General features: G+C 56.6%; 59 protein-coding genes and 1 tRNA gene (1 of these 60 only partly in view). 36 read left to right on the top strand and 24 right to left on the bottom strand.

All coding sequences use genetic code 11. The annotated features are described in order from the left end of the window. From KOE80_RS12565 to clpS, 5 genes are all read right to left on the bottom strand, one after another. Positions 1-78 carry the start of a membrane integrity-associated transporter subunit PqiC gene (locus KOE80_RS12565; protein WP_226349256.1) on the bottom strand. 537 nt of this gene lie to the left of the window's left edge, so only the first 78 of its 615 coding nucleotides appear in the window; it begins with the start codon at positions 76-78; its stop codon lies off the left edge, out of view. Further along, positions 75-1727, bottom strand: coding sequence for an intermembrane transport protein PqiB (locus KOE80_RS12560; protein ID WP_226349255.1), 1653 nt, complete (start codon positions 1725-1727; stop codon positions 75-77). The genes KOE80_RS12565 and KOE80_RS12560 overlap by 4 nt, the downstream gene beginning before the upstream one ends. A gap of 10 nt (positions 1728-1737) precedes the next feature. Continuing rightward, the gene (locus tag KOE80_RS20450; RefSeq protein ID WP_226349254.1) at positions 1738-2937 is read right to left on the bottom strand and encodes a paraquat-inducible protein A; all 1200 of its coding nucleotides are present in this window, start codon (positions 2935-2937) and stop codon (positions 1738-1740) included. 93 nt (positions 2938-3030) lie between these two features. Further along, positions 3031-5352, bottom strand: a complete 2322-nt coding sequence (gene clpA, locus KOE80_RS12550; protein WP_035268183.1) for an ATP-dependent Clp protease ATP-binding subunit ClpA — start codon at positions 5350-5352, stop codon at positions 3031-3033. Positions 5353-5445: 93 nt separating this feature from the next. Then, entirely contained in the window at positions 5446-5769 is a 324-nt protein-coding gene (gene clpS / locus KOE80_RS12545; RefSeq protein WP_026482895.1) for an ATP-dependent Clp protease adapter ClpS, read from the bottom strand. Positions 5770-5934: 165 nt separating this feature from the next. Here clpS and KOE80_RS12540 point away from each other — a divergent pair, with 165 nt between their 5' ends. Both KOE80_RS12540 and KOE80_RS12535 read left to right on the top strand, forming a co-directional pair. Beyond that, positions 5935-6180, top strand: a complete 246-nt coding sequence (locus KOE80_RS12540; RefSeq protein ID WP_003801483.1) for a cold-shock protein — start codon at positions 5935-5937, stop codon at positions 6178-6180. A gap of 46 nt (positions 6181-6226) precedes the next feature. Further along, the gene (locus KOE80_RS12535; protein WP_115635105.1) at positions 6227-6697 is read left to right on the top strand and encodes a DUF192 domain-containing protein; all 471 of its coding nucleotides are present in this window, start codon (positions 6227-6229) and stop codon (positions 6695-6697) included. Here KOE80_RS12535 and pcaF read toward each other — a convergent pair whose 3' ends face one another. Beyond that, the gene (gene pcaF / locus KOE80_RS12530; protein ID WP_226349253.1) at positions 6698-7903 is read right to left on the bottom strand and encodes a 3-oxoadipyl-CoA thiolase; all 1206 of its coding nucleotides are present in this window, start codon (positions 7901-7903) and stop codon (positions 6698-6700) included. A 384-nt stretch (positions 7904-8287) separates the two neighbouring features. After that, positions 8288-9109, bottom strand: coding sequence for an acid phosphatase (locus KOE80_RS12525; protein ID WP_226349252.1), 822 nt, complete (start codon positions 9107-9109; stop codon positions 8288-8290). 254 nt (positions 9110-9363) lie between these two features. On the opposite strand from KOE80_RS12525, the gene bfr reads away from it, so the two are divergent. Next, entirely contained in the window at positions 9364-9828 is a 465-nt protein-coding gene (gene bfr, locus KOE80_RS12520) for a bacterioferritin (protein WP_226349251.1), read from the top strand. Positions 9829-9967: 139 nt separating this feature from the next. Here the strand turns inward: bfr and sodB are convergent, their stop codons facing one another. After that, complete coding sequence (gene sodB / locus KOE80_RS12515; RefSeq protein ID WP_009455685.1) at positions 9968-10546, bottom strand: superoxide dismutase [Fe]; 579 nt, start codon at positions 10544-10546, stop codon at positions 9968-9970. 54 nt (positions 10547-10600) lie between these two features. Continuing rightward, positions 10601-11947 (bottom strand): exodeoxyribonuclease VII large subunit, encoded by a 1347-nt coding sequence (gene xseA / locus KOE80_RS12510; protein WP_026482899.1) that lies wholly within the window; start codon positions 11945-11947, stop codon positions 10601-10603. Positions 11948-12372: 425 nt separating this feature from the next. Between xseA and KOE80_RS12505 the strand changes: the two genes are divergently transcribed. The 10 genes from KOE80_RS12505 to KOE80_RS12460 all read left to right on the top strand — a co-directional run bounded on the left by KOE80_RS12505 (position 12373) and on the right by KOE80_RS12460 (position 19987). Next, positions 12373-12978, top strand: a complete 606-nt coding sequence (locus KOE80_RS12505; RefSeq protein WP_035268192.1) for a MotA/TolQ/ExbB proton channel family protein — start codon at positions 12373-12375, stop codon at positions 12976-12978. Continuing rightward, positions 12978-13382, top strand: coding sequence for an ExbD/TolR family protein (locus tag KOE80_RS12500; protein WP_083053770.1), 405 nt, complete (start codon positions 12978-12980; stop codon positions 13380-13382). Before KOE80_RS12505 ends, KOE80_RS12500 begins: the two co-directional genes overlap by 1 nt. Next, the gene (gene lpxK / locus KOE80_RS12495) at positions 13379-14458 is read left to right on the top strand and encodes a tetraacyldisaccharide 4'-kinase (protein WP_226349250.1); all 1080 of its coding nucleotides are present in this window, start codon (positions 13379-13381) and stop codon (positions 14456-14458) included. Before KOE80_RS12500 ends, lpxK begins: the two co-directional genes overlap by 4 nt. Beyond that, a complete protein-coding gene (locus tag KOE80_RS12490) occupies positions 14458-14643 on the top strand; it encodes a Trm112 family protein (RefSeq protein ID WP_009455665.1) in 186 nt (61 codons plus the stop codon). The genes lpxK and KOE80_RS12490 overlap by 1 nt, the downstream gene beginning before the upstream one ends. Before the next feature lies 1 nt (position 14644). After that, positions 14645-15409, top strand: a complete 765-nt coding sequence (kdsB, locus tag KOE80_RS12485) for a 3-deoxy-manno-octulosonate cytidylyltransferase (protein WP_009455662.1) — start codon at positions 14645-14647, stop codon at positions 15407-15409. 102 nt (positions 15410-15511) lie between these two features. After that, complete coding sequence (adk, locus tag KOE80_RS12480) at positions 15512-16168, top strand: adenylate kinase (protein ID WP_035268201.1); 657 nt, start codon at positions 15512-15514, stop codon at positions 16166-16168. Between the two features lie 63 nt (positions 16169-16231). Beyond that, entirely contained in the window at positions 16232-16996 is a 765-nt protein-coding gene (locus tag KOE80_RS12475; protein WP_060186008.1) for a 3-hydroxyacyl-CoA dehydrogenase, read from the top strand. A gap of 18 nt (positions 16997-17014) precedes the next feature. Continuing rightward, the gene (gene murJ / locus KOE80_RS12470) at positions 17015-18568 is read left to right on the top strand and encodes a murein biosynthesis integral membrane protein MurJ (protein WP_226349249.1); all 1554 of its coding nucleotides are present in this window, start codon (positions 17015-17017) and stop codon (positions 18566-18568) included. Between the two features lie 56 nt (positions 18569-18624). Further along, positions 18625-18888 carry a 30S ribosomal protein S20 gene (gene rpsT / locus KOE80_RS12465; protein ID WP_003801510.1) on the top strand — a complete coding sequence of 88 codons (264 nt, stop codon included), beginning with the start codon at positions 18625-18627 and terminating at the stop codon, positions 18886-18888. A gap of 157 nt (positions 18889-19045) precedes the next feature. Next, the gene (locus KOE80_RS12460; RefSeq protein WP_226349248.1) at positions 19046-19987 is read left to right on the top strand and encodes a 2-hydroxyacid dehydrogenase; all 942 of its coding nucleotides are present in this window, start codon (positions 19046-19048) and stop codon (positions 19985-19987) included. Between the two features lie 55 nt (positions 19988-20042). Here KOE80_RS12460 and KOE80_RS12455 read toward each other — a convergent pair whose 3' ends face one another. Beyond that, positions 20043-20357, bottom strand: coding sequence for a DUF3579 domain-containing protein (locus KOE80_RS12455; RefSeq protein WP_009455652.1), 315 nt, complete (start codon positions 20355-20357; stop codon positions 20043-20045). A 252-nt stretch (positions 20358-20609) separates the two neighbouring features. On the opposite strand from KOE80_RS12455, the gene argF reads away from it, so the two are divergent. Beyond that, a complete protein-coding gene (gene argF, locus KOE80_RS12450) occupies positions 20610-21551 on the top strand; it encodes an ornithine carbamoyltransferase (protein ID WP_226349247.1) in 942 nt (313 codons plus the stop codon). 239 nt (positions 21552-21790) lie between these two features. On the opposite strand, the gene KOE80_RS12445 is transcribed toward argF, so the two are convergent. The 7 genes from KOE80_RS12445 to KOE80_RS12415 form a co-directional block, all read right to left on the bottom strand. Continuing rightward, entirely contained in the window at positions 21791-22498 is a 708-nt protein-coding gene (locus KOE80_RS12445) for a response regulator (protein ID WP_226349246.1), read from the bottom strand. Then, complete coding sequence (locus KOE80_RS12440; RefSeq protein ID WP_226349245.1) at positions 22495-25164, bottom strand: sensor histidine kinase; 2670 nt, start codon at positions 25162-25164, stop codon at positions 22495-22497. The genes KOE80_RS12445 and KOE80_RS12440 overlap by 4 nt, the downstream gene beginning before the upstream one ends. A gap of 45 nt (positions 25165-25209) precedes the next feature. Further along, positions 25210-27294: a potassium-transporting ATPase subunit KdpB gene (kdpB, locus tag KOE80_RS12435; protein ID WP_226349244.1), complete on the bottom strand. Its 2085-nt coding sequence runs from the start codon at positions 27292-27294 to the stop codon at positions 25210-25212. A gap of 14 nt (positions 27295-27308) precedes the next feature. After that, positions 27309-27983 (bottom strand): potassium-transporting ATPase subunit KdpC, encoded by a 675-nt coding sequence (gene kdpC, locus KOE80_RS12430; protein WP_226349243.1) that lies wholly within the window; start codon positions 27981-27983, stop codon positions 27309-27311. Positions 27984-27995: 12 nt separating this feature from the next. Then, entirely contained in the window at positions 27996-29699 is a 1704-nt protein-coding gene (kdpA, locus tag KOE80_RS12425) for a potassium-transporting ATPase subunit KdpA (RefSeq protein ID WP_060186013.1), read from the bottom strand. A gap of 136 nt (positions 29700-29835) precedes the next feature. After that, positions 29836-29931, bottom strand: coding sequence for a K(+)-transporting ATPase subunit F (gene kdpF, locus KOE80_RS12420; protein ID WP_022983188.1), 96 nt, complete (start codon positions 29929-29931; stop codon positions 29836-29838). Between the two features lie 76 nt (positions 29932-30007). Continuing rightward, the gene (locus tag KOE80_RS12415; RefSeq protein WP_226349242.1) at positions 30008-30760 is read right to left on the bottom strand and encodes a type 1 glutamine amidotransferase; all 753 of its coding nucleotides are present in this window, start codon (positions 30758-30760) and stop codon (positions 30008-30010) included. A 205-nt stretch (positions 30761-30965) separates the two neighbouring features. On the opposite strand from KOE80_RS12415, the gene KOE80_RS12410 reads away from it, so the two are divergent. The 6 genes from KOE80_RS12410 (at position 30966) to KOE80_RS12385 (ending at position 36694) form a co-directional block, all read left to right on the top strand. Then, the gene (locus KOE80_RS12410) at positions 30966-32030 is read left to right on the top strand and encodes a LacI family DNA-binding transcriptional regulator (RefSeq protein ID WP_226349241.1); all 1065 of its coding nucleotides are present in this window, start codon (positions 30966-30968) and stop codon (positions 32028-32030) included. 104 nt (positions 32031-32134) lie between these two features. After that, positions 32135-33142 carry an ABC transporter substrate-binding protein gene (locus KOE80_RS12405; protein WP_413228936.1) on the top strand — a complete coding sequence of 336 codons (1008 nt, stop codon included), beginning with the start codon at positions 32135-32137 and terminating at the stop codon, positions 33140-33142. 22 nt (positions 33143-33164) lie between these two features. Further along, entirely contained in the window at positions 33165-33971 is an 807-nt protein-coding gene (locus KOE80_RS12400; protein WP_226349240.1) for an ABC transporter permease, read from the top strand. Positions 33972-33978: 7 nt separating this feature from the next. Next, positions 33979-34791, top strand: coding sequence for an ABC transporter permease (locus KOE80_RS12395; RefSeq protein WP_226349239.1), 813 nt, complete (start codon positions 33979-33981; stop codon positions 34789-34791). Continuing rightward, positions 34781-35845 carry an ABC transporter ATP-binding protein gene (locus tag KOE80_RS12390; RefSeq protein WP_226349238.1) on the top strand — a complete coding sequence of 355 codons (1065 nt, stop codon included), beginning with the start codon at positions 34781-34783 and terminating at the stop codon, positions 35843-35845. The genes KOE80_RS12395 and KOE80_RS12390 overlap by 11 nt, the downstream gene beginning before the upstream one ends. Before the next feature lie 15 nt (positions 35846-35860). Beyond that, on the top strand, positions 35861-36694 hold the full coding sequence (locus tag KOE80_RS12385) for a phosphodiesterase (protein WP_226349237.1): 834 nt from the start codon (positions 35861-35863) through the stop codon (positions 36692-36694). A 253-nt stretch (positions 36695-36947) separates the two neighbouring features. Here the strand turns inward: KOE80_RS12385 and argG are convergent, their stop codons facing one another. After that, positions 36948-38282 carry an argininosuccinate synthase gene (gene argG / locus KOE80_RS12380; protein WP_035268236.1) on the bottom strand — a complete coding sequence of 445 codons (1335 nt, stop codon included), beginning with the start codon at positions 38280-38282 and terminating at the stop codon, positions 36948-36950. 177 nt (positions 38283-38459) lie between these two features. Between argG and KOE80_RS12375 the strand changes: the two genes are divergently transcribed. From KOE80_RS12375 to KOE80_RS12360, 4 genes are all read left to right on the top strand, one after another. After that, positions 38460-39050, top strand: coding sequence for a peroxidase-related enzyme (locus KOE80_RS12375; RefSeq protein WP_226349236.1), 591 nt, complete (start codon positions 38460-38462; stop codon positions 39048-39050). Positions 39051-39052: 2 nt separating this feature from the next. Further along, positions 39053-39442: a YbaN family protein gene (locus KOE80_RS12370; RefSeq protein ID WP_203144884.1), complete on the top strand. Its 390-nt coding sequence runs from the start codon at positions 39053-39055 to the stop codon at positions 39440-39442. Positions 39443-39487: 45 nt separating this feature from the next. Beyond that, a complete protein-coding gene (locus tag KOE80_RS12365) occupies positions 39488-39901 on the top strand; it encodes an NUDIX hydrolase (RefSeq protein ID WP_035268238.1) in 414 nt (137 codons plus the stop codon). A 157-nt stretch (positions 39902-40058) separates the two neighbouring features. Next, a complete protein-coding gene (locus KOE80_RS12360) occupies positions 40059-40532 on the top strand; it encodes a hypothetical protein (protein ID WP_009455589.1) in 474 nt (157 codons plus the stop codon). Here KOE80_RS12360 and metC read toward each other — a convergent pair. Then, positions 40512-41735, bottom strand: coding sequence for a cystathionine beta-lyase (gene metC / locus KOE80_RS12355; RefSeq protein ID WP_226349235.1), 1224 nt, complete (start codon positions 41733-41735; stop codon positions 40512-40514). The two genes, KOE80_RS12360 and metC, sit on opposite strands and share 21 nt — an antisense overlap. 146 nt (positions 41736-41881) lie before the next feature. On the opposite strand from metC, the gene KOE80_RS12350 reads away from it, so the two are divergent. Then, the gene (locus KOE80_RS12350) at positions 41882-42343 is read left to right on the top strand and encodes an Lrp/AsnC family transcriptional regulator (protein WP_009455584.1); all 462 of its coding nucleotides are present in this window, start codon (positions 41882-41884) and stop codon (positions 42341-42343) included. Between the two features lie 18 nt (positions 42344-42361). Here KOE80_RS12350 and KOE80_RS12345 read toward each other — a convergent pair whose 3' ends face one another. Then, positions 42362-43231: an MOSC domain-containing protein gene (locus KOE80_RS12345; RefSeq protein ID WP_226349234.1), complete on the bottom strand. Its 870-nt coding sequence runs from the start codon at positions 43229-43231 to the stop codon at positions 42362-42364. A gap of 544 nt (positions 43232-43775) precedes the next feature. Between KOE80_RS12345 and KOE80_RS12340 the strand changes: the two genes are divergently transcribed. The 4 genes from KOE80_RS12340 to KOE80_RS12325 all read left to right on the top strand — a co-directional run bounded on the left by KOE80_RS12340 (position 43776) and on the right by KOE80_RS12325 (position 47025). Continuing rightward, positions 43776-44042, top strand: coding sequence for a hypothetical protein (locus tag KOE80_RS12340; RefSeq protein ID WP_226349233.1), 267 nt, complete (start codon positions 43776-43778; stop codon positions 44040-44042). A 180-nt stretch (positions 44043-44222) separates the two neighbouring features. Beyond that, on the top strand, positions 44223-45671 hold the full coding sequence (locus tag KOE80_RS12335; protein ID WP_226349232.1) for a GGDEF domain-containing protein: 1449 nt from the start codon (positions 44223-44225) through the stop codon (positions 45669-45671). 313 nt (positions 45672-45984) lie between these two features. Next, on the top strand, positions 45985-46671 hold the full coding sequence (locus tag KOE80_RS12330) for a 3'-5' exonuclease (protein ID WP_226349231.1): 687 nt from the start codon (positions 45985-45987) through the stop codon (positions 46669-46671). Between the two features lie 87 nt (positions 46672-46758). Further along, on the top strand, positions 46759-47025 hold the full coding sequence (locus tag KOE80_RS12325; protein ID WP_223254016.1) for a DUF3892 domain-containing protein: 267 nt from the start codon (positions 46759-46761) through the stop codon (positions 47023-47025). A gap of 87 nt (positions 47026-47112) precedes the next feature. Here the strand turns inward: KOE80_RS12325 and KOE80_RS12320 are convergent, their stop codons facing one another. Beyond that, positions 47113-48264: an ABC transporter substrate-binding protein gene (locus KOE80_RS12320; RefSeq protein ID WP_045931631.1), complete on the bottom strand. Its 1152-nt coding sequence runs from the start codon at positions 48262-48264 to the stop codon at positions 47113-47115. A gap of 210 nt (positions 48265-48474) precedes the next feature. Here KOE80_RS12320 and KOE80_RS12315 point away from each other — a divergent pair, with 210 nt between their 5' ends. After that, positions 48475-49182: a tellurite resistance TerB family protein gene (locus KOE80_RS12315; protein ID WP_226349230.1), complete on the top strand. Its 708-nt coding sequence runs from the start codon at positions 48475-48477 to the stop codon at positions 49180-49182. A 108-nt stretch (positions 49183-49290) separates the two neighbouring features. Continuing rightward, on the top strand, positions 49291-50106 hold the full coding sequence (locus tag KOE80_RS12310) for an META and DUF4377 domain-containing protein (protein WP_226349229.1): 816 nt from the start codon (positions 49291-49293) through the stop codon (positions 50104-50106). Between the two features lie 443 nt (positions 50107-50549). Here KOE80_RS12310 and KOE80_RS12305 read toward each other — a convergent pair whose 3' ends face one another. Continuing rightward, positions 50550-50894: a DMT family protein gene (locus KOE80_RS12305; protein WP_021446759.1), complete on the bottom strand. Its 345-nt coding sequence runs from the start codon at positions 50892-50894 to the stop codon at positions 50550-50552. A 118-nt stretch (positions 50895-51012) separates the two neighbouring features. Next, entirely contained in the window at positions 51013-51378 is a 366-nt protein-coding gene (locus tag KOE80_RS12300; RefSeq protein ID WP_226349228.1) for a YgiW/YdeI family stress tolerance OB fold protein, read from the bottom strand. A gap of 282 nt (positions 51379-51660) precedes the next feature. Between KOE80_RS12300 and KOE80_RS12295 the strand changes: the two genes are divergently transcribed. After that, positions 51661-52191 carry an AAA family ATPase gene (locus tag KOE80_RS12295; RefSeq protein WP_226349227.1) on the top strand — a complete coding sequence of 177 codons (531 nt, stop codon included), beginning with the start codon at positions 51661-51663 and terminating at the stop codon, positions 52189-52191. Positions 52192-52318: 127 nt separating this feature from the next. On the opposite strand, the gene KOE80_RS12290 is transcribed toward KOE80_RS12295, so the two are convergent. After that, positions 52319-52588 (bottom strand): hypothetical protein, encoded by a 270-nt coding sequence (locus KOE80_RS12290; protein ID WP_226349226.1) that lies wholly within the window; start codon positions 52586-52588, stop codon positions 52319-52321. Between the two features lie 190 nt (positions 52589-52778). Between KOE80_RS12290 and KOE80_RS12285 the strand changes: the two genes are divergently transcribed. From KOE80_RS12285 to KOE80_RS12270, 4 genes are all read left to right on the top strand, one after another. Further along, positions 52779-53033, top strand: coding sequence for a type II toxin-antitoxin system Phd/YefM family antitoxin (locus KOE80_RS12285; protein ID WP_226349225.1), 255 nt, complete (start codon positions 52779-52781; stop codon positions 53031-53033). Continuing rightward, complete coding sequence (locus tag KOE80_RS12280) at positions 53026-53289, top strand: Txe/YoeB family addiction module toxin (RefSeq protein WP_009459444.1); 264 nt, start codon at positions 53026-53028, stop codon at positions 53287-53289. Before KOE80_RS12285 ends, KOE80_RS12280 begins: the two co-directional genes overlap by 8 nt. A gap of 930 nt (positions 53290-54219) precedes the next feature. Further along, a tRNA-Ile gene (locus KOE80_RS12275) sits at positions 54220-54298 on the top strand. Positions 54299-54450: 152 nt separating this feature from the next. Then, positions 54451-55563: MFS transporter (locus KOE80_RS12270; RefSeq protein ID WP_226349224.1), on the top strand; the 1113-nt coding region annotated here is incomplete at its 3' end.

Genomic DNA, 55563 nt, shown 5'->3' with positions numbered 1-55563 from the left:
GTAGTACGTGGGTGTGGTCGAGGCGCAAGCCGTCAGCAAACCGGCGAACGCCACGGGAATCAGAAAACGAGACATCATGGCGCAGGCTCCGGCAGCACGTCAGGGGAACGGCCTCGCAAGACCGCCGAGGGCTGGCTTTGCAAGGTATCGCTTAAATCACGCAGGGATCGCAAGGAGCGCTTCAGCTCGCTCAAGGTTTGATCCACAGAAGTATTGAAGGAAGAGTCCGAGTCCAGCATGGCGCCCAGCTTCTGAACCGCCGCGTCCATGGATTTGAGCGCACCATTTAGTTGCGGCACTGTCGTCTTGTCCAGCTGCTTGAGCACCTGACCCAGCTCCGTCAGCCCGCTTTGCAGGTTCTTGCCAATCTGATCGAAGGGGATAGCGGCAATCTTGGTCACGATATCGCTGACCTGCTCCTGCAAACGGTCGAAGTCGCCCGCAATGACGGGCACCACCAATGGCTTGGCGTTTTCATCAAAGTCCGCTTCAGGCGCTTTGTCGAAGAATTCCAGGGCAATGTACTGCTGACCGGTAATCAGGCTGGCAGGACGCAACTGACCACGCAGACCACGTTCCACCATTGGCTTGAACAAGGCCGTCATCGGATCTTTTTCATCCGGATGGATTTCCACAACACGCTCATACAAACGACCAAAGCGTTGCGGATAGATACGCGCTTTGACCAGGGCAAAGAAGCGTTTGCGCTCAAAGTCGAACTCCAGATCCACGTCGTAGACCTGACCCAGCTCCAGGCCACGGAACTCAACCTTGGAGCCCGGAACCAGACCTCGCACGGACTGATGGAAGTGGAAGCGCAGCTCGACGGCCGGGCCATCCGGCTCGGCCATGGCGCGATCCTGGGTGGAGAACAATTCGTACTGCGTATCAGCAGCGGCGACATCGGTAGGCTCGCCTTCCATCTGATCAAAGGCCAAGCCACCTGCCAGGGCAGAAACCAGAGAATGCGTACGCACATTGAAGCCAGTGGAATCCAGGGACATATTCACACCGCTGACGTTCCAGAAGCGCGAGCCCTGTGTCACGAATTTATCGTTGGGCGCATCTACAAACACCTGCACACGTACCCCATCGCCCTCTTCGTTCAACTCATAACTGCTGACCTGCCCCACCTGTATGCCCTTGTAGTACAAGGGCGAGCCCAGATCCAGCGAGCCCAATTCGGGCGCAGTCAGCACGTAACGTTTACCGGCACGGCCACTGGTCACTTCGGGCGGGCTTTCCAAGCCTACAAATTCCAGTTGTTCGCCCTTTTTGTCTGTTTCAAAAGGCGCGTCTACGCCGATATACACACCCGATAGCAAGGTCCCCAGGCCCGAGACACCACTCAAACCCAAGCGTGGACGCACAACCCAAAAGCGCGTGTCTTTTTGTGTGATGAACTCCGAACCATCCCGCTCCAACTGAGCCGTCACGATCACCCCTTTGCGATCGGGGGCCACCTGAATATCGGAGATTGTGCCCACATCCACCTCGCGATACCGCAGCTTGGTCTGGTCTACCGCCAAGCCTTCGGCTGAGTCGAAGCTGATCGTGATGCGAGGCCCGGTCAACATCCAGTTTCGCAATACCAAGGACGCTCCCACCAGGGCAGCCGCAATAGGCAAAATCCAGATCCAGGAGAATCGGGATCGCTGGGAGGGGATCAGTTTGGGCTGTGCGGGCTCGGTCTGACCATCAGGCGGGTTAGTTGTTGGATCGTGCACCTTGTTTCCTTCAGGAAGTCGCCTGTGATGCAGGCGGAGACGGCTTTTGTTGCGGTTCTATACGTTGTTCTTCGTGGGTATCCTGGTCCCATCCTTGCCGAGGGTCGTAGCTGAGCGCAGCCAGCATGGTCAAGACCACCACCATGCCAAAGCTCAAGGCCCCTGCCCCAGGAATAATCTGCGACAGGCCGGGGAAGTTGGCCAAGGCCGCCATCAGGACCACCACAAATACGTCCAGCATGGACCATTGACCAATCAGCTCGACCATATCGTAAATGCGATTGCGTTGACGCTGTACCGCATTGCCCCGCCAGCGACGTCCCAACAACAGGATCATCAACGCCAGGAGCTTGGTAATGGGAACGACAATACTGGCGATAAACACGATCAGCGCCAGGTCCCAGGAACCCAGTTGCCAGAGCTCAATGACACCCCCCAGAATCGTATGGGCGCTACTACCCAGAATGCTGCGCAGTTCCATGACAGGCAGGATATTGGCAGGAATATAGAACACGCAGGCCGTCAGCACCAGAGCGGCCACCCGTGTGCGGCTATTGGGCTTGCGTTTATGCACAGTTGCACCACAACGGTCACAGTCCGGTTTCTGGCTGGACTGCACAAAGCCACAGTGGGTACAGGCACTCCAGGTTGGATGCTCTTTCAAGACCTGCCGGGTCGAAACCGGCACCAGATCGCGATCCTCTGCCCAGCGCCACAAGCGCCCCGCCGTAATACGGCTCAAGCCGGTCAGCAGGAAGGTCAGAGCAAAAAAGGCGTACAGACCTGGCGCAATCGTCAAATGACCGATCCCGGCAAATTTCACCATGGCCACAATCAAGCCCAGGAACAGCACAGCCGTCATGGACCAATGCTCCAGATGACTCAAGGCCCGCAGCCCAATACCGAAATCGCCCGGCAAGGGCTTTTCCCTGGCAATCAGGCCCAAGGCCCAGAATTGGAAAATCAGTTGAAACAGCGGCAGCCAGAAACCCACCAGCCCCGCCATGACGGACAAGCCCCAATACCCTTGCTGCCAGATCAGCAACAGGGCTTTGGGAAACGTGGGCGACACTGTTTTACCCGCCATGCTCAAATAGACGACGGGAAACAGATTGGCAATCAGAAAAAGGATGAAAACCGCCAAGACTAGCGCTTGCCATTCACGTGGTGAAAAGCGGCTGTGGCGGTAAAGTTCGGTATCGCAACGCACACAACGAGCGAGCCCCGCTCCTTGAACGGGGACTCGCTCGTGTACGGTGTCACAGTGCGTACAGACGATTAAGGGGCGCGATGCCCTCACGGCTTAGTCGACTAGTTCCGGCTCGGGACGCGAAGAAGCCTTGCTGCCGGGCTCATCAGGTCCTGATGAAGGATATTCCAGTACCACCTCGCCATTCTCGTCCAGATCAACCTCGACCTGGCCACCATCGACCAGACGACCAAACAGCAGCTCGTCGGCCAGAGCACGGCGAATGGTGTCCTGAATAAGCCTGTGCATTGGGCGGGCACCCATGGCGGGATCGAAGCCCTTGGCCGCCAGATGCTCGCGCAAGGCGTCCGAGAAGGACACTTCGACGCGCTTCTCGTGCAACTGGTTTTCCAGCTGCATCAGGAACTTGTCCACCACGCGCAGGATGATGTCGCGCGACAAAGGCTTGAAGCCAATAATCGCGTCCAGACGGTTGCGGAACTCTGGCGAGAAGTGACGCTTGATGTCCTGCATTTCATCACCCGAGCGCTGGGGCTGGGTAAAGCCAATGCTGGTCTTGTTCAGCGCTTCGGCACCGGCGTTGGTGGTCATGATCAGGATGACGTTGCGGAAATCGGCCTTGCGGCCATTGTTATCCGTCAACGTGCCGTGATCCATCACCTGCAGCAGAATGTTATAGACGTCCGGGTGCGCTTTCTCGATCTCGTCCAACAGCAGCACGCAGTGGGGCTGTTTGGTCACGGCTTCGGTCAGCAAACCACCCTGGTCAAAGCCCACATAGCCTGGAGGCGCACCAATCAGGCGCGACACGGTGTGACGCTCCATGTACTCGGACATATCAAAGCGCAGCAGCTCTACACCCAGCACAAAGGCCAGCTGACGCGCCACTTCGGTTTTACCCACGCCAGTCGGGCCGGAGAACAGGAAGGAGCCGATAGGCTTGTCGGGCAGACCCAGACCGGAGCGCGCCATCTTGATGGCCGCTGCCAGGGCGTCAATTGCCACATCCTGACCAAACACCACCGATTTCAGATCGCGTGCCAAGGTTGCCAACTTATTGCGATCGTCGCTGGAGACTGTCTGGGGCGGAATACGCGCAATACGCGACACCGTGGCCTGGATGTCGGCCTTGCCAATAACCTTTTTCTGCTTGGAGCGTGGCAGCAAGCGCTGCGCTGCACCGGCCTCGTCGATGACGTCGATGGCCTTGTCGGGCAGGAAGCGGTCGTTGATGTAACGGGCCGACAACTCCGCCGCCGCCGTCAGGGCAGCTGCCGAGTAACGCACGCCGTGGTGCTCTTCAAAATTGGACTTCAAACCACGCAGAATCTGGATGGTCTGCTCCACCGTAGGTTCGGCCACATCAATTTTCTGGAAACGACGCGACAAGGCGTGGTCTTTTTCGAAAATTCCGCGGTATTCCGAGTAGGTGGTCGCACCCAGACACTTGAGCTGACCGGAGGACAGCGCAGGCTTGAGCAGGTTGGACGCATCCAGCGTACCGCCCGAAGCCGAGCCGGCTCCGATCAGTGTGTGGATTTCGTCGATAAACAAAATGGACTGTGCCGTTTCCTTGAGCTGCTTGAGCACCGCCTTCAGACGTTGCTCGAAGTCGCCCCGATATTTGGTACCGGCCAGCAAGGCACCCATATCCAGCGCGTAAACACGCGCTTCGCTAAGAATGTCCGGCACGTCACCACGCTGAATGCGCAGCGCCAAGCCCTCGGCAATCGCGGTTTTACCCACGCCAGCCTCCCCGACCAGCAAGGGGTTGTTCTTGCGGCGACGGCACAGCACCTGGATGACACGCTCCACTTCCTTTTCACGGCCAATCAAGGGGTCAATACGCCCCAGGCTGGCTTCGGTATTCAGGTCGGTAGCGTAGAGATCCAGCGGAGATTTCTGGGCGTCCGAGCGGGTATCCGCTTCCGCCGCTGCGGCAGCCTTGGGAGGCTCAGGAGCAGCGGGTTCCGGATTGGCCTTGGTGATACCGTGCGAGAGGAAATTGACCACATCCAGGCGCGAGACGCCTTGTTGCTGCAGGTAATACACTGCATGCGAGTCTTTTTCCCCGTACATCGCCACCAGCACGTTGGCGCCGGAAACCACATTTTTCCCGGAGTTGCTGGACGATACGTGCATGATGGCACGTTGTATCACACGCTGAAAACCTAAGGTGGGCTGGGTATCGACCTCGCCTTCGCCAGGGAATGTGGGCGTATTCTCGTTAATGAATTTACGCAGATTCTGGCGCAGTGCATCAATATCGGCAGCACATGCTTTCAACACCTCCAGGGTGGAGGCGTTATCGAGCAGGGACAACAGCAGATGCTCTACCGTGATGAATTCATGGCGCGCGGCACGAGCCTCGACAAAGGCCATGTGTAGACTGACTTCAAGTTCTTCGGAGATCATGCTTCCTCCTACACGGCAAGAGTAAAACTAGGGGTTAAAGCTATTCTATGACTAATTTGCCTGATCTGAACAATACGGTAAACCATTAAATGGTCAAGCATCAGGCACCGGCTCCATCACACACTGCAAAGGGTGCTGTCGCGACTGCGCCAGTTGTCGCACAATTTCCACCTTGGTGGCGGCAATGTCGCGTGGATACACACCACAGACCGCCCGACCCTCGTAATGTACTTTAAGCATAAGCTGTTCGGCCTGCTCCGGGGTCTTGGCAAATACCCGCTCCAGTATATTCACCACGAACTCCATGGGTGTGTAGTCATCGTTGAGCAAGATGACCTGATACATGGGTGGTGGGGCAAGCCGCGCGGATTGGCGCTCTACCGTTGTGGCGCCTTGCTTATCGATCTCAATGGCCATAATACAGAACTAGGTGCTTTCCATAGGTTGACTGGGGGGAACAAAATTCAGCATCATCCGACTGATCGTGTCAACTTCACAATAAAAAGTGAGGTGCCGCGATCACAGGCCCAGGGAGGGGCCGAAAAAAGTATCAACCATACACTAAGTTGAGAGGCAGCAAGCATGTCGGAAACTACCACCACCGCAGGCACTGGAGACAATCAAAAACTATCCGGGACCGTTAAGTGGTTCAATGATGCCAAAGGCTTTGGGTTTATTACACCCGATAACGGCGGCGAAGATCTCTTCGCTCATTTTTCATCCATTCAGATGAACGGGTTCAAGACTTTGAAAGAAGGCCAGAAAGTTCTGTATGAAGTCGCCCAAGGCCCCAAAGGCAAGCAGGCACTTAATATTACTTCGCCTTAAGATCTCTTGCGCTCTCGATTCTAACAAAAGCAGGTTCGCAACACACATGCAGTATCGCACTACGACTACGGGGCCTGCGCGCCCTGTTTTTTTTGCCTGTCTTCTGGCAGCGCTTTGTATTAGCGCCCCGGTCCAGGCGGATGAGACTCTTCCCACCCTGACACTATCCCTGGGTTCCAAACAAATCCAGGCGGAAGTGGCCGATCGCGACGAGACTCGTGCACAAGGTTTGATGCATCGAGAAAGCCTGGCCCCCGATCACGGCATGTTATTCGTATTCGAGCAAAGCGGAATGCCTTGCTTCTGGATGAAGAATACGCCTCTGCCGCTGGATATCGCCTTCATTACTGAAGAAGGCACGATCACCAATATCGAGGCCATGCAACCCTTTGATCTTCAATCCCACTGCCCGGTGCGACCTGTGCGCTATGCCTTGGAGATGGAACAAGGCTGGTTCAAGCAAGCAGACAAAAAGGCCGGTGAGACAATCACCGGCCTGCCTGCCCTGCAACCTTAGTTAGACGCGCTCAAGAATCAAAGCCACGCCCTGGCCGACACCAATACACATGGTGCACAGGGCGTAGCGTCCGCCTGTGCGATGCAATTGGTTGATAGCCGCAATCGCCAGACGCGCACCACTGGCACCCAGAGGGTGACCCAGCGCAATCGCGCCCCCGTTCGGGTTCACGCGAGGATCGTTATCAACCAGACCCAGCATGCGAGTCACCGCCAGACCTTGAGCGGCAAAGGCCTCGTTCAGCTCGATCACATCCATTTGATCCAGAGTCAGACCCGCCAAAGCCAGCACCTTCTGGCTGGCAGGTGCAGGGCCAATACCCATGATGCGTGGCTCCACACCGGCAAACGCCATGGCCACCACGCGAGCGCGTGGAGTCAGGCCTTGGGCTTCCACGGTTGCCTTGTTAGCGACCAGCAGCGCGCAAGCACCGTCATTCACACCCGAGGCATTACCGGCGGTCACGGTGCCATCGGCACGCACGACAGGCTTCAAGCGAGTCAGGGACTCCAGAGTCGTGGCACGTGGGTGCTCGTCCTTATCCACCACAATGGGATCGCCCTTGCGCTGGGGAATGATCACAGGGGTAATTTCTTCAGCCAGAATGCCGGCTTCCTGGGCAGCGGCCGCACGCAGCTGGCTATTCAGGGCAAACACGTCCTGGTCTTCACGGGACACATTGAACTGCTGAGCCACGTTTTCAGCCGTTTCGGGCATGGAATCCACACCGTACTGCTCTTTCATGGCTTTGTTGATGAAGCGCCAGCCAATCGTGGTGTCATAAATACCTGCGCTGCGGGAGAACGCCGTTTCAGCCTTACCCATGACGAAGGGAGCGCGGCTCATGCTTTCCACACCACCGGCCAGGATGAAAGAGGCATCGCCAGCGCGAATGGCACGAGCAGCCGAACCAATCGCGTCCAGGCCCGAACCGCACAGACGGTTCAAGGTCACGCCAGGCACGTACACGGGCAAACCGGCCAGCAGAGCGGACATCCGCGCCACGTTGCGGTTGTCTTCACCCGCCTGGTTGGCGCAGCCGTACATCACATCATCCAGCTTGCTCCAATCGACTTGGGGGTTGCGCTTCATCAGCGCGGCAATAGGCACCGCACCCAGGTCATCCGCCCTCACAGCGGACAGCGAACCGCCATAACGTCCGAAAGGCGTACGAATTGCGTCACAAATAAAGGCGTCCTGACTCATGAAATTCACCCTGATATCTTGAATAAAATCACGCGAGAGCACTATGAAGAGCGCTCGAAATCTACTGTTTTGATAGTAGCGCTTGAGTACAGCCGGGTTTTTTCTGGTGATTCAGCATGTCCGCAGTGCGGTCATTTTAGCGCGTCCAGTCCCGAACGATCTGGCGGTCTACGCGCCAAAGCGCCTGGTACAGTGACAAGCCGAATCCACACCAGGAAAAAGCTTATTCAATTCTCATACCCGCAACGCCAGGTAATCACGGCATTAAGAAAACAAGGCGCCCTCGCACAGGAAAGCAGACGGAAGCCCTCTTTCCTGCACTCAAACCAATATGAGGGCACTCGTTTTTACAATCGCCAGCCGAACGACCCACTCAAAGCAGCGCTAGAACGGTTCGGTGCAATTAAGCGCTTGACCACTTGAAGCAACTTTCGCTTGTGCCAATTCTAGTCGGGCGGCCAGGATGTCAGCCTGGAAGGCCTCCTCACTCTGCACACGAGCCACCGCGGCGGCGCCTATCACACGCCCCGCCTCCACATCACTTTGCCAATGTACATTGCAAATGACACGGCTTTGACCGAAAGACAGGCCACGAGCCAGCAACTCATTACTTCGTTCGGGGCTGATCTGCGCCAACACTAGTGCCCATGCCCAGCCAGCAGCCGCATGGCCCGAGGGATAGGAACCATCATTGCGCAAAAACTCCTCATCCGCTGGTGTGCATGTATCTTCATTATGAAGATCGAAAGGACGCACCCGCTGATACTTGTTTTTGGCTCCGTAAGTGGATAGACCCGCATCAGGCAACAAGCGACGCATCATCTGATAAATAACCGGCGTGCTCTCTTGGTCGATTTGAACTCCCAATGCGCACGAATAATTCTGAGCGGGCCGTGGAAATACCAAGTCTGCATCTTGTTTAGCCAGTGCCCAGCGAGCTGACCCTTTTAGCTGCCCGGCAGCCCGACGCGCTTCTTCATCCCGGGCAAAGGCCGCACTATCTGCAGCCGGCGGCGGATCGAGGAGCATCACACTATCAGGCAGTTCAGTTTGGTCCAAGTAACCAGCCACCCGCTTGACGGAAGAGTGACTTTCCTTGACTTCCAAATGTGTAGAAGGCTGAGCGCTCAACTGACCCGCCGACAAAACCAAGACACTGCCCACCAGGCCCAACAAGGCAGGACGAACACGCAAAGCAGCAGACATAGCAGACCTCGACTAAAGGAGCAAAAAGCCCCGGTTTCGGAAAACGCCAACGGCCGCGTGTGGAGCTCTTGACCCGGCTAAGATCGGTAAACACTGAAGCTGCACCCCGGCACGATTGGAAGGCAATCCGCGATCTTGCCATTGCAGCCGCCAAACTGAATAGCGTGCTTGCCATTTGGTGCCACAGATCAAGCACCCTCATGGCCTGCTCATGGCATACTTCCCCCGTTGACATCCTCTACAGGCTCATCACCATGCAAGGCAACCCCGAAGTCCTCGACTATCTGAATCAACTGCTGCGCGGCGAACTCGCAGCGCGCGACCAGTACTTTATCCATTCCCGCTTTTACGAGCATCTGGGTTTCACGCAGCTTTACGAGCGCATGAACCACGAAATGGAAGAAGAAACACAGCACGCTGACGCCCTGATACGCCGCATCCTGATGCTCGACGGTATTCCCGACATGCGCCCCAATGCGTTTGAACCCGGAAAGGACGTGGTCGGCATGTTGCGCAAGGATCTGGAACTGGAATATGAAGTTCGCGCGGCTCTGCAAAAAGGCATAGCACTGGCAGAATCCGCCAGCGATTTCGTGACACGCGACATCATTCTGGCCCAGTTGCGCGACACGGAAGAAGACCACACCTACTGGCTGGAGAAGCAATTGAGCCTGATCGAAAAAGTGGGCCTGGAAAACTACCAGCAATCCCAGATGTAAGGTCTTCAAAAACAAGGCATGGCCGCACACGCCCTATGACTTGTTTTCATTGACGCCATAAAAAAACCGCCAGCATGCGCATGGCGGTTTTTTTATTGCCGGGTAACCCTCCAATGAGCGCTACCCTCAACCAGGATGATTAACCCAGGTTCTTGGCGGCAAAGTCCCAGTTCACCAGGTTCCAGAAAATTTCCAGGTACTTGGGACGGGCATTGCGGTAGTCGATGTAGTAGGCGTGTTCCCACACATCACAGGTGATCAGGGCGACGTCGTCGGAAGTCAGCGTCGTGCCAGCGTTGCTGGTGTTGACGATGTCCAGGGAACCGTCGGCCTTTTTGACCAACCAGGTCCAGCCCGAACCGAAGTTGCCAACGGCAGACTTGGTGAAGGCTTCTTTGAAAGCGTCAAAGCTGCCCCATTTGGCGTTGATGGCATCAGCCACTTTGCCGGTAGGAGCGCCGCCGCCGTTAGGGGACAGGCTGTTCCAGTAGAAAGTGTGGTTCCAAACCTGAGCAGCGTTGTTGAACACGCCACCGGAGGATTTCTTGACCACATCTTCCAGGGAAGCGTTTTCAAATTCGGTGCCAGCAACCAGATTGTTCAGGTTGGTGACGTAAGCCTGGTGATGCTTACCGTAGTGAAACTCCAAAGTTTCCTTGGAGATATGTGGCTCAAGGGCGTTGAGTTCGTATGGAAGAGCTGGAAGAGTGAATGCCATTTCAATTCCTTCTAAAAAAAAACCGTGTTTGGTATCCAACAAGGACGACGCAGCCTAGAGCAGATCGTGCGTGCGCACCACATCCACCGACACATGACCGCGACTCAACTCGACATCGAGTCGTTCACCAATCTTTAAGTCTAACGCATTTTTTACAACTTTCCCCTCGCTATCCCTGACTATGGCATATCCACGATTGATGATAAGGCGCGGGGACAAGGCTTGCAGCGTTTGCTGGGCCGCGGCCAGGCGCTGGCGACGCAAAACCAGCGCATGATCCAGACCTTTTTCCAGCCGTTGGAAAAGCATATTCAGATTTTGCTGTCTTGACGTCAGCTGAGGAATGCTGCGCTCCAAACGCGCCCTCAAGGTAGTCAGGCGCAACGCAGCAGTATCGGGGACGCTGCGAGCCACACGTTGCAGTCTTTGGGTGAGATGATCCAGACGTTGCTGCTGCTGGGCCAGGCGTTGATGCGGAGAGACCAATTTGGCTACCGCCCGATCCAGACGCAGAGAGGCCCGGTCCAGATGACGCTGCACACCGTGGCTCAACGCGCCCATGCGCGCAAACACCTGTTCCAGTAACTGATCGCGCCCCAGACAGGCCAGTTCGGCGGCGGCGGTTGGCGTGGGTGCGCGCAAGTCAGCTACAAAATCAGCAATGGTGAAGTCTGTCTCGTGCCCCACCCCACTAATAATAGGGATAGGACTGGACGCGATCAGACGCGCCAGACCTTCGTCGTTAAAAGCCCAGAGATCTTCCAGACTTCCGCCCCCACGCACCAGCAAGAGTGTATCGACCTCGGCCCGCTCAATCGCGGTTTCCAGAGCTTGCCGCAATCGCGGCGGTGCTTCTGCACCTTGAACCGGAGCAGGATAAATAATGATGCGCACGTGCGGAGCACGACGCTCCATCGCTGTCAGGACATCCCGCAAGGCCGCGGCTGCCAGGGAAGTGATAATACCTATGCTGCGCGGCAAGGTGGCGATGGGGCGTTTGCGCTCAGGATCGAACAAACCTTCGCTTTGCAACTGCCCTTTCAGCCGCAAAAAGGCTTCGTGCAAATCCCCCAGCCCGGCGCGGCGCATGCCTTCCACCTGAACCTGGAAGTCCCCGCGTGCCTCGTACAAGGTAACCGAGCAACGAAACTCGAAGCGCTCGCCCGCACGCGGCACGAATCCCACGGCCTGGGCACGCCCCCGAAACATCACGGCACGAACAGCCGCCTTGTCATCCTTGATGGAAAAGTACCAATGCCCGGAAGCGGCCTGGGTAAAGTTGGACACTTCACCGCTAACCCAAACGACGGGCATGTGCTCGTCCAGCAACTGGCTGACACGGCGATTCAACTGTGCCACGGTCCATACCGCAGGTGCTCTAGATTCTTGATAATGCATCATATTCTTTGTTTTTGACTCGCCCCGAACGAGTTTTCCACCGCTCCGTATCCACAACTGTCATGCTTTTGTCAAATAGACGCCAAGACAATGGCTTCCGTTGAACACCTGATGCAGCACTTTACTGAAACCGGATAAGCCATTGAAATTAAAGACTATTTATAAAAACGCCAAGATGGTCGAAAATTAGCCAGAGAACCTCTAAACCACCGCCCGAGCCACTATGGGATGTTTTATACACAGAATTATCCACAGTTTTTGTGGATAGTTTTAGCACTACACCTATTACTTCAAATACATCAGAGGTTTGGCCGTGCTTTGTGGGAAAAGACCGTAAAGTGTACCGCGCTCGCGCCGGAACATTCCCGCAATGCGGACAGGGGCTCTACAATAAGCGCTGATTTATTTCGTGACCGGATAATAGACTCGTGCTTACTTTGATCCATGCCGCTGGCTGGCCTGTCTGGTTCCTGCTGGCCTGCTCCATTCTTGCCCTGGGTTTGATCCTGGAGCGTCTTTTAGCCCTGCGCAGCAAACGAATTCTACCGGCCGGACTGGCACGCCAGATCAGCGAGCTGACGGCCCAGAACCGGATTCAGGACGAGTCCCTGCCCCGCCTGTACGATAACTCTCCTCTGGGTCGAGTATTAGCCACCGTACTGAAAAACCGCCACCAAACTTCCGCCGTGCGTGAGTCCGCGGTCGAGGCAGAAGGCAAAGACATCAGCTACCAATTGAACAAGTACATTCCGGCACTGGGCACCATTGCCGTGATCGCCCCTTTGCTGGGCCTGTTTGGTACGGTTATTGGCATGATCGACATCTTTGCTGCCTACGACCCCGCCGGTGGCGACCCCAGCCTGATTGCCCGTGGCATTTCCGTGGCCCTGTACAACACCGCCCTGGGGATTCTAATTGCTGTCCCGGCCATGATCTTTCACCGCTACTTTCGCAGCCGTGCCGACTATCTGCTTCACTGCCTGGAAACGGAAGCGGGTGCGCTGGATCGTCTGTTGGCTCAGAGGGCCGTCTGATGCGCTTTCGCCGAGCCCAAGACCAGGACACGCTGGAACTGAATCTGGTGCCCTTGATAGATGTTTTGCTGGTGGTGCTGATTTTTCTGGCTGCCAGCAGCACCTTCGTGCGCTATCGCCAGTTGGATGTTTCCTTGCCCCAGGCTCAGGCCCAGGCCGCCCAGACCACTGAACTGTTACTGGCTATCAGCCAGGACGGGCGCTACGCCTTGAACGGCATGTGGCTGGATGCCAGCAGTAGCTCTCCCCTTAGCCAAGCCTTGTCGAGCGAAAAGACTGACGAAAACAGCAGCCTGCTGATTCTGGCCGATGCCCAAGCCCCCCACTTCGCGGTGGTACAGGCTATGGAGGCCGCCCGTCAGGTTGGCATTCATCGCATTCACTTTGCGACCCAGGCCCCATGAGTGCGCGTGTCCGCCTGACTCATTGGCTTCACCAGCAGTGGCAGAAAAAGGGCTGGTTCAGCCTTGTGATGCGCCCGCTTTCAGCGCTGGCTGCGCTCTTCGTACAGCGCAAGCAGCAACGCTACGAGCAAGATCCCGCCGCATCCTACCGCAGCCCGGTGCCGGTGATCGTGGTGGGCAATATCATCGTGGGTGGCGCAGGCAAAACCCCCGTCGTCCTGGCTCTGACCGAGCAATTGCGCGCCCTGGGATGGACACCCGGCATTGTCAGCCGAGGTTACGGGGTAGAGATCGGCCCCAGCCCGCGCGTAGGCCAGGGCCAATTAGCCGCCGAACAATTTGGCGATGAACCCGCCCTGATTGCCGCCCAAACCCGGGCCCCCATCGCCGTTCACCCTCGCCGTGCGCTGGCGGCCCAGGCTTTACTCAAGAAATTTCCGGCAGTCGACCTGATTATTTCGGATGACGGCCTTCAACATCTGGCCTTGCAACGCGATATGGAAGTCGTGGTACAGGATGCTCGCGGTGTGGGAAATGGCTTGCTGCTGCCAGCGGGACCATTGCGTGAAAGCCCCGAACGCCTGCGTCGCGTGGACTGGCTGATCAGCCAGATTGTGGCCGACCAAACGCCGCCTTCCACCCCTCAACCCGCCGAGCCTGGCCGCGCCCTGAGCATGAGCCTGCGTCCTTATCAGCTGGAACACCTGAGTTCGGGCCGTCGCCTAAGCTGGTCGGACTGGTATCAGGAATACGGCCAGCAAGAACTGCAGGCGCTGGCCGCCATTGGCCAGCCCGCCCGTTTTTTCACGATGCTGCGCGCTTGTGGTCTGCATCTGAGCCAGACTTTCCCCCTGCCCGACCATGCCGCCTTGCAAGCTCAGGACTTTCAGGCCCTGCATGAGGGGCCGATACTCATTACCCGTAAAGACGCCGTAAAATGCCAGCACCTGAACGACCCACGTCTGTGGGTTGTGGATGTCCAGCCCGTGTTTTCACGCCCGGACTGGATTGCTGAACTGGATAGCCTGCTGCGCGAACGGCGCTCAACCTTACCCACATTACCCGGAGTTCAATAATGGAAGCTCGCCTACTCGAAGTGCTGGTCTGCCCCTTGTGCAAAGGCCCGCTGCGCCACGACCGCGAACAGCAAGAATTGGTCTGCAAGGCCGACAAACTGGCCTTCCCCATTGTGGACGGCATCCCTACCATGCTGATCAACGAAGCACGTCAACTGGACGCGCAGGAACCTTCCAGCAACTGATATGACTTTTTCCGTCATCATCCCTGCCCGCCTGGGTTCCACCCGTCTGCCCAACAAACCGCTGGCCGACATTGCAGGCCAACCCATGATCGTGCGTTGCGCTCAACAAGCCGCGCAAAGCGGGGCGCGTCAGGTCTGGGTGGCGACGGACTCACCGCAAGTGCTGGAGGCTGTCCAGGCGCATGGTTTCAATGCCTTGCTGACCGATGCAGAACACCCGACCGGCACTGACCGTCTGGCCCAGGCCGCTCGCCTGCTGGAGCTGTCCGAGGACGAGATCGTGGTCAATGTGCAAGGTGACGAGCCCCTGATTCAGCCCGAACACATCAATGCCGCCGCCGAGCTGCTGGCACGCAGCGAACAGGCCGACATTGCCACGCTGGCCGCGCCCATCAAGAACGCCGAGACACTCTTTAACCCCAATGCCGTCAAAGTGGTTTGCGACCTGCAAGGCCGCGCCCTGTACTTTTCCCGCGCCCCCATGCCCTGGGCCCGCGACGCGCTGGCCGGTGGCGAACAGGTACTGGCCGACGGGCTTCCCGCATTGCACCATATTGGCCTTTATGCCTACCGAAATCGCTTCCTGCAGCAGTACGCCCAGCTACCTCGTGGGCCACTGGAACACTTCGAGTCTCTGGAGCAACTGCGAGCCATGGAAAACGGCTTCCAGATTATGGTTCACCGCCTCCAGGAGATTCCTGCAGCCGGGGTAGACACCGAACAAGACCTGGAAAGAGTACGCGCTCACTTCGCAAATCGGTTATAAAAGATCTTTTTTCTGCTCTATCCGAATAAAAAATGCGCTAAATATGCTGCAACGCATCATACTGAAGCGAGAATCGGATCGACGCATTTCCTGGAGGAATTCATGCGACTCATACTGCTCGGGCCCCCTGGTGCCGGCAAAGGCACTCAAGCTGCTTTCATCACCGAGAAATTTGGTATTCCACAAATTTCCACGGGCGATATGTTGCGTGCCGCTGTCAAAGCCCAAACCCCGCTGGGTGTAGAAGCCAAAAAAATCATGGACGCCGGCGGCCTGGTTTCGGATGACCTGATCATCGGCCTGGTACGCGATCGCCTGCAAGCAGCCGACTGTGAGCCCGGCTACCTGTTCGACGGTTTCCCACGCACGATTCCCCAGGCCGATGCCTTGAAGGATGCCCAGGTCAAACTGGACTTCGTGATCGAAATCGACGTACCGGAAGAAAGCATCATCGAACGCATGAGCGGCCGCCGTATCCACGCTGCCAGCGGTCGTAGCTACCACGTCACCTTCAATCCACCCAAAACCCCCGGTGTGGACGATGTGACGGGCGAACCCTTGCTCCAGCGCGACGATGACCGCGAGGAAACCGTACGCCACCGCTTGTCTGTCTATCGCGAGCAGACCCGCCCTCTGGTCGATTACTACTCGCAATGGTCAGCCACCGGCGACCCGCAAGCTCCGGCCTATCGCAAGATTTCCGGCGTGGGCAGCGTCGATGAGATCCGCCAGCGCATTGTGGACGCCCTGGCAAGCTAAGTAAGTCAAGATTCAGCCGGCCCCAAAAGGGCCGGTTGTTTATTATCCAAGGGAGACAAGCTCATGCAAATCAATAACAAGACTTTTATTGTCACCGGCGGCGCATCGGGTCTGGGCGCAGGCACCGTACGTATGCTGGTTGAAAACGGCGCCCGCGTGGTGATCGCCGATATTCAGGACGAGGCCGGTGAGGCTCTGGCCAAAGAGCTGGGCCAACTTTATCAGCGCTGTGATGTTACTTCCGAGCAAGATGCCCAGGCCGTCGTGGATCTGGCTTGCCAGGACAGCGCCCGCCCCCTGTTCGGACTGATCAACTGTGCCGGCGTGGCTCCTGCCTCGCGCACGGTAGGACGCAATGGCCCGCACACGCTGGACCTGTTCCAGAAAACCGTCATGATCAACCTGGTCGGCACCTTCAATATGTGCCGCCTGGCCGCTGCGGCCATGGGCAGCAACACCCCCGAAGCCTCGGGCGAGCGTGGCGTGCTGATCAACACCGCTTCGGTAGCCGCCTATGATGGCCAGATTGGCCAAGCCGCTTACGGTGCCTCCAAAGCCGGTGTGGTCGGTTTGACCCTGCCTCTGGCCCGCGACCTGGCCCAGACCGGCATCCGCGTCATGACGATTGCTCCCGGTATCTTCGGCACCCCCATGATGTTTGCCATGCCTCAGGAAGTTCAGGACTCCCTGGCCGCCAGCATTCCTTTCCCATCGCGCCTGGGTCGCCCTGAAGATTTCTCCCAACTGGTGCAGAGCATCATCAATAATGAAATGCTCAATGGCGAAACCATCCGTCTGGATGGCGCTATTCGTATGGCACCAAAATAACTTTCTGTATCGGCTCCAATGGGTTTGTTTCGCTCGGCGGCCACAATTAGTGGCCTGACGCTGCTGTCTCGTATCACCGGACTGGCACGCGATATTCTGATTGCCCGCGCCTTTGGGGCGGGCCCGCTCACCGACGCTTTCTGGGTGGCATTTCGCATTCCCAATCTGCTGCGACGCCTGTTTGCAGAAGGAGCGTTTTCACAAGCCTTTGTCCCCATCCTGGGGCAGGTGCGCAAGGAGCACGAGCAGGACAAGGTCCAGCAATTGCTGGACCGCGTCGCCCTGCTGCTGACCTTTGCTGTCATGCTGGTCACTGCCATTGGCATTGTTGCGGCCCCCTGGGTCGTCAGTGCCATGGCCAGTGGCCTGACCGCCCCCGAACGACAAACCGAATTTGGTGCCGCCATCACCATGACGCGCATGATGTTCCCCTACATCATCTGCATGTCGCTGGTGGCTTTTGCCTCTGCGGTACTGAACACCTGGAGCCGCTTTGCGGTTCCGGCCTTCACCCCCATCCTGCTGAATCTGTCCATGATTGGCGCCAGCCTGTTTCTGGCCCAGCATATGGAAACCCCCATTTACGCCCTCGCCGTTGGGGTGATGGTGGGCGGTCTGGCCCAATTACTGGTGCAATGGGGCGCATTGGCCCGTCTGGGCCTGTTGCCACGATTTTCGCTACGACTGGGTGAAGCACGCCGCGACCCCATCGTGCAACGCATTCTTAAACAGATGCTGCCCGCCATTCTGGGCGTTTCTGTTGCGCAGATTTCCCTGCTGATCAATACCAATATCGCCACCTGGCTGCAGTCCGGCAGCGTGACCTGGCTGTCCTTTGCCGACCGTCTGATGGAGTTCCCCACTGCCCTGCTAGGTGTGGCACTGGGCACGGTTTTGCTGCCCAAGCTGTCGGCTGCCCATGCCGGCAAGGATGACAAGAATTACAGCGGCTTGCTGGACTGGGGCCTGCGCCTGGTCCTGCTGCTGGGCCTGCCTGCCGCCCTGGGCATGGCCTTGCTGTCCGACGGCCTGGTCGCCGCCCTGTTTCACTACGGTGCGTTTGCTGCCGCTGATGTTGCCCAGACCAAATTGGCAGTCGGTGCCTATTCGGTTGGCCTGGTGGGCCTGCTGGCCATCAAGATTCTGGCCCCCGGCTTTTACGCCCGCCAGGATATCCGCACTCCCGTACGCATCGCCATTGCCGTCCTGATCATTACCCAGCTCTTTAACCTGGTACTGGTGCCTACCTTTGCCCATGCCGGGCTGGCCTTGTCGATTGGCCTGGGTGCCACTGTCAATGCGCTGACCTTGCTGGTCATGCTGCGAAAGCGCGGGATTTACCAGCCCAATCATGACTGGTTACGTTTTTTCCTGAAGATTATTCCCGCCCTGGCTGCTCTGGCCGCCGTCCTCTTGCTGGCTGACCGTTATATCGACTGGATCAGCCTGGGAGCCACGCCCCTGCTGCGTGTGCTGTATCTGGGCGGCGTGTTGCTTGCCAGCGGCATTTCCTATTTCGGCATGTTGTTTATCGTAGGCATTCGCCCCTCTTACTTTACAAAGCGGGCTTAGTATCCTAGAATAATTGTCTTTGCCGATTAAACTTTAAAACTTAGGCTTTATTAAAAATGGCTAATACCGCACAAGCACGCAAGCGCGCCCGCCAAGCAGTGGCTCGCAACAAACACAACGCCAGCATCCGTTCCATGCTGCGTACCGCTATCAAGCGCGTTCGCCAGGCTATCGAAGCCGGTGACAAAACCGCTGCTAACGAAGTATTCCGCAAAGCGACCAGCATCATTGATCGCGTTGCCGACAAGAACATCATTCACAAGAACAAGGCTGCCCGCCACAAGAGCCGCCTGTCTGCTGCAATCAAGGCCCTGGCCTGATTGCTGAAGATTTTTAATGGTTTAATCGGCTCTGGCCTAAAAACCAGTTAGAAAGGGGGTGCTTAGCACCCCTTTTTTATTAGTCACAAAACCATTGCCTGAACATGCAGGCCAATCATGCTAAGTTATGGATTTGCTTTTTCATTAGCGAGTCCCCATGACACGTCCCATCGTGCTGCAACTGGCATCTTTGGCCCAGCACCCTTCTTTTGACGAAATCGACCGTCATTTCGAGCGCATTGTCCTCCAGGACCTGAACCAGCTCTCTGCCGAGCAGATCGAACGCGTACAGGTACTCCTGACCAGCGCTGTCACTGCTACCCCCGCTTCCTTGATGGACCGCCTGCCCGCTTTGAAAGCGATTTGCAGCGTAGGGGTAGGCTACGACTCCATCGACGTACAGGCCGCCAAACAGCGCGGTATTCAGGTCAGTACCACTCCTGATGTTCTGAACGATTGCGTGGCCGATATGGCCTGGGCCTTGATGCTGGATGCGGCTCGCCGTGTGACGGAATCGGATCGCTACGTGCGTGCTGGTCTGTGGGACAGACCCAATGGTTTCGGGCTGGGGACACGGGTCAGCGGCAAGAAGCTGGGCATTGTGGGCCTGGGACGCATTGGCCAGACCATTGCCCGCCGCGCCAGTGGCTTTGATATGGAACTGCGCTATCACAACCGCCGTCCACGTCACGATGTGCCCTGGCACTATGAGCCTTCCCTGATCGAACTTGCCCATTGGGCAGACATCATGGTGATTGCTGCCGTCGGTGGCGATGAGACACGGGGGCTGATCAATATAGACGTGCTGAACGCCTTGGGTCCCAAAGGGATTCTGGTCAATATTGCCCGCGGCAGCGTGGTCGATGAAAGCGCACTGATTGCCGCCCTGCAGGAAGGACGACTGGGCTCTGCCGGGCTGGATGTGTTCGAGAATGAACCCCAGGTGCCCCAGGCCTTGCGCGATCTGACCCAGGTCGTTCTGGCACCGCACACGGCCAGTGCAACGCACGAGACACGCGAAGCCATGCTCTCGCTGACGCTGGAAAATGTATTGCAGTATCAAAAAACCGGCAAAGTGCTCACGCCGCTTACCGTATAAAAAACAAGTCGCCTACCGTTTTCGCGGTGGCGACTTATTGAATGCACTGTCTGAATCAGGAATCGACAGGGTCCATATTGTCGGGATCAATGCCGCTGGTTTTTAAATTATTATCATCGGCAAAGCCACAGACGAATTTCCAGGCCAAAGGTTCAAGCTCTCGCAGGCGCGCATCCACCACCACACATCGCACGCCGTCAATCAATCGCGGCACCACATAGGGCGAATAGGTCAGATGACCACCCATCGCCCCAGCGGGACGAAACTGGGACATTACACCGGCCAAGCGTTCTGCCCAATCACTGGGACGAAAGCGCTGATCCTGCCGGGTCACACCATGGATTACAAGTTGCTTCACTGGCTCTGTCATAACAATTAATCGCTAATCGTGCAGTTCAGGTATGCTGCACCTTTTCCTTTCTCGCCACGCATTGTATCCGATCGCGGCCACGCAAAGCCCGGGATTCAATAAATTAGCCGCTTGACAATTTATTGCTAATCATTACTTTGCCCTCTCGCTTTATTCCAAAACCAAACGGTTTCCCCTTCCCCGCCACAGACCGGCTTTGCTCTTAATAGCCGGACAGGTTAAGATGGCTTTCTTTATCCGCAGGATTTTTTTATGGATGCCATCGTGCAAGCAGGACCGCTTCGGCACTTTCTGCAATTTCGCGACTTTTCTCACGACGAAATTTTATATGTGCTGGAACGCGCACGCCTGATCAAAGACAAGTTCAAACGCTATCAGCCGCACCACACATTGCACGACCGCACCCTGGCGATGGTTTTTGAAAAAGCCAGCACCCGTACCCGTGTTTCGTTTGAAGCCGGTATGTATCAGTTAGGCGGCTCGGTCATTCACCTGACCACCACCGACTCGCAGCTGGGTCGCTCCGAACCTATTGAGGATACCGCCCGCGTGGTTTCACGCATGGTCGATATCGTCATGATTCGTACCTTCGAGCAAACCCGTCTGGAGCGTTTTGCCTCCCACTCGCGTGTGCCGGTCATCAATGGCCTGACCAACGAATTTCACCCGTGCCAGATTCTGGCCGACATCTTTACCTTTATCGAACACCGTGGCGATATCAAGGGCAAGACCGTGGCCTGGATTGGTGACGCCAACAATATGGCCTATACCTGGCTGCAAGCCGCAGAAATCCTTGGCTTCACCCTGCATGTGTCGGCCCCTAACGGCTACCACCTGGAGTCGGATCGCACCGGCAACCCGGATTCCAGCATTCTGCGCGAATTCGACGACCCACTGGAAGCCTGCAAGGGCGCGCACCTGGTCACCACCGACGTGTGGACCAGCATGGGTTACGAAGACGAAAACGAAGAGCGTCGCAAAGCCTTTGCTGACTGGCGTGTGGATCAGGAAATGATGGATGTGGCCGACCCTGACGCCATCTTCATGCACTGCCTGCCCGCTCACCGTGGCGAGGAAGTGACTGGCGAAGTCATTGACGGTCCACAAAGTGTGGTCTGGGACGAAGCCGAGAACCGCTTGCACGTACAGAAAGCATTGATGGAGTTCCTGATTCTGGGGCGTCTGGAAGCCTGAGTGCTTCTACCCGGAGCAGACTTTGCTCAATGACATAAAAAGGGGATACGTCGTATCCCCTTTTTAATACCGGATCGCTTCACATGCCTATCCAAATGTGATTCACATAATCCCTTTGAATATACGTTCCAAACTGGCGTACTGCTGATCCTTTAACCGCCAAACTCAAGTCCTCAAAGCGTCAGGCAATGCGATAAGCGATCTCAAGCAACACCGCCCACATCAACACCAGATTCGCTTTACTCCTGGATTTCCAAACCCGCCAAGCGATAGCCAACCTGCAACTCAGTCAGTAAATACTTGGGTTGTGCCGCATCCTCTTCCAGCTTTTGGCGCAGCTGCATCATGTACACCCGCAGGTAATGAGGCCGATCGGAATACGCCGCTCCCCAGGTTTCATGCAGCAAATGTTGGTGCGTCAGCACCTTGCCATGTCCCCGGATCAAGGCCGTCAGCAAGCGAAACTCGATCGGTGTCAAATGCACCGCCTCCCCGTCCTGCGTGACCTCATGGGAGGCCAGATCCACCTGCACGTTCCCAAAGCGAACCCGCGAAGAAGCCGTCTGAACATTCGGAACCAGCTGAGAGCGGCGTAACAAGGCCCGGATCCGGGCCAGCAGCTCCGGTACGCCAAAGGGTTTCACCAGGTAATCGTCCGCCCCGGCATTCAAGGCCGCTACTTTTTCTTCCTCTCGCTCACGCGCCGACAGCACCAGAATGGGCGAATACACCCAGCTGCGCAGATCACGAATCAAGTCCTTGCCATCCCCGTCGGGCAGACCCAAATCCACAATCATCAAATCAGGGCGACGGGTTGCCGCATCCATGCGCGCCTGCGCCAGCGTGCTGGCCTCAATCACGGACATGCCTTCCTGCTCCAAGGCAATTCGCACAAAACGACGAATATTGGATTCGTCCTCCACGATCAGTATCTGGGCTTTGTTCATGTCAGTAGCTCATCACCATCCATACGGGGGGCCGCTTTCCAGGGCAGGCGAATCTCGAAGATCACGCCATGGGGCATACGCGGCTTGGCGCTGATCGTACCACCATGTGCGGCAATAATCGTGCGGCATAGTCCCAGACCCAAGCCCACGCCCGCGACCGAGGACTCTTTCTGCCCACGCGTAAAAGTATCAAACAAGCGCTCGGGGTCGCCCGGCGGCAAACCGGGGCCATCATCACTGATCAATAAATACATGGACTGGCCAGAACACAGGCCACGCAAGGAAATGGTGCTGGTGGCAGGTGTGTATTTGGCGGCATTATCCAGCAGATTCGTCACTACCCGTTCCAGCAAGACACCATCCACCTCGACCAAAGGCAGATCCGCTGCAAACTCGGTCACCACCTTGCGGGACTGCAAAGCGGCAGCACAGCGGGCTACTGCAATCCCCACAATCTCACCCAGAGCATGCCACTCCTTATGCAGCTTTACGCCTTCGCTTTGCATACGCGCCAGGTCCAGCAGGTTGGAGACCTGACGGCGCAGTTCGTCCGACTCAATGCGAATGGAACGGGCAATATCCGTGCGCTCGGTTTCACTCAAACCTTTGGGCTGCTCCAGCGTTTCAGCCAGCCCCCGAATCACGGTCAAAGGTGTACGTAAATCGTGCGAGACGGCGGACAGCAAGGTATTGCGCATTTTCTCCCCCTCCATGCGCAACACCGTATCCTGGGCGATTGCCACATAATGAATCCGCTCCAATGCCTGGGCCAAGGTAAAGCAACAAGCATCCAGCAAACGCCGTCCATCGGGAGTCCTCAACGACGCGGCTCCGCCTGACTGCACCACCAGCACCCCACGCGGGGCCATGGGGCCTTTCAAGGGCAGATACAAGGCACTGGCACCACTCAGAGTCTCGGTGCCGTTACCGGCAGCTTCCATATGATCAAACACCCATTGCGCCACCGATAGCTCTACAAAGCCGGTATGGCGGGTCGCCACCAACTGGTTTTGTTGATCCGGCACCACCAGCACCACCTGCATCTCGAACAAGGGTTCCAGCGTATCGCGGCAGACCGCCAGGACTTGTTCCAGGGCCAAGGCGCCTGCCAAGTCCCGACTTACTCGGGTCAGCGCCGCCGCGCGTCGTTCACCATCTCGTGCAGCCCTGGCTTCGGCCTGCAATTTGGCAGCCAACTGACCAATAATCAGCGCCACCCCCAGCATGACGCCGAAGGTAAATACATATTGGGTATCCGTCACCGAGAAGGAATAACGCGGCTCGACAAAAAAGAAGTCGAAAAACGCCACTGACAGCAAAGAAGCCCATACCCCCGCCAGTCGTCCCAAACGCAGGGCAATAAAGACCACAGTGATCAGGAACAGCATAATCACGTTGGAGAGCTCGAAAAAGGGCAAGAGCTTCTCGGCCAGCAAGGTGGTCACAACGCAAATAATGGACGCAATCGACAAGGCCTTGCCTTGTGCCATGGGTTGTTCCAGCTCCAGGGGCCGTATGGGCCGCTGTACCGTATCCATACGCAGCAGCAGCAAACCAATTTCAGGGTTGCTGCGCGCCAGGCGCTCGGACAGGCGAGTGCGCCAGGGCCAGATAGATCGCGCTGACGAGTTTCCCAAAATCAGCTTGGTCGCATTGCGCTGACGGGCATAGGCCAAAATCGTGTGCGCCACATCCTGCCCGGCAATATTGGCAAACTCGGCTCCGGCATGCTGAGCACTGGCCGCCAAGCGCACCAGTGCTTCCTGCGCCTTGATCTGCCCGCTTTCCTGCGGCGTATCCACATGCAGCACAATCCAGGGCGTCTGCAATTGCTGGGCCAAGCGCGCCCCCTCCCGAATCAGAGCTTCCTGGGCGCTATCGGCACTGACGCATACCATCAGTAACTCACGTGTCGGCCAAACTGTCCGGATCGCATGGGAGATCCGATACACATGCACGTCCGCATTGACCCGATCCGCCACCCGGCGCAAAGCCAACTCACGCAGAGCAATCAGATTGCCGCGACGAAAGAAGTTCTGACGCGCGTGGGCCACCGAGTCGGCCAGATACACTTTGCCCGCACTCAGACGAGACAAGAGATCATCCGGCGGCAGATCCACCAGCAAGACATCGGCCGCTCGATCGAAAATCCGGTCTGGCACCGTCTCCCGGACCCGTACCCCAACAATGCCGCCCACCACCTCATTCAGACTATCCAGATGTTGCACATTGAGCGCGGTATACACATCAATGCCCGCATCCAGCAATTCCTCCACATCCTGCCAGCGCTTGGCGTGTCGACTGCCTTCAATATTGGAGTGCGCCAGTTCGTCCACCAGCAGCAGTTGATAACCCGAGGCCAAGGCGGCATCCAGATCAAACTCCGTCACCACCCGCCCCTGACGTTGATACTCCTTGCGAGGCAGCACGGGCAAACCGTCAATCAGAGCCTGGGTTTCCTGACGGCCATGGGTTTCCACAATCCCGATAGCCACGGACACGCCCTCGGACTGGCGTTGATGCGCCTCCTTGAGCATGGCGTAGGTTTTCCCTACGCCCGCGCAGGCGCCGAAGAAAATCTTGAGTTGTCCGCGACGAGGCTGGTGCGGATCCTCGCCAATCACCTGCAGCAGCTCATCCGGGTCCGGCCTATCCTCAAGTGACATGAATCTGCGCACTCCATCCAGAAAATTGCTATTGATCTTACGCTCTTATCCAAAAAACGGCGTCAGGAGCAAATCAATCAGCTTGATGCCTATGAAGGGCGCAATCAGCCCTCCCAAGCCGTAAATCAGCAAGTTGCGTTTCAGCAAACGGCTGGCCGGTTCGGCCCGATATTTCACGCCCCGCAAGGCCAAGGGAATCAGGGCAATGATGATCAAGGCATTGAAAATGACTGCCGACAGGATGGCGGTAGCCGGACTATGCAGCTGCATCACATTCAAAGCACCCAAAGCAGGATACGTGACCACAAAAGCCGCAGGAATAATCGCAAAGTACTTGGCCAGATCATTGGCGATGCTGAAGGAGGTCAGGGCACCGCGTGTCATGATCATCTGCTTGCCCACTTCCACCACACGCAGGAGCTTGGTGGGGTTGCTGTCCAGATCCACCATATTGCCGGCCTCTTTAGCCGCCTGAGTGCCGCTGTTCATAGCCACGGCCACATCGGCCTGCGCCAGAGCAGGCGCATCATTCGTGCCGTCGCCGGTCATGGCAACCAGGCGACCTTCATCCTGATAGCGCCGAATCAATTGCAGCTTGTCCTCGGGCGTGGCTTCGGCCAAATAGTCATCCACCCCGGCTTCGGCCGCAATGGCAGCGGCGGTCAGCTTGTTGTCCCCGGTAATCATGACGGTCTTGATGCCCATGGCGCGCAACTCGGCAAAGCGCTCCTTGATACCGCCTTTGACGATATCTTTGAGCTCCACCACACCCAGCACCTTATTACCTTCGGTGACGAGCAGCGGTGTGCTGCCCCGTCGGGCGACCTCATTGACCAAGGTGTCCAGTTCGCGAGGAAACACGCCGCCCAGGGACTCGATATGGGAGCGCATGGTATTTGCCGCCCCTTTCCGAATCTGACGACCCTCGATATCAATGCCGCTCATGCGTGTATGGGCGCTAAAGGCAATGGTCTGCGCACCTTGCAATTCACGACCACGCAAATTGAAAAGCTGCTTGGCCAGCACCACAATGGAGCGTCCTTCGGGGGTCTCGTCCGCCAACGATGCCAATTGGGCCGCGTCTGCCAAGGCCTGTTCCGATACCTGCGGCGCGGGCAAAAAGGCCGAGGCCTCCCGATTACCCAGCGTAATGGTGCCGGTCTTGTCCAGTAGCAGAACATCCACGTCTCCCGCCGCCTCGATAGCGCGGCCCGAGCTGGCCAGCACATTGGCCTTCATCATGCGGCTCATCCCGGCGACACCTACCGCCGACAGCAAGGCACCGATGGTAGTCGGAATCAGACACACCAACAGAGCAATCAAGGCGGTAATCGTAACGGGCGAACCTTGGCCGGTCAGCACCGTCGCAAAGCTGGAGAAAGGCAGCAAGGTCACGCACACCAGCAGAAAGATCAGCGTTAGGGCAACCAGCAAGATATTCAAGGCAATCTCGTTTGGCGTCTTGCCGCGCTTGGCCCCCTCCACCATCGCAATCATGCGATCCAGAAAAGCCTCACCCGGTTTGGCGGTGACCCGCATCACGATCCAGTCAGACAGAACACGGGTTCCCCCCGTAACGGAACAAAAGTCGCCCCCCGATTCCCGGATAACTGGCGCGGATTCACCCGTAATAGCGGACTCGTCTACCGACGCTGCCCCCTGCAGCACTTCGCCATCAGCCGGAATAATCTGGCCCGCCTCAACCAGCACATAGGCACCGGGCAGCAGTTCGTCGCTGGGGACAGGCCAGGCGCGGCTATCACGGGCGGGGTCTTTCAGAACCTTGGCCATGACCCGCTTGCGCGTAGAACGCAGCGCGTCGGCCTGCGCTTTACCCCGGCCTTCTGCCACGGCTTCGGCCGCATTGGCAAACAGGACCGTAAACCACAGCCAGGCTGCAATAGACCAGATAAATCCAGCGGGGGCCTCACCCTGCCCCATCAAGGCCTGCACACCCAGCAAGCTGGTGACGATACTGCCCAGATACACCACACACATCACCGGGTTCTTGAACTGCACCCGAGGCGACAATTTCTTGAAGGCTTCCTTGCACACCGTGCCCCAGGGCACGGCCTGAAATGCCGTCGAACGCCCGGCCTCTTGCGGGGCTTTCAGATCAGTAATAGACATAATGACACCTGCTCCTAACGCACTGCGGGCTGGGCACGCTTGGCCATGTCCAGCGCCAGATTAAGCTCCAGGACCTGCACTCGTGGCTCGCCCAGCACACCTAATTGACGAGCACTGGTATAGCGATCAATCAGGACCTGGACCTGAGCCAGCGGCATACCGCGCACTTTGGCGATACGGGCGGCCTGCAAACGGGCATTGGCCACCGAAATATGCGGGTCCAAACCCGATGCCGACGCTGTGACCGCATCGACAGGCACGGGAGCATCCTCTGCCAAACCGTTCATCAGGCGATATGCCTTGCTGCGTTCTGCCACAGCCTCCAGCAAACTTTTGCTTAATACCCCCTGATTGCTGGCACCACTGGCCGCCGCGTTATAGGGCTGTGCAATGGTCTTGGAAGGGTCAGCCGGATCGACTCCCAACGTCGCGCTAGGACGCCCTTGGAAATACTCGGGCTGACTGAAGTACTGACCAATCTGGCGTGAACCCACGAGCTGGCCGTCACGCAGAATCAGGCTGCCCTTTGCCTGCTCCGGGAACAGGGCGGTGCCGATAAAGGTCGTGGCCAACGGGTAGGCAATGCCCGTCAACAGCATAAAAAACAAGGCAGACAGCAGCACGGGACGCAAGAAGCTTTTCATCGTCGGTGCAGCCGGTGTCGAAACCATAAATTGATGGGTAGACATGACAGTCAATCCTCAAAAAGTAATGCCATCGAGCATCAACAGGTGCTCCACAATTGGGCCCAGCGCCAGTGCAGGCAGGAAAGTCAGCCCGCCCACCACCAGAACCACGAAAATCAACAAGCCGGTGAACAAGGGGGTGGCCGTCGACAAGGTGCCTGGACCCGCAGGAACTGCTTTCTTGGCAGCCAGCACACCGGCCAAAGCCAGCAGGGGGAGCAGGGTCAGATACCGCCCCACCAACATGGCCAGCCCTATCGTTGTATTGAAGAAAGGTGTGTTCGCGTTGAAACCTGCAAAGGCTGAACCGTTATTGGCCGTACCCGAGGTATAGGCGTACAGCACTTCGCTGAAACCATGCGGCCCCATATTGGACAGACTGTCCATGGTGGATGGCAGCACGCTGGCCAAGGCCGTAAAGCCCAGAATGCTGAAGGCATGCGCCAGCATGGCCAGCATCACATACTTCATCTCCCGCGCCTCGATCTTCTTGCCCAAGAACTCCGGGCTGCGCCCTATCATCATGCCCACCAGAAACACCGTCAGAATGGCGTAGCTGACCAGGCTGATAAAGCCCACGCCTATCCCACCAAACACGTTGTTCAGCATCATTTGGGCAATCGGCACCAGGCCACCCAAAGGCGTCAGCGAAGAGTGCATGGCATCGACCGAGCCGGTAGTCGCAGCCGTGGTCACGGTGGCAAACAAGCTGCTTTGCGCCACACCGAAGCGCAGTTCCTTGCCCTCCAGATTGCCACCGCCCATCGTGCTGCTTTGTGTTTGGTCCACCCCCAGGGAAGTCAGCAATGGATTGCCTGCCTGTTCGGCGCTATAAATCAGGGACAGAAAACCGATGAACATCACCAGGAAGGCCGCAAAGAAAGCCCAACCCTGGCGACGACGAGCCAGCATGGAGCCAAAGGCGTAAGTCAGGGCCGAAGGCACCAGCAACATGCTGAGCATATGCACGGTATTAGTCAGCGGCGTAGGGTTTTCAAATGGATGAGCCGCGTTCATACCAAAGAAGCCGCCCCCATTAGTCCCCACATGCTTGATGCTTTCAAGGCTGGCTACTGGCCCCAGAATTATCTGCTGCTTGAGACCTTCCAGCGTATTGACCACGACATCCGAGCTCAGTGTCTGTGGCATACCCTGCCAGATATACAGCAAGGCCAGCAGGAAGCTGCACGGCAAGAGCAAACGATACAAGGAGCGGGTGAAATCCACCCAGTAGTTGCCAATATCCGCCGAGCTTTTACGGCTTAAGCCACGGATGAAACCACCTGCCGCTGCCAGACCCGTTGTGGCACTGATCATCATCAGAAAGGTGATGGCCGCCATTTGGGAAAAATTGGACAGACTGGATTCACCCGAGTACGCCTGCCAATTAGTATTGGTCGTAAAAGACACAGCCGTATTAAAGGCCAGGTCAGGCGTTTGTGCGGCGCGCTGCAGGCTGTCGCCGGGAATCCAGCCCTGCACCCGCAAAAGAATATATCCCAGAAGCAACATGGCGGCATTGCTCAACAAGAGCGCCAGACCATATCGCTTCCAGGACATTTTCTCTTCAGGATTCACGCCCAGCAGCCGATACGTGCCACGTTCGATCAGGCTGTGATTGGGGCTACTGAAAAAATGGGCAATCCATTTACCCACCACCACTAACAAGACCGTAGAGACGGCCAGAATAACTAGAAACTGCATCAGATCGTCCAGCATGACAGCTCCTCTTACAGCTTCTCAAGACCAAGAACCAATCCGGTCGCCATCGCAAAGAACGCGAACAGCACCGCTAAAAATAGAAAATCACTCATATGCACACCTGTTCCCACAATGAACACTTGCTGGCCTGAACTTAGAATTTTTCGGCCTTGAGCAAGGCATAGAACAAATAGATAAACAGCCCCAGAGAAATCCCTCCTGCCAGAACCGTAAAAAAGGACGCACTCATCCCGAACTCCTGATCAATGCTGACTTGCAGCAGACAGAGAAAGTCTAGGAGTGGCGGCATAAATTCAGAGCAGTGTTTACTGGCCCGCGTATAAAGACGGCATATGGATTTGGGCCAGGGCGACACCGGCACGCTCCAGCAACTGATCTGTCCAGCGTTGATAAGTCTGTCTGGCAATAAGGTGCAAAGTGCTCAGGTGCTGATCCAGGCCCAACAAGATATGTTCCGCATCCTGGGCCGCCGGACCGTATACCTGCTCCAACTCGCAGCAGCCGTGATCACACCACTGACGGATGCTGTCGGCAGTCACTTCCAGGTGGCCTTGAAAGGCCCAATGCGGGCCCAGGCAAAAACCTTTATTCAGGCAATGTGGGCCGTATAAAGTCCGGCTGGCCCCCGAGGGAATCTGGAAGGTGTCGTAATGCCAGTTGAACAGCATGGCACGCCTGGGCAGGCCCATGACACGCCGGGCGTAAGGGCTGCTCCAGACCTGACCCCAGCCTATGTTCGGATACGGGTTGCGCTGCACGCGGGCCCCCAGGGAACGCGCCAGCAGTTGCGCCCCGAAGCAATGCCCCAGAACCGGAACATGACGCTGAACCGCATCCAGCAACAGTGCATGCTCCTGCTCTATCCAGGGCAAAAGATCATTGACACTGCGATCACTGCCCAGCACCACCACCCCGCTGTAATCACGAGCCGACACGGGCGCCCGGCCATCCAGCGGCGACATGCACAAGTGATAGGGAAGACCGTGGCTCTCCAGATGATCCAGCAGCACCCCCGGCCCTTGCGTGACCTCGTGCTGCAAAACAAGAATGGGTTTCATGAGATGAAAGCCTGACCGCGCAGGCCTGTTGTTCAGGAGAACTCACTGTAGAACTGGCCGTATCAAGACCAGGATCTGTTTGCGATCAGGCTCGTATAAGTGGCATCAAGGTGCTTCCTGCAGCACACAAAAAACCAAGACCGTCATTTGCCTGACATATGCCTTTGCTCAAATGTAATCGTTTTCATTTTGACGGCTGGGTGTCATGGCCAACATAGGAATACTGGATGTCGCCAGAGCAGCACAGGTATCGGTTGCGACAGTCTCGCGCGTGCTCAATGAGCCGGAAAAGGTGGGTGAGAAAACCCGCCTGCGCGTGCAAGCCGCGATCGACGCACTGGCTTATGAGCCCAATGCCTCGGCACGCAGTCTGCGCAGCCAGCGCAGCCGAGTCATCGGCGTGGTCTTGCCGACCTTGCTCAACCCCGTCTTTGCCGAGTGCCTGAAGGGCATCGCCGATACCGCAGCCCGCGGCGGCTATGCCATCCTGCCCTTCTTTACCGACTACCACCTGGAACGTGAATCCCAGGCCGTGGCTTTGCTCCTGGCCAGCAATGTAGAAGGCATTGTGCTGGTGGTCTCCAACCCGGCTCACTCTCCTGCTTTAGTTCGGCTGAGCAAGACACGCTGTCCCTACGTACTGGCGTACAACCTGCATCCCGAGCATCCTTGCGTCACCGTCAACGGCGAGCAGGCCATGATTGAATTGATCGGCCACTTAGCAAGGCAAGGCCATCGCCGCATTGCCATGGTAAGCGGTCATCTGCACGTTTCTGATCGCGCCCAGCAACGCAGCCGTGGCTATCTGAAAGGAATGGACAAGGCTGGCCTGGTGCCCATGCCACTGCTGGAAGTGCCTTTCATGGATCAAGGAGAGCAAGGGCAAGCACCGTCTTCTGAGGACGTGCATCTTGCCAGCGTCGCCCGACTCTTGCGCCAACCAGAACGCCCCACAGCCATGATTGGCTCCAACGATCTGATTGCCATTCGCTGTCTGCGCACGGCGCAGCAGATTGGCCTGCAGGTTCCCAACGATATCAGCGTGATCGGCTTTGACGGCATCGCCCTGGGCGCTGAACTGTTTCCACGCCCGGCCACCATCGCACAGCCCAATGAAGAAATTGGTCGCCAGTGCATCGGCCTGCTGCTGGAGGCGGTAGCCCAGCAAAAAACGGTTCCCGCGCAGGCCTCGGTTCTGCTGCCCTACACCTTCAACCCGGGCGAGTCCTGCGCCCCTGCCCCTTGTTCACCACGGGCGCATCCAGGATGAAGCCCCTTTCCTCTGCGGGACCCGCTCCCGCCCCCCTGCGCTCAAGCCAATCCCGGCTTTTGCCTGACACCACTTATTGACTGGAGTGATCGACCATGAAACATATGCTGAGCACATTGGCTTGCCGCCTGGCACTGTCCCTGGCCCTGATGACAGTGGGAAGCGCGGCTACCGCGCAAACCGCCATTTGCTACAACTGTCCACCTGAATGGGCCGACTGGGCGAGCCAGATCGAGGCCATCAAGGCGCACACCGGCATTACCGTCCCCCCCGATAACAAGAACTCCGGCCAGTCCCTGGCCCAGCTGGTTGCCGAGTCCGCCAATCCGGTCGCCGATGTGACCTATCTGGGCATCACCTTTGCCATTCAGGCCCAGAAAGAAGGCGTGACCCAGGCCTACAAACCCCAGGGCTGGGAGCAGATTCCCGAAGGCTTGAAAGACCCGCAAGGCCATTGGTTTGCAATCCACTCCGGCACCATGGGCATCATGGTAAACAAGTCGGCCCTGGGCAATGTGCCTGTGCCTGCCTCCTGGAACGACCTGCTCAAGCCCGAATACAAAGGCCTGGTCGGGTATCTGGACCCCTCTTCCGCCTTTGTGGGTTATGTGGGTGCCGTTGCCATCAACGAAGCCCTGGGCGGCAATATGGACAACTTTGACCCCGCCATCAACTGGTTCAAGACTCTGCAAAAGAACAATCCCATCGTTCCCAAGCAAACCGCCTACGCCCGCCTGATTTCCGGCGAAATCCCTATCTTGCTGGACTATGACTTCAGCGCCTACCGTGCTCAGTACAAGGACGGCGAGGACGTCGCTTTCGTGATCCCGCAAGAAGGCACGATTGTGGTGCCGTATGTGATGTCTCTGGTCAACAAGGCTCCGCACACCGAACAGGGGCGCAAGGTGCTGGATTTTGTGCTGTCCGAGCAAGGGCAGTCCATCTGGGCCAATGCTTTCCTGCGCCCGGTTCGCAGCAGCGCCGTCAGCAAGGAAGCCCAGTCGCGCTTCCTGCCCGACAGCGAATACGCACGTGCCAAGGCCATTGACTATGAGCGCATGGCACAGGGTCAGAAACCCTTTGCCGAGCGTTATCTGGCAGAGGTCCGCTAAGCGGTCCATGTGGAGTTAGCGTATGCAACGCAAATACCTGCTGCCCTTGTGCTCGGCCCCTGCCGTCGCTTTCTTTGCCGTATTCTGGCTCTTGCCCGCGGTACAGCTTCTGGCCCTGCCCGCACAAGAAGGCATGCACACCTACTGGGTCGTGCTGACATCAGGGCGGTACTTGCAGGCCTTGCTGCAAACGCTGCTCCTGTCCGCCATCGTGACCCTGGCCACCTTGGTGCTGGGTGCCATGGTCGGCATCGTGATGGCTCGCTATCGCGTGCCAGCCAAGCGCCTGCTGCTCTCCCTGATGACGCTGCCCCTGTCCTTTCCTGGCGTCATCGTGGGCTTTTTCATTATCTTGCTGGGCGGTCGGCAAGGGCTGCTGGCCCAGATCGGCCAGGATCTGGGGCTGGGGCGAGTGACCTTTGCCTACGGCCTGCTGGGTTTGTTTCTGGCCTATCTGTACTTTTCCCTGCCCCGCGCGATTGCTACTTACACCGCAGCCGCCGAATCCATAGACCGCAATCTGGAGGAAGCCGCGCGCTCCTGTGGAGCCACACGCTGGGACATCGCCAGAGATGTCTGGATACCGGAACTGGCTCCCACGTCCCTGTCTTGTGGTGCCATTGTTTTTGCCACCTCCATGGGCGCTTTCGGTACGGCGTTCACCCTGTCCAGCCGCTACGAAGTGCTGCCCATCACGATCTATAACGAATTTACCAACTATGCGAATTTCACCCTGGCGGCCAGCTTGTCCATTTCCCTGGGGCTGCTGACATGGTTTACCTTGTGGCTGGCCCGGCGTCTGGTCCGCGATCCCTCGGTCGTTATTTGAGGGCACCATGAAACTGAAAACGGCTTCAAATCCCCATCGCCCTGCCCCCTTGCTTCTGGCTGTCACCGGACTGACCGTCCTATTCCTGCTCGGCCCCATTCTGGTTTCCGTGCTGGCCGGGCTGGTCAACAATTATCGTATCGGACTGAAAAGTGGTCTGACCCTGAAATGGGTGGAGCAAGTCTGGGCCAACTATGGCGGCACAGTCTGGCTATCCCTGCAGCTGGCGCTGCTTTGTGTTCTGGCTGTCATTGTGCTGGGCGTCCCCTGTGCCTATGCCCTGGCACGCAGCCGCTCCCGTCTGGCGCGCAGCTTTGAAGAACTGCTGACCTTGCCAGTGGCAGTACCCGGCATGGCCTCGGCCCTGGCCATGCTGCTGGCCTATGGCTCCTTGCAAGGCTTTCGTCAAAGCTTCTGGTTCATTCTGGTGGGCCACATTGTGTTCACCCTGCCCTTTATGGTGCGTACGACCACAGCAGCTCTGCAAAAACGCAGCCTGATCGACCTTGAAGAAGCGGCCCGCTCGCTGGGAGCCAGCTTTACGCAAATCTTTTTCGGCGTCCTGCTGCCGGCCATCTTGCCTGCGATTGTGGCTGGCAGCCTGATGGTCTTCACCTTGTCGCTGGGAGAGTTCAACCTGACCTGGATGCTGCATACGCCACTTACCCGCACCTTGCCCGTGGGGCTGGCCGATAGCTATGCGTCCATGCGTATCGAGGTGGGCTCGGCCTATACGCTGATTTTCATGCTCGTCATCTTGCCCGTGCTGTGGGGGCTGCAGACCTTGGCGCGCTTGCTGGAGAAACACTATGGAAAATAAACACATACCGGTGCGTATCGAACACTGCGCCAAAACCTATGCCGATGGCACACGGGGATTGCATCCCAGCACTCTGGACATCGCCCCCGGTGAAGTCATGGCTTTGCTGGGGCCCTCGGGCTGCGGCAAGACCACCTTGCTGCGACTGATCGCCGGCCTGGAAATGCCCGATGCCGGCAGCCGCATTCTGTTCGACGGCCAGGACGTCACCCATCTGCCGATTGAAAAGCGTGAGGTCGGCATGGTGTTTCAACATTACGCCCTGTTCCCGAACATGACGGTGGAAGCCAATATCGGCTATGGCCCAAAGATCAAGGGCATGGCTCTGGCTGCGCGGCAGAAGCTGGTGGGTGAACTGGTCGATCTGATGCGCCTGAACGGGCTGGAAAAACGCCAGCCCTCCGCCTTGTCAGGTGGGCAACGACAACGGGTCGCCATCGCACGTGCCATTGCCAATCAACCCCGCGTTCTGCTGCTGGACGAGCCGCTGGCCGCCCTGGATGCCAAGCTGAAAGTCTCCTTGCGCGACGAACTGGCCGAGTTGCTGCGACGCCTGCGTATCACGGCCATTCATGTGACCCACGATCAGCAGGAAGCGTTTGCCATTGCCGACCGTCTGGCCGTCATGCACGAAGGCCGCATCATTCAGATTGGCGATGGCGAGAGCCTGTACCGCCATCCGGCCCACCCTTTTGTCGCTACCTTCCTCGGGCGGGTCAACGTCCTACAACGCAGCGAACAAAGCCTGCTCAATAACGAAATCCGTCTGGCAGACCTGAGCCTGACTTGCCCCGAGACCTTGCGCGGGGCGCAGGAGTTGCTGGTTCGCCCGGAAGACATCAGCGTTTGCATGGATACACCCAGCGGCTGGGCACGTGCCAAAGTGCGACAACGCAGTTTTATGGGAGGACGAGTGCAACTGACCCTGGACGTGGACGGACAAGCCCCTCTGACTGCCGAGGTAGACCGTGATCACGGAGCCGTCCTTGGCAGTACAGTGGAAATTCACATCAACCCCGGCAAGCTGATGCCCGGTACCGTGCCACTCTCTTAACGCAAGCGGATAACGATGCTGAAAACATTACTGATTCAAATGACGGACCCGCATATTCGGGAAGAAGGTCGGCTGGCTTATGGCCGTCTGAATACCGCACCCTATCTGCAGGACGCCATCGACCACGCTCTAGCCCTGCCACAGAAACCGGATGCCCTGGTGTTGACGGGCGATCTGACCGACTTTGGTCGACCACAGGAATATGCGCACTTGCGCCGCTTGCTGGCACCGCTGGGCTCCATCCCGGTGTATTTGTTGCCGGGCAACCATGATGACCGCCAGCAACTGCGCGAGAGCTTTCCCGAACATACCTATCTGGGTAAGGCCGGGCCCGTTTGCTACAGCGTGGATATTGGAGAGCTAAGACTGCTGGCCCTGGACAGTGCGGTATCGGGAGCCAGCGCGGGTAGTCTGGATCAGGAGCAGTTGGACTGGTTAAGTACCGAGTTGGCCCAACAGCCTGAGCGCCCCACCGTCATTGCCCTGCATCACCCTCCTTTCAACACCTTGATCGGTCACATGGACAAGATAGGCCTGCTGCAAGGAGCGGAACAACTGGAAGCGATTGTGCGCCGGCACAGCAATATCGAACGTGTGATCAGCGGGCATTTGCATCGCAATATCCAGATCCGTTTTGGCGGCACGATTGCCAGCACCGCCCCATCGGTGGCGCATCAAGTCTGTCTGGATCTGGCTGAAAATGCAGCATCGGCCTGGACACTGGAACCACCCGGCTATGCCGTTCATGCGCTGGACGGCCTTGGCCAGATCGTGACCCATACTGCCACCGTCGGCCAATTCGACGGCCCCTTCGCCTTCCATGAGCCAAGCGGGAAACTGATCGACTGATTGGATGCACGGCGTACACCAACTGCTGCTTGGCCTTGATGGTCTCGTCAAACCAAGTTGACTATAGGTCCCTCTTTGCTAGCTCAAGGCAGTAGCAAACGCTGACAGCATTAAGCAAAGCCGTTCAAGAACGCTAGGCCCATCCCATAAAAAAACACCCCAATATCGGATTCAACCGATATTGGGGTGTTTTGATACTGCTGCTTCAGATCAAGAGGGCTGCCCAGAGCCACGCCGATCTGCAAGCCATGTCTTACTTCTTGCTGTCTTTCAGCTGAGGTACAGCCGAACCAGCGGCAGGAGCCAACAAGCCAGCCTGGGTGTAGGTGAACAGCTTGTCGCGGGTGTCCACGATGTCCAGGTTACGCATGGTCAACTGACCGATACGGTCGCGTGGCGAGAACATGCTGTCCACTTTTTCCATGCTCAGACGCTCGGCCTTGTAAGTCAGGTTAGGCGAGACGGTGTCCAGAATGGAGTAGTCGTTACCGCGGCGCAGTTCCAGTGTCACTTCGCCAGTTACGGCACGAGCCACCCAGCGCTGGGCGGTTTCACGCAGCATGATGGCTTGTGGGTCAAACCAGCGGCCTTGGTACAGCAGACGGCCCAGACGCAAACCATTGATGCGGTACTGTTCGATGGTGTCTTCGTTGTGGATGCCGGTGACCAAACGCTCGTAAGCAATGTGCAGCAAGGCCATGCCGGGGGCTTCGTAAATGCCACGGCTCTTGGCTTCGATGATGCGGTTTTCGATCTGATCGCTCATGCCCAGACCATGACGGCCACCGATGCGGTTGGCTTCCAGCATCAGTTCCACAGGGTCGGAGAATTCCACGCCGTTCAGGGCGACAGGCTGACCTTCTTCAAAGCGCACACGCACTTCTTCAGCAGCCACGGCCACATCGTCACGCCAGAAAGCCACGCCCATGATGGGCTTGACGATATTGATACCGGCGTTCAGGTACTCCAGATCCTTGGCTTCGTGCGTGGCACCCAGCATGTTGGAGTCGGTGGAGTAGGCTTTTTCGGCCGACATCTTGTAGTCGAAGCCGTTTTCCTGCATGTACTCGGACATCTCGGCGCGGCCGCCCAGCTCGTCAATGAAGGTCTGGTCCAGCCAAGGCTTGTAAATCTTCAGTTCAGGGTTGGTCAACAAACCGTAGCGGTAGAAACGCTCGATGTCATTGCCCTTGTAGGTGCTGCCGTCGCCCCAGATATGGACGTCGTCTTCTTTCATGGCGGCAACCAGCATGGTGCCGGTAACAGCACGGCCAATAGGCGTGGTGTTGAAGTAGGTTACGCCACCGGTGGTGATGTGAAAGGCGTTGCACTGCAAGGCGGCAATCCCTTCAGCCACCAGTTGCTGACGGCAGTCCACCAGACGGGCCAGCGTGGCACCGTATTCCTTGGCCTTGCGGGGAATCGCATCGTAATCGGGTTCGTCAGGCTGACCCAGGTTCGCGGTGTATGCGTAAGGGATCGCGCCCTTGTTGCGCATCCACAAAAGTGCAGCGCTGGTGTCCAGGCCACCGGAAAAGGCAATGCCGACCTTCTGGCCGACTGGAAGAGATTCAAGGATGGTTGTCATTATCGCGTCAGTAGTGGTGTGCAAGTACAGTTCCGCCCGTAAGGCTCTCTGGTAGAGCCCTGCCCGCGGCAGGATCAATATGTCATTATATCGTCTTGACCGACCCTGGACACCTTTGCGTAGCTGGATTTAATTACTCGATGAACTAGAACATCCATTTTTACCTGGAGACAAGCCATGCCCGAGACCCACGCTCAACCCGCTATCAGCCGTTATCCCGTCCCCACGCTGGCCGAAATGCCCGAGGATATTCGCAGTCGAATTGAAGCCGTGCAGGAAAAATCCGGTTTTGTTCCGAATGTGTTTCTGGCTCTGGCCCACCGTCCTGACGAATTCCGCGCTTTTTTTGCCTATCACGACGCGCTGATGGAAAAGCCCAGTGGTTTGAGCCATGCAGACCGGGAAATGATTGTGGTGGCGACCTCCGCCGCCAATCAGTGTCATTACTGCGTGATTGCCCACGGTGCCATCTTGCGCATCCGCGCCAAGAATCCGCTGGTGGCAGACCAGGTTGCCGTGAACTGGCGCAAGGCCGATATTCCGGCACGCCAAAAAGCCATGCTGAGCTTTGCCATGAAAGTCTCGCAAAACGCTCAGGAGATTGAAGACGCCGACTTCCAGGCCCTGCACGAGCACGGTTTCAGCGACGAGGACGCCTGGGATATTGCCGGTATCAGTGCCTTTTTTGGCCTGAGCAACCGCATGGCCAACTTCATGTCCATGCGCTGCAATGACGAGTTCTACATGCTGGGACGCGTTCCCCGCTAAACATGATGCGTTACGCCCTGTTGTTTGCCGGGTGGATTTGTGTGGCGCTGGCGATTGCCGGCGCTGTTTTACCCTTGCTGCCTACCACACCATTTGTACTATTGGCCGCGTGGTGCTTTTCCCGTAGCTCCCCCCGCTTTCATCAATGGCTGCTGGATCAACGCCATCTGGGCCCATACCTGCGCAATTGGGAGAACGGCCAGGGCTTGACCCGCCAGGCCAAACGCCGGGCGCTGATCATGTTGTGGCTGTCGCTGGCCGTCTCGGCCTGGCTGACCAGTCACCTGGGCTGGTATCGACTCGGACTCTTGATTCCAGGCATTTTCGCCACCCGCTATTTGCTGCGTGCCAAAACCCTGGATGACACCCCTTCCGAGCCTATGCAAAAATAGCCTGCTTGAACCGATCCTGGCTTGACCCTTTTTGTTTGAAACACCATGTCCAATCCTGTTATCTTGCTGGCTGCCGCCTACATCACCAACTCTGAAGGCCAAATTCTCCTGGTCCGCAAACGTGGCAGCGCCTATTACATGCAGGCAGGCGGCAAGCTGGAAGCAGGTGAAACGCCCTTGCAAGCCCTGCAACGCGAACTGGACGAAGAGCTGGGCCTGACAGCGGAAGAAACCGCCTCGGCCCGCTATGAAGCATACTTTGAAAGCCCCGCCGCCAATGAACCTGGCCACGTGGTTCATGCCCACGTTTTCACCTTGACGGTAAACCGGGAAATCCAGGCCGCCGCCGAGCTGGAAGAAGCACGCTGGGTCAGCCCGCAAGAAATCCGTTCGCTGACGCTAGCCCCCTTGCTGGCTAATCACATTCTGCCGCGCCTGTGCGCCCAGGCCGCCGCCTGAGCTGCAGCTTGCACAAGACGTCCTTCCGTCTTGTGCCGTCCAAGCCACGAACCGCCTATTTTTTGGCATAATGTCGCCCTTGAGTCCCCTCTTTGGGGACGCAGCTATTTGCCCGACCAGCCCGCAACGGCGGGCTTTCTTTATTGAGCGCTAATTTATGTCCTCTTTGCCCTGTCAAGGCGCAATCGTCACCTTTACCCTGCAGCAGCTGCGTGCCGCCACGCAAGCCGGGGGGATTTTAGGTGTGTCCATCAAAGGACAAGGCAATCATTTTTTTGTACAAGTGGCCACGCGTGCCGGTCAGGCCGTGCTGGTTACCGCCCGCAGCAAAGATCCGCGCAGTTTCAAGAGCCCCTTGCAGGCCATGGTTCTGCTCAAGCAAGTCGGGATCGTCACAGGCCAGTTTGATCTGACCCAGTACTCGCCTGACCAGCACGAAACCGCCCCGCGCAGCCGTCGTCGCCCGGCCAAGCCCAGCAAACTGGGACTGCGCTGGAACCGGATTGCAGAAAGCATCTCCAGCCCCGCTCAACCTTCTTTGGATGATCCCAGCCTGGACATCAGTGAAGAACAGACGCGTCGCCTGATCGCCAGGCAGGAAAACCAGCAGTTAAGCCTGCTGGGCAACTAAACGCAGCCCACTAGTGCTTCTGGGCGTGTTGAGCGAATAAGCCGCGTCCAAAGCCTGTTCCAGGTCTTGCTGCAAGTGCTGGGGCTCTTCCAACCCCACATGCAAACGCAATAACTGCCCTTCCCCGAACAAGGCTTTCCCATTGCGTTTGGGCATATCCATGGGTAGAGCCAGACTCTCGAAGCCCCCCCAGGACAGACCGATGCCAAACAGGCGCAAGGTCTTGAAAAAGCAAGATAACTGCGCTTCGCTCAAGGGTTCCAGCACAAGGCCAAACAAGCCGGTAGAGCCGGTGAAATCCCGCTTCCAGATGGCATGACCGGGATGCGATTCCAATGCCGGATGCAACACCCGCTGAACCTGCGGATGATTCTCCAGAAAACGGGCAATCTGCAAAGCACTGGCTTGGTGCTGACGCAAGCGCACACCTAAAGTACGCATGCCGCGCAGCGCCAAAAAGGCATCGTCAGGACCGGCTGTCTGACCAAAATCATGTGCAGCACGACGCAGCAACGGCCAGGCGCGCTCATTCGCGGTGGCAATTCCCAGCAAGGCATCGGAATGCCCGGTCAGATACTTGGTGGCCGCCTGAATGGATACGTCTACACCATGCTCGAAGGGCTGGAAGAACAAGGGAGTAGCCCAGGTATTGTCCAAGAGCACATACGCCCCCACCGCATGTGCGCAGCGAGCAATCGCAGGAATATCCTGAATCTCGAAAGTGGCCGAACCGGGCGACTCTACGTACACCACCTTGGTATTGGGACGAATCAGGCTGGCCATGCCCTCACCCAAAGACGGCTCATAGAACTGCACCTGAATACCCATGCGGCTGGCCAGCACCTGCTGGGCAAACGCGCGTACCGGTCCATAGACTGAATCCGGTATCAGCAAATGATCTCCAACTTCCAACATGCCCAACAAGGCATGAGTACAGGCCGCCAATCCAGAGGGAAACAAGCTGGCCTGAAAACCGCCTTCCAGCTCGGCCACGGCCTGCGTCAAGGCCTGCAAGGTGGGATTGGTGAAACGGCCATAAGAGGCGTAGGGATTGTCAGGCTCCTTGCGCTGCGCCCATTGCTCCAGATTGTCGGCCAGGATCGTGGAGCCGCGACAAACGGGTACATTCACAAAACCAGCCGACACGCTGGTGTCCCGTCCTACATGGGTCAAACGGGTATGTTGATAATTGCAGTCCTGCATGCTGTTTTCCTGATCCTGATCGCTAGAGATGAATGGAAACAGTCTACGCAAGAGCCCAAGGGCAATTATTGCGTTTTCACGCTACTGTAGGCAGAATTCGGAGAATAAAAACCTACAATCAGCAAGATTATTGGGAAATTATTTTTATGCTGGATAAATTCGACAAGCACATTCTGGAGATCCTCCAAAACGATGCCACCTTGGCCATTCAGGAAATTGCCGATCGGGTGGGTTTGTCCAGCACACCCTGCTGGCGACGCATACAACGCCTGGAGCAGGAAGGCTATATCGAAAAACGGGTGGCTTTGCTCAGCTCTGAAAAGCTGAATGTAGGGGTGACGGTGTTTGTGGCCATCAAGACCAATCAGCACAACAAACAGTGGTACAGCCAGTTTTCGGCCGTGGTGGAGGCGATCCCGCAAATTGTGGAGTTCTATCGCATGAGCGGCGATACCGACTATTTGCTGCGCGTGGTTGTGCCTGACATCAAAAGCTTTGACCGTGTTTACCAGCGCCTGATCTCGGAAATAGAGCTGACCGACGTCAGCTCCAGTTTCGCCATGGAGCAGATCAAGTTCACGACCCGTCTGCCCCTGGACTACGCCTGATCCAGTGTGGTTCAGGGCTTAAAAGCTGTATTCCACATCCAGCGTCTGGCCGATACTCAGTCTCTGAGGTTTGGATTCAACCAGCATGGCCTGCATGCCAAACAAGGTCCCTTGCGGGAACTGACGGCTTTGTGCCAAGGCCAGGCCGGGTTGGGTACCCACATCCGCTGTCAGCTGATTCACATTGGGCATAGGGCAACGAGTACAGGGGCGGATAAAAGCAAAGCTCAAGCCTTCACTGCTGACACCCAGCACATAGTCCTCTTCATACGCGGGCAAGCCCTCAAAAACCACATTCGCGCGGAAACGATTCATGGGCACGGCCTGCTCACCTGACTGTTGCACCAGGCGGTTCAGCTCTTCCAGGGACGCCTCATTGGTAAACAGAAAAGGCAGCGCATCTGCAAAACCAAAACCGTTGATCTGATCACCAATCTGACGCCAGCCCTGGGACTTTTCTTCCCAGGGACGCACACGTTCGGTCAATACATAACGCCTTGCACGGATATGGTTACGCAACACCCGGCAAGGAGTCTGCAAAAAGTCGCTAAACCATTGCGCGACCTGATCGCCCTCGTCCCGGCCCAAGGTATCTGAACTCCAGATACGCACGGACACAGCGACGTTATCCCCTGCCGGGGCATCCAGAGACCAGGACAAAGGATCCATACCAGGCGCTTGCACAGTAATCTGCCCGTCCTGCACCACTGGCTGAATCAAGGCCATGCGCGGCCAGCGACGCTGCGTCATGAATACGCCCTGTTGGTCAACAACAACCCACTCTCGGTCAAAGGCCAGGCCCGCAACGCTGACCTCCACGCCCTGTGGATGGGCCTGGGCGGCACAGGATTTGATGGGATGGGTAAAAAGGCCAGTGATGGTAATCATGAGTCGCAACAGAAAAGGCAAGTTAAGGGACCTATTCTAAAACAGCCTGAGCGCCTGCCTGCCCCTGCTTTGGAGACTGATTGCAAAGAAGTGGATCAGAAACATCGACTCTGAAAATCTATTTCGCACCAATACTTGACAACAGCGCAAAGCTATGAGTTAATAGTTGATTGATTGCACCAACATACCATTACATCAAGAAAGTGCGATCAACATTTTTTTGAATGTACTCACGCAAAACAGGTCCCTTTGACCTTCTGGCATGTCCCCAAACATGCGGGTATTCATTCACCACGGCGACGACAGCCACATCCAGACTTATTTTTTGCATCGTAGCGGACTCGCTCCGTCCATTTGCTTGGCAAACGAATAAGGCGCTGTCCATGCTGCCACAGAGCACGTCTGCCTGACATTTGTTCGACCAGCGCGGCTCTACATTGAAATAGCAATGGCTTGGCCTCCGTGTGGAGACCGATCCATCATGGTGTCATCAAATCTCAATAAAAAAACGATGTAATGACGCCACACGATAAGGAAAAAAATTATGAAAAATATCTATCCAACCGGTTTGGTATCGCGCCCTGAGCATATTGCCTTGAACAAGACCGATATTCGCATTGGCGATACCGTTTACTTGCAACCCAAGAACGGCCCTCGCATGGCGGGTACCGTGATTTTCAGCTCGCCTGTACACGGCTGCACCACCTATACGGCAGATGCGCAGAACCAGGACGCCAACGTGCGTTTCCGTTTCCGCCTGCAGGACGTGCATCATGTGGCCCCACGCCACTTCATGCCCGCTCTGAACTGAAGCTTTGCCACCTGATTGATACGGGGAGCGCAATGCAGCCCCCGTATTAATTTCATTTAATAATAGTTAATTACAATTTGTAATAAACATTATTGCTTTCATCCTAAAATAGTGGCGGCCTAAAACTTATCCGACGCTGTAAAGCGTCCACGTTGAGCGTGCGCTCCTATGGCAACGGATATGAAACCAAAGCAGGCATTCTGCTTGCGCCCGCCGCGGCGCTCTTCCTATCTCTCCCGTTTTTTTCTGTTCAGCCTGGTCCTGCTTCTGACCCTGCTGGGTACCAAGCTGCGCCATTACGATGCGCTAACTATTTTCTGGCCTGCCGAAGCTGTGCTTCTGGGCCTGTTTATCCGCCGTCCTGACTGGGCCAGCCAAAAACTGAACTGGCTGATCATTACACTGGCCTACTTCTGTGCCGAGCTGCTGGCCCATAACCCGCTGTCCATTGCCCTGCTCCTGACCGTGGCCAACGTCAGCGGCGTCAGTCTGGCGTATTGGCTGATCACCCGCAATCCTTTGCTGGACCTGTCCCTGCGTCGCCCTCAAGCCATGCTGACGCTGGCAGCCTACTATGGCTTGGCCTGTGTGTTATCGGCCTTGCTGGGCGGTTTTGCCCTTTATCTGCATACCAGTCAAGATCTGCCCCTGGCTATCCTGTCTTGGGTGCTGACGGGCTTGATCTCCTATACGGCCATCCTGCCCGTTATCCTGACCGCCCCCGCCCGCCCGTGGCGCCGCTTTCTGGAATACTGGAACGAGCCGCACCTGATGAGCCTGTCCCAGCTGGCGCCCGCGCTGTCCTTGTTCTTGATCAGCTTGCTGAGCCTGCTGATTGATGGCCCGGGCTCTCTGGCCTTCCCCGTCCTGCCTTTATTGTGGTGCGCCTTGAGCTACTCGCTCTTTTCCACCACCTTGTTGACTCTGTTCTACGTGCTCTGGACGCTGTTTGCCTTGAGCCAGCCCATCTACTTCCTGCCCAGCCAGCTCCATACCTCGCTGGACCTGCTGTCGCTGCGCATCGGCATTGCCTCCATTGCTCTGGCTTCAATCACCAGTGCTAGCCTGATGTCGGCCCGCAATCTGGCGGTTGAAAAGCTGCAGCGGCTTGCCCACCACGATGCCCTGACCGGCCTGCTCAACAAACAGGCTTTTTATCAGCAAAGCCAGGCCATACTGACTCAATGCCGTCTGAAACAAGTTCCCGTCAGCGTCATCGTTCTGGACATAGACCACTTCAAACCCATTAACGACACCCACGGCCACCATGTCGGTGACCTGGCCTTGAGTGCCATCACCCAGCGTATTTCACTGGCTTTGCGCGATACCGATGTATGCGGCCGACTGGGCGGCGAGGAATTTGGGATCTTATTGCCTGATTGCAGTGCGCAGCAGGCCCATGCTGTCGCTGAGCGGGTCCGTAAAAGCATTTCCCTGCTGCCCTTTTCCCTAGACAACGAGCAGCAGCTGACCATGACTGCCAGCTTGGGAGTGGCCACTCTGGAACCCTCCACCCTGGATGTGCACGCCTTGCTGCGCCAGGCCGATACGGCCTTGTACGAGGCAAAACGCGCGGGCCGGGACCAAAGTTATTCCTATCATTTCCCTACGCCCAAGACGGGGACTTGACGCTATCCGTAAGCAAACCGATACTGATGTTTCAATACGAAACAAAACATCAGGGAGTGCTGATATGGCGTCAGTTTATGGCTCACCTTTGTGCCAGGCATGTTTGACCTTGCCACAGGGTATAAGTACTAGCCAAGCGCATGCCGATTTGCGTTTACTGGGACAACACCCGCCCTCCGCCGACGGCGCCCACGAAACCCAGTACCGCTGCCTGAGCTGCCAGACTCACTGGCTGCTGCGCACCAATCGCTGGGGCGTTCCCGAGGGGTTTCGCCTCAAGCCCGTATAGGCAAAGGCAGGCACATGCACTACCATGACAGCTTTCTCTGTTAGCGATTCCCGTATGTCTGCCCTGCTGTTTGATACTGAAACCACCGGCACTGCCAAACCTCAAGTCATCGAGGCGGCCTGGTTGCGTTTGAGCGACCCGGTCTTCTTGCTGGTCAATGAAGAATTTGAGCAACGCTACCGACCTGATGAAGCCAATACGCTGGGTGCCTTGGCCACGCATCACATCTATGACGAAGAGCTGCAGGACTGCCCCTCGCATACCGAATTTCAGCTGCCCGCCGATACCCAATACATCATTGGCCACAATGTGGACTATGACTGGGGCGTGGCCGGCTCTCCCAATATCAAGCGTATCTGCACCCTGGCCCTGTCACGCCACTTGATTCCAGGCCTGGACAGCTACAGCCAGTCCGCCCTGATTTATCACATTGACCGCGCCAACGCGCGAGAGCGCCTGCGCAATGCACACAGCGCGCTAGCCGACGTGCGCAATTGCCTGTCACTCCTGCAGTATCTGCTGGGTCTGAAGCAAAACATCAACACCTGGGAACAGCTGTGGCAGTTGTCCGAGCACGCCCGCATTCCCACCGTTTTGCATTTTGGCAAACACAAGGGCATGGCCATTGCCGATGTTCCACAGGACTACAAGAACTGGCTGCTGCGCCAGCCGGACCTGGACCCCTATCTGATCAAGGCTTTGAAGGTCTAAACCTCAAGGTTCGTAAAATCCCTAATGGCTGTCTGCCACCTTATGCTCAATGATGAAGGTCCCAACAAGAACTTCATGAGGTGGCAAATGATCGAGGTTGCATACGTCACGAAAGATATGCGTCGGGACCCTTACGAACGAATTACCCATCTTGGAGGTGCAGGCTGGCAACGCTCTCAACCGGATGTTGTCCAGCAAATTGAGCAGGGCCAGGAAGATTACTACATTCTTCTGGATGGCATTCCCGCCAAACTGATCGTGGCGCTCAGCCGTTTTGGTGCCAAGTACCTGAAAACTGAGCTTGAAGTTGAAGAGCCTCATATTTTGCTCAGCCTTCCCAGCCAGGCTGCCTGAACCGCCCGGCCTTCCCTCCACTCCCTGCCAGGGAGCACAAAAAACGCGGCTTGAAGCCGCGTTTTTCATGCCTGCCTTAAAGCCCGCTTAGGGTTTGAGCAAGTGCCACTGCCCGTTACGCACGGTAATCAATTCACGACCGCGCTCGTCAAAACCGCTATGGTCCTCGGGCGACATGGTGTAAACACCTTGGGTCGCCACCAGATCACGTGTTTGCTCCAGAGCGTCACGCAAAGCTGAACGGAACTCGGGCGTACCCGGCTTGGCCTTGCTGGCCGCCTCAGGAATGGCCTTTTCCAGCAACAGGCCTGCGTCATACACGTTGGCGCCAAAGGTGGCAGGAGCCTGACCATAACGCTCGGTGTAGCGCTGAATGTAATCCTGAGCGATCGGCTTGGCAGGGTTGCTGTCTTCAATTTCCGGCAAAACCAGCATCAGGCTGGCGGCCAGAATAGTACCTTCAACCTGCTCGCCGCCCAGACTCAAGAAGGCGGGCAAGGCGGCACCGTGCGTTTGATAGATTTGCCCTTTGTAACCTTGCTTAACCAAAGTCACTTGCGGCAAGACGGCAGCAGCGCCTGTACCGGCCACCAGAACCACGTCCGGTTTGGCAGCGTAAATCTTCAGAGCCTGACCCGTTACCGATGTATCCGAACGCACATAGCGTTCCGTGGCCACAATCTTGATATTGTTCGCGTCCGCCAGCTCCTTGAACACGCTCAACCAGCTCTCGCCGTAAGCATCGTTAAAGCCCAGGAAACCGGCCGTTTTCACACCATTGTCGACCATATGCTTGACCAGGGCCTGAGCAATAATGTCGTCATTCTGGGTAGTTTTAAAGATCCATTTCTTTTGCTCGGTCATGGGCAGCACGACGGACGCTGCGCCCACCGGGGCCAGTACGGGTGTACCCGAGTCAGCCGCAAACTGGATCAAACCCATGGCGTTGGGCGAGCCGGTAGGCCCGATCAAGGCATCGATCTTGTCCTCGGAAATCATTTTCTTGAACAGCGTTACTGTCTGGTTCGGATCACTGGCGTCGTCCATGGAGACGTATTCAACCGTCAGATCTCCGACCTTGGTCGGCAAGAGGGGCACCGTATTGCGCTGTGGCAAGCCAACCACCGCGGTTGGCCCGGTGGCCGAGGCGATCACACCAATTTTGACTTGTGATTGGGCCGGTGTGGCCAAGGCAGCCAGAACAACGGACAAAGCAAAAGCAGTTCGAGTCAATTTCATAATATGCAGAGCTGATTAAGCCCTTCCCCCCTTGATATCAGCGCAGCCGCGCCTATATGGATTGATCTGGACATAAGATACCCAATTCCCCATGCCACACACGCCTTTTCAGGCGATTTTCTCCGGCAGGTCTGCTTACAATTGTACGCGGGCGAGCCCAATAAAGTAGTTTATAACGAAGCTACTGTTTACCCTTGATAGAGCGAATCCATGTCACTTCAGCAAATGTTGCAACAAATTCTGCAAAGCGGCCATAGCGCACTGAAACAAGGCCAAGGTCAGTTGAACACTTCCGGCCTGGGTAAAAAAATCAGTGAACAAGCAGGCGGTTTTGGCGGCGGTGCCGTGGTAGGCGGCGTTCTGGGCGTCCTGCTGGGCAACAAGAAGTTCCGCAAAATGGGAGGCTCCATGGCCGCCTATGGTGGAGCCGCTGCCCTGGGCGCCTTGGCCATCAAGGTCTACCAAAACTGGCAGGAACAAAATGCGGGCCAACAAGCGGCCCCCACTCCAGTGCAAGCCGTTCCACCCGCCCCATTGCCTTTGGCCGCCAGCAGCCAGGCCGACACTCACGCCATGGTCATCCTGGCCGCTCTGGTCTCTGCCGCCAAGGCTGATGGCCACATCGGCGATGCCGAACGTGAACTGATCGACGCCGAGATCAATAAAATGGCTGCCCCTGAACAGGCACGGCACTGGTTGTCCCAGGAGCTGCTCAAGCCTGTTGATCCACAAGCCGTCGCCCAACTGGCGCAAACACCCGAGATGGCCGCCGAAATCTACTTGACCAGCGTGCTTGCCATTGACGAGCAAAGCTATATGGAACGTGCCTACCTGGATGAGCTGGCACGTTTACTATCCTTGCCAGACTCTTTGCGTAAAAGTCTGGATAATCAAGTACAAGCTTTACAGCAAGCGTAAATCTGCAGCGGGGCCATTCCACGAGAATGCCCTGGCTCTGATTGCTTTTCTTTTCACCTCTGGGCTAAACCCTCGAAACAGCCCTTTGACTCATCAAGGAAACCACCCATGAAAAACACCTTCAAGTTGACGATTGGTTCACTGGCCTTAATGGGTTTGGCCGCTTGTGCGGCTCCTGGCAACAATAGCAACACAACTTCCGAGCGCCAGATGGATAAAGAAATTTCCCTGCAGGCTTATCACTGGCGTCTGTTTGCCACGACCGGCAAAGACGGCCAGCCAGCCCCCGCCATTCCAGGCGCTGGCGGCGAGCAAGTCACCCTGAATTTCACCGATACCATGATGTCGGTCGACAATCTGTGTAACGTCCTGGGGAGTGGCTACACCGTCAAGGGCTCCAAAATCACCTTCACCTCGCCTGTCAGCACCATGAAAATGTGCTCGGACCCCGAGTTGATGCGCAACGAACAAGCCGTGGGCAAACTCTTGCCTACCGCAACGGACTGGAGCATGGCCAAGGCTGATTCCTCTCCGGACAATCCAGCTCCTGTCCTGACCCTGAACTTCAAGGATGGAAGTAAATGGCGCCTGAAGGGTGAGCCTACCGCCACTACCCGTTACGGCAGCGAACCAACGCGCGTATTCCTGGAAGTGGCTGCTCAGCGCGAAGCGTGTTCGCACCCGTTGATGCCCAACTACCAGTGCCTGAAAGTACGTGAAATCCAGTACAACGACTCCGGCCTCAAAACCCACACGGGCGAATGGATGTACTACTACGGTGACATCGAGGGTTACACCCACACACCAGGGGTTCGTAACGTGCTGCGTATCAACCGCTACGAGCTGAAGAACGTGCCTGCAGACGCTTCGTCCAAGGCCGATGTGCTGGACATGGTGGTGGAGTCTGAGCAAGTCGGCAACTAAGCCAGGCGGCAAGCTCGTCTAAGCACTATCTATAAAGACGGCCTGATCAAACGCCCCCAAGGTTGGAGTTCTTTCCGGCCTTGGGGATATTTGTTTCAGGGATGTTTTTTATCTGATTCAGGCAGCAAGCCACCCTGTTTCAGATAAGTAAAACTCCATAAGAAACAGCAGGTTCGAAGCCACAAATAGTTACTCACTGCTATGCTTTGAACCTAGTCAGCAGGCCTGCCCATCCGTAGTATGGAAATACCGGATAACATTTTTCACCTCCCTATTTATCCGGCTTCAGGCCTTGCGACATGCGAGGCTTTTTTTTTGTGCCTGCACATGCTCTCAAGACAAAAAATAGCCCGGCGGATCGCATTGATGTCACACCGGGCTTTTTATTAATTCCTGTCGTAGGCGCTAGCGCTTGAACGGAATAAACCGTGATGAGGCTGACCTTATTTCAGCGGCCCATAAAATATAAAAAATGCACCGGCCCCAATCAGCGTAAAGCCAAGCAGATGGTTAAGCGTAAAGCTCTCTTTCAGATACAGCACCGAGAACACCACAAACACCAGCAAGGTAATGACTTCCTGCATGGTCTTTAACTGTGCAGCACTGTAGACGGTATGCCCCAAACGATTGGCCGGCACCGCCAGACAATACTCCACCAGGGCGATCCCCCAGCTGATCAGCACGACTTTCAGCAAAGGGCTATTGGGATACTTCAGGTGCCCATACCAGGCAATGGTCATGAACACATTGGAGACGACCAACATCAAGATGGGGAGGATCTTAGCCATTCTGGACACGGGGATAAAAAGCGGCCTGCGCCGCGACCCGGCCAGTGTAGCGTCACATTGAATCAACGCCTATGGGGATAATCAGGCAGCAGAAAGGCGGAGTATCAAGCGACTTGCCTCACTCCACAATCTTCAGGAAGTCCACCTCGATTTCGGGGGGCCGTTTAAGACTGGTATCCACCTCGCCAATCAGCTCCACCTTGGTTTTCTCATCCAAAGTCTGACCCGCAAAATGCTTGGCCTTGATCTCCGCCACGATCTCGCCGGTGCCATCAGAAAACACAAACTTGTCGTGCGCGGTTTGACGCAGAAGATGTCCCTGCATCCGTACATCCTGATCATCGACCGGGTTCTTTAAAATCTCCGCGACCGTGATCTGAGCAATCTCTGAAGGCCCCGTATATTGGGCTTGGGCGGGAAACGACAATACAGCCGAAGACAAAGCCAGCGCCACGGCCGAGCGCAACTTGAGGTAACTGGACATAAAGACTCCCTTTGTTCATGGCTTGAAGTTCCACCATAACAGCAGATATCATCAGTGTCCTTATGAGAACCGCGCTGTGGGGCTCGCCTTGTTACCAGACGCGACATCATGACGCGCGTTTACTATCCACGGCTGCCGCCATCACGATGTACCCATTGCGGCACCTCGCAGCCAAGATCCTGCCTGGCCTGCCCGACCATGGTGAGGCAGTGATAGACTCTCTTCGCCCCTGCTCCGTCTCCGCCACCTGCTGCCTCAACAAACCAGCACTACACCTGCTCCATGCCCCTTCTTGAGAAACTAGGCCCTCGCATCTGCATTCTTGGCCCGTCCAATAGCGGGAAATCCACCCTGGCTGACGCTATCGAACGCAAACTGGCCATCCCGGCCGTGCACCTGGATCAGCTCTACCATCTGCCCCACACTAACTGGGTGCCCCGCCCCGAAGCAGACTTTATCGCGCTGCATCAGGCCGCTATAGCACAGGAGCAATGGGTGATGGAAGGTAACTACACACGTCACTTGGCCCCACGCCTGGAGCACGCTACAGGCTTTATCGTGCTAGAGGTCTCCACCGCTACCAGCCTGCTGCGCTACTTTCGACGCACCCTGTTTGAGCGCAACCGTCGTGGTGCCCTGGAAGGGAGTAAAGACAGCGTGAAATGGCAAATGATCCGCCATATTGCCATCGTCACTCCGCCCAATCGCCATAAGTACTTAAGCATTTTTGAAGCAAGCACCTTGACTAAAGTCAGACTAGGCAGTCCCCGCGAACTGAAGCAGTTTTATCAGAGTGAAGGCCTGGAACGATGAGAAATTAAAGGCACTCATCATAACTTCAAGGGAACACAGTGGTCTGTGCTCAACATAGTTACTACGCTATATCATCTATGCTTTGAGAATAAATCGGCTGCTCAAAACAATCTGCCCCCTCCCCTACTTAACGCTTTTTCATTTCCTGATCGACCGTCTCCATCCAGGCCTGATCGCAAGGTACAGGCTGTGCCGGGTGCTGACCATACAAACGGATATGGACCACTTTGCACCACTCCTGCGAGCCGTAGTCGGGACCGTGCCCTTGCCCATCAGAAACAGCCAACTGGCGATCCACCTTTTCCAGCCACGCTTCGCTGCCCACTGTCTCGGGGGGTGCCGTAGTTTGGCAAGCGGCTAGCAATAAGGCGGGGACAAGCATCAAGAAGATTCGCATGGAAGTACCTGAAAAGAAGGGGCGAAACGTCCTTTATAGCAGAGTGGGATAGGGATAACCGGGGCGGGCCTCATCTCCCTGCATGCGTCCGTCTCCTCCCATGACAAGGAATTTGAACCTGTACCCTAACCTGTACAAGTCATATTATTTTCATTAAACTTGTACGGTAAATTGAACAAGTGAGCTTGCCATGAAAATCATCTCGTTTTCAGAAGCGCGCAACAGTTTGAAAGCGGTACTGGATGGCGTAGTGGATGACGCCGACACCACCATCATTACGCGTCGTGATGCTGAGGATGCGGTGGTCATGTCACTCGATTACTACAACAGCCTGATGGAAACCGTGCACCTGCTGCGCTCCCCCGCCAATGCGGAACACCTGAGCCGTTCTATCGAACAGTATCGTGCCGGCAAAGCCATGCCGCGCGAGCTGAGCGATGACTGACCGACTTCTGTGCTGGACCGACGCTGCCTGGATTGACTATGTGTACTGGCAAGGTCAGGACCGCAAGACCTTGAAGCGTATCAACAGACTGATAGAAGAAGTACGACGTGCGCCGTTCGATGGCATAGGCAAGCCTGAAGCGCTCAAAGAGAATCTGTCCGGTTTCTGGTCAAGACGCATTGATGACACGAATCGCCTGGTCTATGCCGTAGACAAGGCAAGCATCACGATTATTTCTTGCCGTTACCATTATTGAGAATCCGGATTCTGGTGCCCCCCCAGGAGTCGAACACGGCTCTCTGAAATCCGAGGTAATTAGCTAGCTCTCCTGGGATTGTCACGCTACCACTCCACGCAAACGCTTCATGCAAAAGGTGGGAACAAGCATTAAGATTCGCATGACAACATCCAAAATAAAATTTCAGCTATAGCAGAGCATAAAAAACTATTATTTTTCAATGCTCTTTTTATGGCAAGACCATCAGGGGCTCAAGCTCATCCCTGACAAGCGAGACAACAATGAAATGCTTGTTACTGTGCCTGATCATGGCATTGCTTCCTCTCAGTACTCAGGCAAGAAACACCCCCTGCTCAGGCAAGAAAGGCGGTATTTCCCATTGCGAGGGGGAGGTTTTTGTATGCCGTGACGGTTCTGCCAGTGACAGCAAGCGATCTTGTCCTGCGTACACCGGCACCGCGGGACGAAGTTCGCAGCCTGCTCCCCAAGCGCTGCGCTCTGGTAGCGCTTGCTCCTGCTCCAGTGGCACCTATTGCACGGGCCCACGCGGAGGACGTTATTGTGAAACCAGCACAGGTAGCAAACGCTATCAACGCAAATAAGAATGCCGCCTGAAGGGCTTGCTTAGCAATTGCCCTTTTTAGCCTGTCCGGGTGGACAGTGACGCTGACCATATCCGCCGTGCCCGTCTGGATCCACAATGACCGAACCCCTGGGAGTATGGACGGCACAGGCGGAAAGAATAGCTGTCATGGTCATAGCCAAAATAAGTGTTTTCATCATTATTCTCTGGGTTTTAGACGCGCTCATTGTGCTCCAAGGATACACAACAAGGTGCTACCAATCGCGAGCAAATACGGTTCGCTTCCCGCAGGCCCCAATCTCTTGCTCCGAGCGCAGCGTCGCTAGGCATAAACACGGACTTTATGTAATAATTGCGGACTTGTTGCCCCTCTAGCTCATGCTTGGTTAGAGCAGCGGACTCATAATCCGTTGGTGCCGTGTTCGACTCACGGGGGGGGCACCATCCATTTCAAGCTGCACCTGTATCTCAAAGCCGCACAATCTGCGGCTTTTATTCATTCAGGGATAACCGAAGCTCTGCCTCGAAACCCGATCGCCTGGTTTAACCACGTCGGTGTGTTCTGGCGTGGTCATCACGTCCAGAGGAAAAAGAGCATGGATCCCCGCGTCTTCCTGTTTGCCCTGGCTACTTTCGTCACGGGAACAGCAGAAAATATCATTGTCGGCCTGGTACTGGATGTGGCATCCGGCTTGCACGTCTCCGTAGCCCTGGCTGGCCAGTTAACAGCGGTTTTTTCCCTGAGCTTTGCCTTGATGGCCCCCTGCGTACCTTTATTGGGGCATCAGATACGCCCTCGTCCCCTGTACTTGAGTGCCTTGGCGCTGTTCGTCTTTGGCAATGTCCTGGCCGCCCTCAACCCGTCCTTCACGCTGTTGTTTCTGGCAAGAATGATCATGGCGTGCGCCAGTGCCGTGGTCTGTGTACTTGCCACTACCCTCATCACAAAACAGGTTCCCGCTTCGTTGCGGGGCCGTGCCATCGGCCTTATTTTTATGGGAATCAGCGGCTCACTCGTACTGGGGGTGCCAATAGGCATGATGCTGGGCCAATGGAGCGGCTGGCGCAGCGTATTTAGCATGCTGGCCGCTGTCGCATTTGTGGTTCTGCTGCTGTCCTGGCGCTATATCCCGACAAGCGAGCCAGACACAAAGATGCAGCTTTCATACCGTCGGCATTTGGCCAATAGGCGTTTGCTGGCCGCCCAAGGCGTATCGGTATTGATGATCGCGGGCCACTTTGCACTATTTGCGTACCTGCTGCCTTATTTACTGGATGTTGAAGCGCTAGCGCCAGAGGGATCCGCCTACGCCTTCGGCATAATGGGCCTGGCGGGTGTCCTGGGGGGCTATGCAGGTGGGCGTCTAGCGGATCGTTTACCTGCAGCCCTCGCCTTGAAGCTTGTCCCGACTCTTTATCTCGGGGCCCTGCTCTCCTTGCCTTTCTTGCTGAATCATCTGCTTTGGCTGGGCAGCCTCATGTTGCTCCTCTGGTGCTGTATCAGCTGGATGATTTCTCCGGTTGTACAAAGCTTTTTGATACGTACTGACAGCGAGTCCTCCCATGCCGGCATCAGTTTAAATTTCTCTGCCATGCATATTGGTGTCGGAGTGGGAACCGCCTTTGGGGGATTCATATTGAATCGGTTTTCTGTGGCGTCCCTGCCAGTCGCAGCGGCCTTGTTGGCAGCACTGTCCGTGCTGTTGGCC

The sequence above is a fragment of the Alcaligenes sp. 13f genome (assembly GCF_020496585.1).
GTDB lineage: Bacteria > Pseudomonadota > Gammaproteobacteria > Burkholderiales > Burkholderiaceae_B > Alcaligenes > Alcaligenes phenolicus.
This window is presented reverse-complemented; position numbering and strand designations above follow the sequence as displayed.

What these genes read in the sequence shown, in the direction of transcription:
- KOE80_RS12305 (WP_021446759.1), bottom strand. Translation starts at nt 50,894, where the DNA reads ATGGCTAAGATCCTCCCCATCTTGATGTTGGTCGTCTCCAATGTGTTC.
- sodB (WP_009455685.1), bottom strand. Translation starts at nt 10,546, where the DNA reads ATGGCATTCACTCTTCCAGCTCTTCCATACGAACTCAACGCCCTTGAG.
- KOE80_RS12325 (WP_223254016.1), top strand. Translation starts at nt 46,759, where the DNA reads ATGATCGAGGTTGCATACGTCACGAAAGATATGCGTCGGGACCCTTAC.
- KOE80_RS12290 (WP_226349226.1), bottom strand. Translation starts at nt 52,588, where the DNA reads ATGCGAATCTTCTTGATGCTTGTCCCCGCCTTATTGCTAGCCGCTTGC.
- rpsT (WP_003801510.1), top strand. Translation starts at nt 18,625, where the DNA reads ATGGCTAATACCGCACAAGCACGCAAGCGCGCCCGCCAAGCAGTGGCT.
- kdpB (WP_226349244.1), bottom strand. Translation starts at nt 27,294, where the DNA reads ATGTCTATTACTGATCTGAAAGCCCCGCAAGAGGCCGGGCGTTCGACG.
- KOE80_RS12395 (WP_226349239.1), top strand. Translation starts at nt 33,979, where the DNA reads ATGAAACTGAAAACGGCTTCAAATCCCCATCGCCCTGCCCCCTTGCTT.
- KOE80_RS12340 (WP_226349233.1), top strand. Translation starts at nt 43,776, where the DNA reads ATGAAAAATATCTATCCAACCGGTTTGGTATCGCGCCCTGAGCATATT.
- KOE80_RS12365 (WP_035268238.1), top strand. Translation starts at nt 39,488, where the DNA reads ATGTCCAATCCTGTTATCTTGCTGGCTGCCGCCTACATCACCAACTCT.
- xseA (WP_026482899.1), bottom strand. Translation starts at nt 11,947, where the DNA reads ATGATGCATTATCAAGAATCTAGAGCACCTGCGGTATGGACCGTGGCA.
- KOE80_RS12320 (WP_045931631.1), bottom strand. Translation starts at nt 48,264, where the DNA reads ATGAAATTGACTCGAACTGCTTTTGCTTTGTCCGTTGTTCTGGCTGCC.
- KOE80_RS12315 (WP_226349230.1), top strand. Translation starts at nt 48,475, where the DNA reads ATGTCACTTCAGCAAATGTTGCAACAAATTCTGCAAAGCGGCCATAGC.
- KOE80_RS12285 (WP_226349225.1), top strand. Translation starts at nt 52,779, where the DNA reads ATGAAAATCATCTCGTTTTCAGAAGCGCGCAACAGTTTGAAAGCGGTA.
- metC (WP_226349235.1), bottom strand. Translation starts at nt 41,735, where the DNA reads ATGCAGGACTGCAATTATCAACATACCCGTTTGACCCATGTAGGACGG.
- kdpC (WP_226349243.1), bottom strand. Translation starts at nt 27,983, where the DNA reads ATGTCTACCCATCAATTTATGGTTTCGACACCGGCTGCACCGACGATG.
- adk (WP_035268201.1), top strand. Translation starts at nt 15,512, where the DNA reads ATGCGACTCATACTGCTCGGGCCCCCTGGTGCCGGCAAAGGCACTCAA.
- KOE80_RS12475 (WP_060186008.1), top strand. Translation starts at nt 16,232, where the DNA reads ATGCAAATCAATAACAAGACTTTTATTGTCACCGGCGGCGCATCGGGT.
- KOE80_RS12410 (WP_226349241.1), top strand. Translation starts at nt 30,966, where the DNA reads ATGGCCAACATAGGAATACTGGATGTCGCCAGAGCAGCACAGGTATCG.
- KOE80_RS12535 (WP_115635105.1), top strand. Translation starts at nt 6,227, where the DNA reads ATGCAGTATCGCACTACGACTACGGGGCCTGCGCGCCCTGTTTTTTTT.
- KOE80_RS12300 (WP_226349228.1), bottom strand. Translation starts at nt 51,378, where the DNA reads ATGTCCAGTTACCTCAAGTTGCGCTCGGCCGTGGCGCTGGCTTTGTCT.
- kdpA (WP_060186013.1), bottom strand. Translation starts at nt 29,699, where the DNA reads ATGCTGGACGATCTGATGCAGTTTCTAGTTATTCTGGCCGTCTCTACG.
- bfr (WP_226349251.1), top strand. Translation starts at nt 9,364, where the DNA reads ATGCAAGGCAACCCCGAAGTCCTCGACTATCTGAATCAACTGCTGCGC.
- KOE80_RS12460 (WP_226349248.1), top strand. Translation starts at nt 19,046, where the DNA reads ATGACACGTCCCATCGTGCTGCAACTGGCATCTTTGGCCCAGCACCCT.
- KOE80_RS12295 (WP_226349227.1), top strand. Translation starts at nt 51,661, where the DNA reads ATGCCCCTTCTTGAGAAACTAGGCCCTCGCATCTGCATTCTTGGCCCG.
- lpxK (WP_226349250.1), top strand. Translation starts at nt 13,379, where the DNA reads ATGAGTGCGCGTGTCCGCCTGACTCATTGGCTTCACCAGCAGTGGCAG.
- KOE80_RS12280 (WP_009459444.1), top strand. Translation starts at nt 53,026, where the DNA reads ATGACTGACCGACTTCTGTGCTGGACCGACGCTGCCTGGATTGACTAT.
- KOE80_RS12350 (WP_009455584.1), top strand. Translation starts at nt 41,882, where the DNA reads ATGCTGGATAAATTCGACAAGCACATTCTGGAGATCCTCCAAAACGAT.
- KOE80_RS12405 (WP_413228936.1), top strand. Translation starts at nt 32,135, where the DNA reads ATGCTGAGCACATTGGCTTGCCGCCTGGCACTGTCCCTGGCCCTGATG.
- KOE80_RS12540 (WP_003801483.1), top strand. Translation starts at nt 5,935, where the DNA reads ATGTCGGAAACTACCACCACCGCAGGCACTGGAGACAATCAAAAACTA.
- KOE80_RS12525 (WP_226349252.1), bottom strand. Translation starts at nt 9,109, where the DNA reads ATGTCTGCTGCTTTGCGTGTTCGTCCTGCCTTGTTGGGCCTGGTGGGC.
- KOE80_RS12375 (WP_226349236.1), top strand. Translation starts at nt 38,460, where the DNA reads ATGCCCGAGACCCACGCTCAACCCGCTATCAGCCGTTATCCCGTCCCC.
- KOE80_RS12500 (WP_083053770.1), top strand. Translation starts at nt 12,978, where the DNA reads ATGCGCTTTCGCCGAGCCCAAGACCAGGACACGCTGGAACTGAATCTG.
- KOE80_RS12440 (WP_226349245.1), bottom strand. Translation starts at nt 25,164, where the DNA reads ATGTCACTTGAGGATAGGCCGGACCCGGATGAGCTGCTGCAGGTGATT.
- clpS (WP_026482895.1), bottom strand. Translation starts at nt 5,769, where the DNA reads ATGGCCATTGAGATCGATAAGCAAGGCGCCACAACGGTAGAGCGCCAA.
- KOE80_RS12330 (WP_226349231.1), top strand. Translation starts at nt 45,985, where the DNA reads ATGACAGCTTTCTCTGTTAGCGATTCCCGTATGTCTGCCCTGCTGTTT.
- KOE80_RS12360 (WP_009455589.1), top strand. Translation starts at nt 40,059, where the DNA reads ATGTCCTCTTTGCCCTGTCAAGGCGCAATCGTCACCTTTACCCTGCAG.
- KOE80_RS12385 (WP_226349237.1), top strand. Translation starts at nt 35,861, where the DNA reads ATGCTGAAAACATTACTGATTCAAATGACGGACCCGCATATTCGGGAA.
- kdsB (WP_009455662.1), top strand. Translation starts at nt 14,645, where the DNA reads ATGACTTTTTCCGTCATCATCCCTGCCCGCCTGGGTTCCACCCGTCTG.
- KOE80_RS12335 (WP_226349232.1), top strand. Translation starts at nt 44,223, where the DNA reads ATGAAACCAAAGCAGGCATTCTGCTTGCGCCCGCCGCGGCGCTCTTCC.
- argF (WP_226349247.1), top strand. Translation starts at nt 20,610, where the DNA reads ATGGATGCCATCGTGCAAGCAGGACCGCTTCGGCACTTTCTGCAATTT.
- murJ (WP_226349249.1), top strand. Translation starts at nt 17,015, where the DNA reads ATGGGTTTGTTTCGCTCGGCGGCCACAATTAGTGGCCTGACGCTGCTG.
- KOE80_RS12310 (WP_226349229.1), top strand. Translation starts at nt 49,291, where the DNA reads ATGAAAAACACCTTCAAGTTGACGATTGGTTCACTGGCCTTAATGGGT.
- KOE80_RS12345 (WP_226349234.1), bottom strand. Translation starts at nt 43,231, where the DNA reads ATGATTACCATCACTGGCCTTTTTACCCATCCCATCAAATCCTGTGCC.
- KOE80_RS12490 (WP_009455665.1), top strand. Translation starts at nt 14,458, where the DNA reads ATGGAAGCTCGCCTACTCGAAGTGCTGGTCTGCCCCTTGTGCAAAGGC.
- clpA (WP_035268183.1), bottom strand. Translation starts at nt 5,352, where the DNA reads ATGATCTCCGAAGAACTTGAAGTCAGTCTACACATGGCCTTTGTCGAG.
- kdpF (WP_022983188.1), bottom strand. Translation starts at nt 29,931, where the DNA reads ATGAGTGCGTCCTTTTTTACGGTTCTGGCAGGAGGGATTTCTCTGGGG.
- KOE80_RS12445 (WP_226349246.1), bottom strand. Translation starts at nt 22,498, where the DNA reads ATGAACAAAGCCCAGATACTGATCGTGGAGGACGAATCCAATATTCGT.
- KOE80_RS12415 (WP_226349242.1), bottom strand. Translation starts at nt 30,760, where the DNA reads ATGAAACCCATTCTTGTTTTGCAGCACGAGGTCACGCAAGGGCCGGGG.
- KOE80_RS12400 (WP_226349240.1), top strand. Translation starts at nt 33,165, where the DNA reads ATGCAACGCAAATACCTGCTGCCCTTGTGCTCGGCCCCTGCCGTCGCT.
- KOE80_RS12455 (WP_009455652.1), bottom strand. Translation starts at nt 20,357, where the DNA reads ATGACAGAGCCAGTGAAGCAACTTGTAATCCATGGTGTGACCCGGCAG.
- KOE80_RS12390 (WP_226349238.1), top strand. Translation starts at nt 34,781, where the DNA reads ATGGAAAATAAACACATACCGGTGCGTATCGAACACTGCGCCAAAACC.
- KOE80_RS12370 (WP_203144884.1), top strand. Translation starts at nt 39,053, where the DNA reads ATGATGCGTTACGCCCTGTTGTTTGCCGGGTGGATTTGTGTGGCGCTG.
- argG (WP_035268236.1), bottom strand. Translation starts at nt 38,282, where the DNA reads ATGACAACCATCCTTGAATCTCTTCCAGTCGGCCAGAAGGTCGGCATT.
- pcaF (WP_226349253.1), bottom strand. Translation starts at nt 7,903, where the DNA reads ATGAGTCAGGACGCCTTTATTTGTGACGCAATTCGTACGCCTTTCGGA.